At 72.2% G+C, this 57,671-nt stretch carries 45 protein-coding genes (2 of these 45 cut by a window edge); 22 read left to right on the top strand and 23 right to left on the bottom strand.

From position 1 onward, the window contains the following. Positions 1-386, top strand: partial view of a lytic polysaccharide monooxygenase auxiliary activity family 9 protein gene (locus ACFOSY_RS06075; RefSeq protein ID WP_394305793.1) — the 3' portion only. 220 nt of this gene lie to the left of the window's left edge; only the last 386 of its 606 coding nucleotides appear in the window; its start codon lies beyond the left edge, outside the window; its stop codon occupies positions 384-386. Positions 387-476: 90 nt separating this feature from the next. Here the strand turns inward: ACFOSY_RS06075 and ACFOSY_RS06070 are convergent, their stop codons facing one another. The 6 genes from ACFOSY_RS06070 to aceE form a co-directional block, all read right to left on the bottom strand. Then, entirely contained in the window at positions 477-1,214 is a 738-nt protein-coding gene (locus tag ACFOSY_RS06070) for a hypothetical protein (RefSeq protein WP_394305675.1), read from the bottom strand. A 73-nt stretch (positions 1,215-1,287) separates the two neighbouring features. After that, on the bottom strand, positions 1,288-2,037 hold the full coding sequence (locus tag ACFOSY_RS06065; protein WP_394305674.1) for an SDR family oxidoreductase: 750 nt from the start codon (positions 2,035-2,037) through the stop codon (positions 1,288-1,290). 68 nt (positions 2,038-2,105) lie between these two features. Beyond that, entirely contained in the window at positions 2,106-3,836 is a 1,731-nt protein-coding gene (locus ACFOSY_RS06060; RefSeq protein WP_394305673.1) for an L-aspartate oxidase, read from the bottom strand. 171 nt (positions 3,837-4,007) lie between these two features. Further along, positions 4,008-4,433: an OsmC family protein gene (locus ACFOSY_RS06055; RefSeq protein ID WP_394305672.1), complete on the bottom strand. Its 426-nt coding sequence runs from the start codon at positions 4,431-4,433 to the stop codon at positions 4,008-4,010. Positions 4,434-4,532: 99 nt separating this feature from the next. Continuing rightward, complete coding sequence (locus ACFOSY_RS06050; RefSeq protein ID WP_394305671.1) at positions 4,533-5,429, bottom strand: RNA polymerase sigma-70 factor; 897 nt, start codon at positions 5,427-5,429, stop codon at positions 4,533-4,535. A gap of 123 nt (positions 5,430-5,552) precedes the next feature. Beyond that, on the bottom strand, positions 5,553-8,240 hold the full coding sequence (aceE, locus tag ACFOSY_RS06045) for a pyruvate dehydrogenase (acetyl-transferring), homodimeric type (protein ID WP_394305670.1): 2,688 nt from the start codon (positions 8,238-8,240) through the stop codon (positions 5,553-5,555). 363 nt (positions 8,241-8,603) lie between these two features. Between aceE and ACFOSY_RS06040 the strand changes: the two genes are divergently transcribed. From ACFOSY_RS06040 to ACFOSY_RS06025, 4 genes are all read left to right on the top strand, one after another. Continuing rightward, the gene (locus ACFOSY_RS06040; RefSeq protein ID WP_394305669.1) at positions 8,604-9,806 is read left to right on the top strand and encodes a macrolide family glycosyltransferase; all 1,203 of its coding nucleotides are present in this window, start codon (positions 8,604-8,606) and stop codon (positions 9,804-9,806) included. A gap of 3 nt (positions 9,807-9,809) precedes the next feature. Then, positions 9,810-10,316 (top strand): hypothetical protein, encoded by a 507-nt coding sequence (locus ACFOSY_RS06035; RefSeq protein ID WP_394305668.1) that lies wholly within the window; start codon positions 9,810-9,812, stop codon positions 10,314-10,316. Continuing rightward, a complete protein-coding gene (locus ACFOSY_RS06030) occupies positions 10,313-11,236 on the top strand; it encodes a hypothetical protein (protein ID WP_394305667.1) in 924 nt (307 codons plus the stop codon). The genes ACFOSY_RS06035 and ACFOSY_RS06030 overlap by 4 nt, the downstream gene beginning before the upstream one ends. Positions 11,237-11,368: 132 nt before the next feature. After that, entirely contained in the window at positions 11,369-12,253 is an 885-nt protein-coding gene (locus tag ACFOSY_RS06025; protein ID WP_394305666.1) for an endonuclease/exonuclease/phosphatase family protein, read from the top strand. A 9-nt stretch (positions 12,254-12,262) separates the two neighbouring features. On the opposite strand, the gene ACFOSY_RS06020 is transcribed toward ACFOSY_RS06025, so the two are convergent. Continuing rightward, entirely contained in the window at positions 12,263-13,816 is a 1,554-nt protein-coding gene (locus ACFOSY_RS06020; RefSeq protein WP_394305665.1) for an MFS transporter, read from the bottom strand. Between the two features lie 125 nt (positions 13,817-13,941). Here ACFOSY_RS06020 and ACFOSY_RS06015 point away from each other — a divergent pair, with 125 nt between their 5' ends. Then, positions 13,942-15,213 (top strand): sensor histidine kinase, encoded by a 1,272-nt coding sequence (locus tag ACFOSY_RS06015; RefSeq protein WP_394305664.1) that lies wholly within the window; start codon positions 13,942-13,944, stop codon positions 15,211-15,213. Beyond that, positions 15,201-15,854: a response regulator gene (locus ACFOSY_RS06010; RefSeq protein ID WP_394305663.1), complete on the top strand. Its 654-nt coding sequence runs from the start codon at positions 15,201-15,203 to the stop codon at positions 15,852-15,854. The genes ACFOSY_RS06015 and ACFOSY_RS06010 overlap by 13 nt, the downstream gene beginning before the upstream one ends. 189 nt (positions 15,855-16,043) lie before the next feature. Here the strand turns inward: ACFOSY_RS06010 and ACFOSY_RS06005 are convergent, their stop codons facing one another. Further along, positions 16,044-16,586, bottom strand: coding sequence for a DoxX family protein (locus ACFOSY_RS06005; RefSeq protein WP_394305662.1), 543 nt, complete (start codon positions 16,584-16,586; stop codon positions 16,044-16,046). A 134-nt stretch (positions 16,587-16,720) separates the two neighbouring features. Between ACFOSY_RS06005 and ACFOSY_RS06000 the strand changes: the two genes are divergently transcribed. Further along, complete coding sequence (locus tag ACFOSY_RS06000; protein ID WP_006131068.1) at positions 16,721-17,047, top strand: nuclear transport factor 2 family protein; 327 nt, start codon at positions 16,721-16,723, stop codon at positions 17,045-17,047. Positions 17,048-17,093: 46 nt separating this feature from the next. On the opposite strand, the gene ACFOSY_RS05995 is transcribed toward ACFOSY_RS06000, so the two are convergent. Beyond that, positions 17,094-17,486 (bottom strand): winged helix-turn-helix transcriptional regulator, encoded by a 393-nt coding sequence (locus ACFOSY_RS05995; RefSeq protein ID WP_394305661.1) that lies wholly within the window; start codon positions 17,484-17,486, stop codon positions 17,094-17,096. Positions 17,487-17,579: 93 nt separating this feature from the next. Between ACFOSY_RS05995 and ACFOSY_RS05990 the strand changes: the two genes are divergently transcribed. From ACFOSY_RS05990 to ACFOSY_RS05965, 6 genes are all read left to right on the top strand, one after another. Beyond that, positions 17,580-18,443, top strand: a complete 864-nt coding sequence (locus ACFOSY_RS05990) for an SDR family oxidoreductase (RefSeq protein ID WP_394305660.1) — start codon at positions 17,580-17,582, stop codon at positions 18,441-18,443. A 338-nt stretch (positions 18,444-18,781) separates the two neighbouring features. Beyond that, entirely contained in the window at positions 18,782-19,987 is a 1,206-nt protein-coding gene (locus tag ACFOSY_RS05985) for a S8 family peptidase (protein WP_394305659.1), read from the top strand. Between the two features lie 193 nt (positions 19,988-20,180). Next, the gene (locus tag ACFOSY_RS05980; protein WP_394305792.1) at positions 20,181-23,555 is read left to right on the top strand and encodes a pyruvate carboxylase; all 3,375 of its coding nucleotides are present in this window, start codon (positions 20,181-20,183) and stop codon (positions 23,553-23,555) included. Between the two features lie 168 nt (positions 23,556-23,723). Beyond that, a complete protein-coding gene (locus ACFOSY_RS05975) occupies positions 23,724-24,536 on the top strand; it encodes an SAM-dependent methyltransferase (RefSeq protein ID WP_394305658.1) in 813 nt (270 codons plus the stop codon). A 220-nt stretch (positions 24,537-24,756) separates the two neighbouring features. Next, on the top strand, positions 24,757-27,768 hold the full coding sequence (locus ACFOSY_RS05970) for a family 16 glycoside hydrolase (protein WP_394305657.1): 3,012 nt from the start codon (positions 24,757-24,759) through the stop codon (positions 27,766-27,768). A 179-nt stretch (positions 27,769-27,947) separates the two neighbouring features. Then, on the top strand, positions 27,948-28,739 hold the full coding sequence (locus ACFOSY_RS05965) for a VOC family protein (protein WP_394305656.1): 792 nt from the start codon (positions 27,948-27,950) through the stop codon (positions 28,737-28,739). Here ACFOSY_RS05965 and ACFOSY_RS05960 read toward each other — a convergent pair. The 4 genes from ACFOSY_RS05960 to ACFOSY_RS05945 form a co-directional block, all read right to left on the bottom strand. Next, positions 28,720-29,166, bottom strand: coding sequence for a RidA family protein (locus ACFOSY_RS05960; protein WP_394305655.1), 447 nt, complete (start codon positions 29,164-29,166; stop codon positions 28,720-28,722). The genes ACFOSY_RS05965 and ACFOSY_RS05960 overlap by 20 nt on opposite strands. A 72-nt stretch (positions 29,167-29,238) precedes the next feature. Further along, on the bottom strand, positions 29,239-29,970 hold the full coding sequence (locus ACFOSY_RS05955; protein WP_394305654.1) for a hypothetical protein: 732 nt from the start codon (positions 29,968-29,970) through the stop codon (positions 29,239-29,241). Further along, positions 29,967-32,111: a caspase family protein gene (locus tag ACFOSY_RS05950; protein ID WP_394305653.1), complete on the bottom strand. Its 2,145-nt coding sequence runs from the start codon at positions 32,109-32,111 to the stop codon at positions 29,967-29,969. Before ACFOSY_RS05950 ends, ACFOSY_RS05955 begins: the two co-directional genes overlap by 4 nt. 58 nt (positions 32,112-32,169) lie before the next feature. Then, complete coding sequence (locus ACFOSY_RS05945; RefSeq protein ID WP_394305652.1) at positions 32,170-32,592, bottom strand: effector-associated constant component EACC1; 423 nt, start codon at positions 32,590-32,592, stop codon at positions 32,170-32,172. 263 nt (positions 32,593-32,855) lie between these two features. Between ACFOSY_RS05945 and ACFOSY_RS05940 the strand changes: the two genes are divergently transcribed. From ACFOSY_RS05940 to ACFOSY_RS05930, 3 genes are all read left to right on the top strand, one after another. Beyond that, complete coding sequence (locus ACFOSY_RS05940; RefSeq protein WP_394305651.1) at positions 32,856-33,431, top strand: TetR/AcrR family transcriptional regulator; 576 nt, start codon at positions 32,856-32,858, stop codon at positions 33,429-33,431. 57 nt (positions 33,432-33,488) lie between these two features. After that, positions 33,489-34,673 carry a GDSL-type esterase/lipase family protein gene (locus ACFOSY_RS05935; protein ID WP_394305650.1) on the top strand — a complete coding sequence of 395 codons (1,185 nt, stop codon included), beginning with the start codon at positions 33,489-33,491 and terminating at the stop codon, positions 34,671-34,673. A gap of 220 nt (positions 34,674-34,893) precedes the next feature. After that, positions 34,894-38,172 carry a LamG-like jellyroll fold domain-containing protein gene (locus ACFOSY_RS05930; protein WP_394305649.1) on the top strand — a complete coding sequence of 1,093 codons (3,279 nt, stop codon included), beginning with the start codon at positions 34,894-34,896 and terminating at the stop codon, positions 38,170-38,172. Positions 38,173-38,242: 70 nt separating this feature from the next. Here the strand turns inward: ACFOSY_RS05930 and ACFOSY_RS05925 are convergent, their stop codons facing one another. From ACFOSY_RS05925 to ACFOSY_RS05900, 6 genes are all read right to left on the bottom strand, one after another. After that, positions 38,243-39,745, bottom strand: a complete 1,503-nt coding sequence (locus ACFOSY_RS05925) for a glycoside hydrolase family 43 protein (RefSeq protein WP_394305648.1) — start codon at positions 39,743-39,745, stop codon at positions 38,243-38,245. 100 nt (positions 39,746-39,845) lie between these two features. Next, entirely contained in the window at positions 39,846-42,203 is a 2,358-nt protein-coding gene (locus ACFOSY_RS05920; RefSeq protein WP_394305647.1) for an AbfB domain-containing protein, read from the bottom strand. A gap of 130 nt (positions 42,204-42,333) precedes the next feature. Further along, complete coding sequence (locus ACFOSY_RS05915; RefSeq protein ID WP_394305646.1) at positions 42,334-43,368, bottom strand: ABC transporter permease; 1,035 nt, start codon at positions 43,366-43,368, stop codon at positions 42,334-42,336. Then, on the bottom strand, positions 43,365-44,327 hold the full coding sequence (locus ACFOSY_RS05910; protein ID WP_394305645.1) for an ABC transporter permease: 963 nt from the start codon (positions 44,325-44,327) through the stop codon (positions 43,365-43,367). Before ACFOSY_RS05910 ends, ACFOSY_RS05915 begins: the two co-directional genes overlap by 4 nt. Then, positions 44,320-45,879: a sugar ABC transporter ATP-binding protein gene (locus ACFOSY_RS05905; RefSeq protein ID WP_394305644.1), complete on the bottom strand. Its 1,560-nt coding sequence runs from the start codon at positions 45,877-45,879 to the stop codon at positions 44,320-44,322. Before ACFOSY_RS05905 ends, ACFOSY_RS05910 begins: the two co-directional genes overlap by 8 nt. A gap of 75 nt (positions 45,880-45,954) precedes the next feature. Further along, positions 45,955-47,049, bottom strand: a complete 1,095-nt coding sequence (locus ACFOSY_RS05900; RefSeq protein WP_394305643.1) for an ABC transporter substrate-binding protein — start codon at positions 47,047-47,049, stop codon at positions 45,955-45,957. Between the two features lie 441 nt (positions 47,050-47,490). Between ACFOSY_RS05900 and ACFOSY_RS05895 the strand changes: the two genes are divergently transcribed. After that, positions 47,491-47,931 (top strand): hypothetical protein, encoded by a 441-nt coding sequence (locus tag ACFOSY_RS05895; protein WP_394305642.1) that lies wholly within the window; start codon positions 47,491-47,493, stop codon positions 47,929-47,931. 76 nt (positions 47,932-48,007) lie between these two features. Here the strand turns inward: ACFOSY_RS05895 and ACFOSY_RS05890 are convergent, their stop codons facing one another. After that, complete coding sequence (locus ACFOSY_RS05890) at positions 48,008-49,036, bottom strand: LacI family DNA-binding transcriptional regulator (protein ID WP_394305641.1); 1,029 nt, start codon at positions 49,034-49,036, stop codon at positions 48,008-48,010. Between the two features lie 194 nt (positions 49,037-49,230). Next, positions 49,231-50,265 (bottom strand): LacI family DNA-binding transcriptional regulator, encoded by a 1,035-nt coding sequence (locus ACFOSY_RS05885; protein ID WP_394305640.1) that lies wholly within the window; start codon positions 50,263-50,265, stop codon positions 49,231-49,233. A gap of 193 nt (positions 50,266-50,458) precedes the next feature. Here ACFOSY_RS05885 and ACFOSY_RS05880 point away from each other — a divergent pair, with 193 nt between their 5' ends. The 4 genes from ACFOSY_RS05880 to ACFOSY_RS05865 all read left to right on the top strand — a co-directional run bounded on the left by ACFOSY_RS05880 (position 50,459) and on the right by ACFOSY_RS05865 (position 55,685). Beyond that, entirely contained in the window at positions 50,459-52,285 is a 1,827-nt protein-coding gene (locus tag ACFOSY_RS05880; protein ID WP_394305639.1) for a glycoside hydrolase family 2 protein, read from the top strand. A 141-nt stretch (positions 52,286-52,426) separates the two neighbouring features. Further along, on the top strand, positions 52,427-53,794 hold the full coding sequence (locus ACFOSY_RS05875; protein ID WP_394305638.1) for an extracellular solute-binding protein: 1,368 nt from the start codon (positions 52,427-52,429) through the stop codon (positions 53,792-53,794). A 21-nt stretch (positions 53,795-53,815) separates the two neighbouring features. Continuing rightward, positions 53,816-54,748 carry a carbohydrate ABC transporter permease gene (locus tag ACFOSY_RS05870; protein ID WP_394305637.1) on the top strand — a complete coding sequence of 311 codons (933 nt, stop codon included), beginning with the start codon at positions 53,816-53,818 and terminating at the stop codon, positions 54,746-54,748. 1 nt (position 54,749) lies between these two features. Beyond that, positions 54,750-55,685, top strand: a complete 936-nt coding sequence (locus ACFOSY_RS05865) for a carbohydrate ABC transporter permease (RefSeq protein WP_394305636.1) — start codon at positions 54,750-54,752, stop codon at positions 55,683-55,685. Positions 55,686-55,762: 77 nt separating this feature from the next. On the opposite strand, the gene ACFOSY_RS05860 is transcribed toward ACFOSY_RS05865, so the two are convergent. Beyond that, a complete protein-coding gene (locus tag ACFOSY_RS05860) occupies positions 55,763-57,337 on the bottom strand; it encodes an MDR family MFS transporter (protein ID WP_394305791.1) in 1,575 nt (524 codons plus the stop codon). A gap of 159 nt (positions 57,338-57,496) precedes the next feature. Further along, positions 57,497-57,671: the end of a TetR/AcrR family transcriptional regulator gene (locus ACFOSY_RS05855; RefSeq protein WP_394305635.1), read on the bottom strand. 500 nt of this gene lie beyond the right edge of the window; only the last 175 of its 675 coding nucleotides appear in the window; its start codon lies beyond the right edge, outside the window — the gene reads right to left on this strand; the stop codon is at positions 57,497-57,499.

Here is a 57,671-nt window from a genome sequence, read left to right as displayed (position 1 = left end):
TCGGCGGCCAGTTCGAGGCGCGCATCCCGAACGGCAAGCTCTGCAGCAACAACCACCCGAACTTCGAGAGCCTCAACAACCCGGGTCCGTGGACGACGACGCCCGTCGGTGACAACTTCACCGTCCACCTGTACGACCAGGCGTCGCACGGTGCGGACTACTTCAAGGTGTACGTGAGCAAGCAGGGCTTCGACCCGAAGACCGAGGCCCTCGGCTGGGACGACCTGGACTTCATCACCCAGACCGGCCGCTTCGCCCCGGCGAACGACATCACCTTCCCGGTGCAGACCTCCGGCTACTCCGGACACCATGTCGTCTTCACCATCTGGCAGGCGTCGCACCTCGACCAGGCCTACCTGATGTGCAGCGACGTGGACTTCGGCTGACCGAGGCCGTACGGCGCGGCCCGGCCCGGTGCCCCCTCACCGGCCCGGGCCGCTGCCCCGCGCGGCCGCACGCACCGGCCGTGACCGCCCTCAGCGGTGCCGCATCCAGACGTTGGGCTCCCGGTACACGCCCTCGTCCGCCTCCCGGTCGACGTGCAGGAGGGCGAGGCCCTCGGGGATCACGTAGCCGCCCGTCTCCGGGAAGGCCAGGCCCGTCCAGCGCTCCCACTCCGCGACCGTGCCGGTCATGACCTGGGACGCCGGCGCCGCCGACACCAGCCTGGCGCCCAGGCGTTGATGCGTACGGATCCACGGGTCGAGAGCCGAGCCGTCCTCACGGGTCCAGCGCATGTAGGTCTCGATCGGGGTCAGCGGGTACCGGGCCTTCACCGTCGGCCGGACCGGGGCGACCACCCGCTCCCGGCCCGCCTCCTCCGCCACCGTACGCAGCGCCTTGAGCGTTTCCCCGGCAAGCCCCCGCCCCTTCAGCGACGGAGTGACGATCGCCCCGCAGATCACCAGGGTGTCCGGGGCGACGCCCCGCTCATGGCCCTCCACGGCGCGGACGAGCGCCTCGGTGTAGCCCGAGGGCAGGGACTCGGGGCGGCCGTCCCAGCGGATCGGCACACCCCACCCCGACGCCACCGGCACGCCGGCCTCGTCCACCAGCATGAGGTCCAGGTCCGCGAAGAACTCGCGGACCCTGCCGATGTACTGCTTCACCAGCCGGTCGGCGGTGATGAACTCCGGGAACCCCTCGCTGAAGAGTTCCTTGAGGTGCGCCTCGTCCCACTCGCGCGCACCGGTCTTCTCGGTCTGCAGATGCATCGCCCGTTCATAACACGGCGCACGCCTGTGGCCCCCGCCCGCAGGCAGGGGCCACCGGCACGGCGCGGGCGGGTCACTGCTGCTGGGCGGCCAGCCAGTCCGTGTAGCGCGTCGTCGCGAGCTGGGCGTCCGGGCCCGGGAGGAGGGTGGACTCCTCCACCGGGGCGCCCGAGTAGCTCGCCTCGGGGTCCGTCACGACCTCACGCGGGTCGCCCGCGGCGGACAGCGCCGTACGGATGGGCTCCTCCAGGGGCAGCGCCTCGGGGCCGCCGATCTCGACGATGCCGCCGAGCGGGGAGGCCACCGCCGCGCGGCTCACCGCCGCGGCCACGTCGTCCGAGGCCATCGGCTGGAACTTCGCCGGAGGCACCCGCACCGTGCCGTCGACCGTCGACAGGTCCGCGAGTCCCTTCATGAACTCGAAGAACTGCGTGGCGTGCACGATGGTGTACGGCATGCCGGAGTCCCTGATCAGGTCCTCCTGCACCTGCTTGGCGCGGAAGTATCCGCTCTCCTGGAGCCGGTCCGTCCCGACCACGGACAGGGCGACGTGATGGGCCACCCCGGCGTCCGCCTCCGCCTTGAGGAGGTTGGTGGTCGACGTGCGGAAGAACTCCATGACGGCGTCGTCCGCGAACGAGGGCGAGTTCGACACGTCGACGACGACCGACGCGCCGTCCAGGACCTCGGCCAGGCCCTCACCGGTCAGGGTGTTGACCCCGGTGTTGGGCGCGGCCGGCACCGCCTCGTGGCCCTCGGCCCGGAGCTGGGTGACGACCTTCGAGCCGATGAGCCCGGTGCCGCCGATCACTACGACCTTCATGACTGGGTTTCCCTTCACACGGTGGATGGATGAAGTGGGTGTGCGTGCGTCTGTGCCCGCGTCTGCGCTCACTCCTGCAACTTGCCGTCCGTCGGCACCTCCTCCATCAGGGAGGCGATCTCCTCGGGGACCGGCGGGATGCTCTCCCGGGTGACGCCGGTCGCCGGCGACCACACGAGGTTGACGCGCAGTTCCTCATCCATGTCCGGGTAGTCGCTGCGGTTGTGACAGCCGCGGGTCTCCCGCCGCTCCAGCGCCGCCTCGAGCGTGGCCCGCGCGGACAGCACCGCCGCCTTCAGGTCGAAGGCGTGGGCGAGATCCTGGAAGCCGGCGATGTCCGGGTGGACCCCGACGTCGTCCATCCGCTTCTCGATCGCGGTGAGTTCGGCCAGCCCGGTGCGCAGCCCCTCCTCGTCGCGTACCACGCCCGCGTGTTCCGTCATCGTGTTGCGGACGGCGCGCTGGAGGGCGCGGACGTTCTCCGGGCCGTCCGCCGCGAGGAGTTCGTCCACCTCCGCCCGCGCCTCGGCGACCGCGGCGGCCGAACGCGGCTGCGCGGTCAGCGACTCGGAGTACGCGGCGGCCGCCCGGCCGGTGATCCGGCCGTACACCAGCAGTTCGATGAGGCTGTTGCCGCCGAGCCGGTTGGCGCCGTGCAGGCCGCTGGACGCCTCGCCGATCGCGTACAGGCCCCGCACGTCGGTGCTGTGGTCCTCGGGACGCACCCACACACCGCCCATCGAGTAGTGCGCCGTGGGCGCGACCTCGATCGGGTCGCGGGTGATGTCCAGCATCTGGAGGTCCAGCAGGGTCTGGTAGACCCGGGGGAGCCGGTTCATGATCGTCTGCCGGGGCAGGTGGGAGACGTCCAGCCACACCCCGCCCTTCTCGGTGCCGCGGCCCTCCTTGATCTCCGTGTAGGAGGCCAGGGCGACCCGGTCGCGGGTGGACAGCTCCATGCGCTCGGGGTCGTAGCGGCTCATGTACCGCTCGCCGAGCGCGTTGCGCAGGATGCCGCCCTCGCCGCGCGCGGCCTCGCTGACCAGGGTGCCGGCCGCGTTCTCCGGCTCGATGATCCCGGACGGATGGAACTGCACCAGCTCCGGGTCGCGCAGCCGCGCCCCGGCCTCCACGGCGAGCCGGAAGGAGTCCCCCGTGTTCTCGTCCCGCCGCGACGACGTGCGCCGCCAGATCCGGGTGTGCCCGCCGGCCGCCAGGATCACCGCGTCCGCGTGCACCAGGTAGCGCGTGCCGTCCTTCAGATCGAAGCCGTACGCCCCGAACACCGCGCCCTCATGGGTGAGGATCCGCGTGATGTACACGCCCTCCAGCACCGGTATCCGCAGCTGCTCCGCGCGCCGGACGAGGGTGCGCTGGATCTCCAGGCCCGTGTAGTCGCCGGCGAAGGCGGTGCGGCGGAACTTGTGCGCCCCGAAGAACCGCTGCGAGATACGGCCGTCCTCCTCCCGCGCGAAGGCCATGCCGTAGCGCTCCAGGTCGTCGATGCCGCGGGCGGCGCCCCGGGTGACGATCTCCGTGGTGCGCGGGTCGCCCAGCAGGTAGCTCTCCTTGAGCGTGTCCGCCGCGTGCTGCTGCCAGCTGTCCTCGGGGTCCATCGTGGCCAGGGCCGCGTTGATGCCGCCGGCGGCGAGGGAGGTGTGCGCGTCGTCCTTGGGGCGCTTGCCCACGGCGAGGACGTCGACCCCGGCCTCGGCCAGTTCGACGGACGCCCTGAGGCCGGCCCCGCCGGTGCCGATGACCAGCACCGTGGTGGATAGACGTTGTTCGGTGGCAGCCACGATTGCTCCGATCGTCGAGATGTCTCACCGACTACGACCGGACGCCCGCCCGGCCTGTGACACCTCGACGCCACACAGGCATCTCCCAGCATGCGCCCCGTGCGCGGGGCGGGCGACCCGGCGGACCGGGGCCTGTCCGGCACGATCCGCCGGACAGGCCCCGAGGGCCGCTCACTCGGGCAGCGGACGGGGGGCCGCGATCCGCCGCACCGACGTCACCACCGTGGGCACGGTCGTCACCGTCACGTCCCCCGTGATCAGCCGCTGCACCGGGCAGCGCCCGGCGACCTTCAGCAGCCGCTCCACCTGGGACGGGTCGAGGTCGCCCGTCAGCCGGACCTGCTTGACGATCTGCCCGCGCGGTTCGAACCGCGCCTCCACCACGACCTCGTCGAGCCCCCAGCCCTGCCGTGCCGCGTACGCGCGGACCGCCATCGACGTGCACGACCCGAGCGCCGCCAGCAGCAGCTCCCCGGGGGTGGGTCCGGTGTCCGCGCCGAGCGGTTCGGGCTCGTCAGCGGTCAGCAGATGCGGTCCGACCGCGACGGTACGGGCCAGCCGCCCGCCCTCGCGGACGGACACGGTGCGTCCGGTCATGATGCTGCCTCTCGGTGGGTCCTGCGGGTCACCCACCAGACCGCGACGATCACGCGCATGTGACATGCCCGCGCGTGGCCGGGCGCGGACTCCCGGCCGTCAGGCGGTCAGAGACGTCACGTACGGCGACAGCTTCTCCGGGTTCATCACCCACATGAGCCGCTCGATGCCGTCCGCGGACGCGTCGACCGACAGCAGCGCCACCGGGTTCCCGCCGGCCGTGACGAGGACGGCCGGGTTGCCGTTCGCCTCCACCCAGCGGGTCTCGGCCGGCGGCCAGAAGCGCGGCGCGAAGGCGGCCAGGTACTTGGAGACGCGCAGGCGTCCGACCACCGGGATGCGCGAGGCGCCGCGGATGCCGCCGCCGTCGGCGTAACTGACCACGTCGGCGGCCAGCACGTTCTCGAGCACCCGCATGTCACCGGTCTGCGCCGCCGCCAGGAACACCTCGAGGAGCCGCCGGTGGTCCGCCGGGCTCACCGGCTCCTTGCGCTCGGCCGCCAGATGCTTGCGGGCCCGGCTCACCAGCTGCCGGGTGTTCGCCTCGCTCGTCTCGAGGATCTCCGCGACCTGCTTGTACGGGTAGTCGAACGCCTCCCGCAGCACGTACGCGGCCCGCTCCACCGGATTCAGCTTCTCCAGCAGGAGCAGCACCGCCATCTCCAGCGCCTCGGCGCGCTCCGCGCCCAGCTGGGGGTCGTGCCGGGTGTCGACCGGCTCGGGCAGCCACGGCCCGACGTACGACTCGCGCCGGACGCGCGCGGACTGCGCGACGTTGATGGCGAGGCGCGCGGTGATCGTGGTGAGGAAGGCGGCCGGCTCCTTCACGCCGGAGCGGTCGGCGTTCTGCCACCGCACCCACGTCTCCTGGAGGACGTCCTCCGCCTCCGCGGCGCTGCCGAGCACCCGGTAGGCGATCCCGAACAGCTGGGGACGGGCCGCGAGGAAATCGTCCGTCGCCCGGTCCAGGGAATCGGATGCGTCCCGAGCGTCCATGGTCGCCCCTTCCGGCTCCGCGCTCACCATGCTACAAGCCGCCTTCACCACGCGCGTCCGGGAGCAGGGCGGGCCCGCCACCCCCGTACGTGTACGGTACAGCGGGCCGCCCGGCCCTCCGGATCAGGCCTCCCGTCCGTACCGGGCACGGGCCCGTGCCACCGTCTCCGGGGGCACCGCACCCGTGCGGGCCAGCTGGTCCAGGGCCGCCACGGCGATCGACCCGGGGTCGACGCCGAAGTGACGCCGGACCGCCTCCCGGGTGTCGCTCAGCCCGAAACCGTCCGTGCCGAGGGACGCCCAGTCCTGCTCGACCCACTGGCTGATCTGGTCCGGGACCTGCCGCATCCAGTCGCTGACGGCCAGCACCGGCCCCGGCGCCCCGGCGAGCGCCCGGGTCACGTACGGGACGCGCTCCTCGCCGCGCAGCCGTGCCGCGTCGGCCCGCAGCGCGTCACGCCGCAGCTCCGTCCAGGAGGTCACCGACCACACGTCGGCACGCACGCCCCACTCCTCCGCCAGCAACTCCTGCGCCTCGAGCGCCCAGTGGACCGCCGTCCCGGAGGACAGCAGCTGGATCCGGGGACCGGCCTCGGGCGACGGCGCCGGCCGGAACCGGTAGACGCCCCGCAGGATGCCCTCCTCCACCGAAGGGCCGGGCGGCACGGGAGGCTGCCACTTGGGCTCGTTGTAGACGGTCAGGTAGTAGAAGACGTCCTCGGGCCGCTCCCCGTACATCCGCCGCATCCCCTCCCGGACGATCACCGCGATCTCGTGGGCGAACGCCGGGTCGTAGCTGACGACGGCGGGATTGGTGGACGCCAGCAGATGCGAGTGCCCGTCGGCGTGCTGGAGGCCCTCGCCCGTCATCGTGGTCCGCCCGGCCGTCGCCCCGACGACGAACCCGCGGCCCAACTGGTCGGCCAGCGCCCAGAACTGGTCGCCGGTGCGCTGGAAGCCGAACATCGCGTAGAAGATGTACAGCGGGATCATCGGCTCGCCGTGCGTGGCGTACGAGGTGGCGGCGGCCGTGAACTCGGCCACCGAGCCCGCCTCGGTGATGCCCTCGTCGATGAGCTGCCCGTCCGCCGCCTCCCGGTAGCGCAGCAACTGGTCCGCGTCCACCGGCTCGTAGGTCTGCCCCTCCGGCGCGTAGATGCCCGCCGTCGGGAACAGGGACTCCATGCCGAAGGTGCGGGCCTCGTCCGGAACGATCGGCACCCAGCGGCGGCCCGTCGCCTTGTCGCGCATCAGGTCCTTCACCAGCCGGACCAGCGCCGTGGTGGTCGCCACCTCCTGCGTGCCGGACCCCTGGTGCAGCGCCTCGAAGGCGGCGGGCGGCGGCTGCGGCAGCGGGCCCGCCACGACCCGCCGCTCCGGCACCGGACCGCCCAGCGCGGCACGCCGCTCCCGCAGATACCGCACCTCCGGCGCGTCGTCGCCCGGGTGCCGGAACGGCACCTCGTCCCCGTCCAGCGCGCGGTCGGGGATCGGCAGCTCGAGCCGGTCGCGCAGCTCACGGAACTGCCGCGGACTGAGCTTCTTCATCTGGTGGTTGGCGTTGCGCGAGGCGAACTCCGGGCCGAGCGTGTGGCCCTTCACCGTCTGGACCAGAACGATCGTGGGCGCGCCCCGGTGCTCGACCGCCCTGCGGTACGCCGCGTACACCTTGAGCGGCTCGTGCCCGCCGCGCGAGTCGCCGAACAGCCCGGTCAGCGCCGCGTCGTCGAGGCCGGCCGCGACCCGGGACAGGGCGTCGCCGGTGAAGAAGTGCCGGCGGACGTAGGCCGCGTCCCGTGCCGCGTACGTCTGGAGCTGCGCGTCCGGCACCTCGCCGAGCCGGTGCACCAGCAGGCCGTCGGTGTCTCGCTGGAACAGGGCGTCCCACGCCTCGCCCCACAGCGACTTGACCACGTTCCAGCCCGCCCCGCGGAACCGGGCCTCCAGCTCCCGCACGATCTGCGCGTTGGGCCGCACCGGACCGTCCAGCTTCTGGAGATTGCAGTTGACGACGAAGGTCAGGTTGTCCAGACCCTCACGGGCCGCGAGCGCCAGCGCCGCCGTCGACTCGGGCTCGTCCGTCTCGCCGTCGCCGAGGAACGCCCACACCCGGGAGCCGGACGTGTCCTTGATGCCCCGCGCGTGCAGATAGCGGTTGAACCGGGCCTGGTGGATCGCGGCGAGCGGCCCCAGGCCCATGGACACGGTGGGGAACTCCCACAGCCACGGAAGCCGCCTGGGATGCGGGTACGAGGGCAGCCCGTGACCGCCCGCCTCGCGCCGGAAGTTCGCCAAGTGCCCTTCGTCCAGGCGCCCTTCGAGGAAGGCGCGCGCGTAGACGCCGGGCGTCGCGTGTCCCTGCACGAACAGCTGGTCGCCGGAGCCGCCGCCGTCCTTGCCGCGGAAGAAGTGGTTGAACCCGATCTCGTACAGCCAGGCGGCCGAGGCGTACGTGGAGAGATGGCCGCCCAGTCCGTCACGGGCGCCGCGGCTCACCATCACCGCCGCGTTCCACCGGTTCCACGCGGTGATCCGGGACTCCAGGGCGAGGTCGCCGGGGAAGTCCGGCTGCGCCCACGCCGGGACGGTGTTGACGGGGTCGGTGGTGAGCAGCCCGGGCACGGTGAGCCCGGACCGGGCGGCGTGCTCGTGCACCCGGCGCAGCAGGTACACGGCCCGGTCCGGGCCGGCGTTCCGCACGACGGCGTCGAGCGACGCCCGCCATTCGGCGGTCTCCTCGGCGTCACGGTCGGGCAGCTGGTCGAGCTCGCTCACCGCGGCGGGCTCCGGGGGCCGGAACGGGTCACTCATGGTGCTCTTCCTTCGGATCACGCAAGGGGGGAGGGCGCGGGGGGACGCGCCCGGACGGCCGGACGCCCCGTCCGGGGCATCCGGTCGCTCACCTGGTACGACCGGGCCGGACGGGGCCCTGTGACAGGGCGTGGAGTGACGCGCGTTACATCCGCGGCCGTCGAGGGCCGGCGCTGTCACAGATCGCGGGGCTGCCCTGTCGGTGAGGGGAACGCGAACGCGTCGACCGAGAGACGGGAGAGGACGAACGATGAGTGGCTCGGGTCCGCACGACCTTCCCCGGCCCGTGACAGCACCGCCGGGGGCCGTGACCGGGAGCGCCCCGCGGTGGTGTCGCCCCGCCCGTCCCACGGGGGCCGTACGGTGAGCACCGTCGCGTTCGTCAACGTCGCCCTGCGCGGCCACATCAACCCGACCCTGCCCGTCGTGGCCGAGCTGGTGCGCCGCGGTCACACCGTCACGTACCACACGACCGCCGCGTTCGAGCCGGACGTGGCCGCCGCCGGCGCCACCGTCTTCCGGTACCCCGGGGACGGCCCGCCGCTCGCCGGCCCTCCGACGCCCGTCACCCTGCTGGAACAGCTCGCCCGCACCGCCCTGGAGACGCTGCCGTCCGTGCTGGCCGACCTGCGGAGCACACGGCCCGACGTGGTCGTGCACGGCGCCGCGTGCCCCTGGGGGCCGGTCACCGCGGCCGAACTCGGCGTGCCGGGCGTGTCGCTGTTCACCACCATGGCGTTCGGCCGCCGCGTGCCCAGCCCCGCCCGCGCCTCCTGGACACTGCTGGCCGAGGCGGTCACCCGGCCCAGCAGCCTCCTCGGGTACGCCCGCGCGCGTCTGCTGCTCGCCCGCCGCCACCGCACCCGAGGGCTGCCCCTGGTCGACCTGGTGAACGCGCGTCAGCCGCTCAACCTGGTCTTCACCTCCCGCGAATTCCAGCCCGAGGCCGCCTCCTTCGACCGCACGTACCGGTTCGTCGGCCCCAGCGTCGGCGCCCGGCCGCACGATGCGTCGTTCCCGTTCGACACCCTGCGGCCGCCGGTGCTGTACGTCTCCCTGGGCACGGTGTTCGACGCCGGGCCGTCGGTGCTGCGGGGTTTCGCCGCCGCCCTGGCGCCGCTCGGCGGCACCGTCGTCGTCGCCACCGGACGCACCGACCCCGCCGCGCTCGGCGCGCTGCCGGACAACGTGCTCGCCCGCCGGTTCGTCCCGCAGCTCGAACTGCTCGAGCGCGCCGACCTGTTCGTGACGCACGGAGGCATGAACAGCGTCAACGAGGCGCTGTACGCGGGCGTGCCCGTGCTGGTCGTCCCACAGGGGGCCGACCAGCCCCAGGTGGCGAGCAGGGTCACGGAACTCGGCGCCGGGCTGACCGTCCGCCCCGAGGCCGCCACCGAGGCCGCCGTGCACGCCCTGGCCCGCCGCCTGCTCACCGAGCCCCGCTTCCGCGACGCGGCCGCCAACCTGCGGGCCGCCCAGCGGCAGGCGGGCGGACACCTTCGCGCGGCCGACGAGATCGAGGCGCTCCTGCGCCGCGCCGGCGCCCACGAGAAGCGGGGGCACTGAGCCATGCCGCCCCTCGTCCTCGCCCTTGTGCTGCTCGCCGGGCTGTCCGAAGCGGCCGGGCGGATCCTGCCGCTGGTCGCCCGCCGCCCCGAGGTGTCGCCTCCCGTCGTGGCCGGGCTGCTGCTCACCGGCACCGCCGTCGAGAGCGCCGTCGTCGCCCTCTGGCCGCTGACCGCGTACACCCTCGCCGAGCTGCTGCCGGGCGCCACCGCGTCCGGGACGGCGCCCGGCTGGACCGCCGGACAGGTCGCCCCGATGCTGCTCGGCGCCGTCATCGCCTTCCCGCTGCTCGGCCCCGCCCTGCATCTGATGCTGCTGACCGGGGTGGGCGCCGGACTGGTCGGGCCGGTCGCCGACGCGACCGGCGTGGGCGGCTGGGCCGCCGCGGCCTGCGTGGCCGCCGCCGGCATCGGACTCGCCGCGGCCGTCGAGGCCGTACGACGCCTCGTCGGCCGGATCGGCGCCCCACGGACACGGACACGCGCACGCACACGGAGGCGGACGGCATGACCTGGTTCCCGCTCGTCGCCCTGGTGCTCGGCCCGGTCCTCCTCGTCGAGGCCTTGCTCGCCCGCTACGAGGTGATGCTCTTCACCGCCGGCTGGCGCAGCCCCGCCACCGACCTCCCGCCCGGCATGCCCTACGCCCGGGGCGCCGACCCCGACCGCCCGCCGGCCGCCTATCTGGTCTACCTGGACGGCATCGGCAAGCGGCGCTTCACCGACACCCGCGACGGCGGACAGCTCGTCAAGGCGCTGATCGCCGCCGCGCCCGACATGCGGGTGCTGGGACAGGTCCAGCCCTACTCGCCGCTGGCCGCCCCGCTCGCCGACCGGCCGGTGTGGGTGCGGATCCGCCGGCACGCCGGACTGCTGCTGTTCCTGCACAACGTCATGCAGATCTTCGTCGCCGCCGACCGCCGCTACCGCCCCCTGTACAACCGTGCCGTCGGCGCCCAGATCGCCGGCCAGCTGCGGCGCGCCGGCTACCGGCCGGACAGCGGCGTCCCCGTCGTGCTGCTCAGCTACAGCGGCGGCGCGCAGGTCGCCACCGGCGCGGTCGCGGAACTCCACGCCCAGCTGGGCGCCCCGCTGCTGCTGATCACGCTCGGCGGCTTCCACAACGGCGCCAACGACCTCACCCACGCCCTGCACCTGCACCAGCTCACCAGCGCCCACGACCGGATCGAACGGGTCGGCACCTGGCTCTTCCCGCAGCGCTGGCGACTGCTGCGCGGCAGCGGCTGGAACCGGGCCCGCCGCGCCGGGAAGGTCACCGTGCACCGCATGGACCCGGCCACCCACCTCGGCCGCCGCAGCTACATCAGCCCCCACTCCCGCCGTCCCGACGGCCGCACGCACCTGGAGCACACCACCGGCACCGTGCTCGCGCTCATCCGCTCGGTCACCAGGACCGACGCGCTGCCGTGACCGAGACGGCCGGGAAGGGTCCGGCCGGAAAAGGAACGGCCAAGGCACTCGGCCGCCGGGCCCGCCTGTGCTTCCATGCGGTGACGACGCACCGACCCTTCGTCAACACCGCACCCGTACACAGGAGAAGGCATGCCGCCAGGACCGAGACGTCCCGCCCGCACCGCCCGTGTCGCCGCCGTGCTCCTCGCCGCCGTCCTGTCGCTCACCGCGGCCCCGGCCACGGCGGCGGAGGACACCTCCCCGTCCGGCTCCCGCGCCCCCGCCGTACCGCTCCGCGTGGCGACGTACAACATCCACGCGGGAGCGGGGGAGGACCAGGTCTTCGACCTCGACCGCACCGCCGACGCCCTGCGCGGCCTGCACGCCGACGTCATCGGGCTCCAGGAGGTCGACGTCCACTGGGGCGAGCGCAGCGCCTTCGTGGACGAGGCCCGCGCGCTCGCCGGGAAGCTCCGCATGCGGGTGTTCTTCGCACCGATCTACGACCTGGACCCGGCCGCCGAGGGCGGGGAGCGCCGGCGGTACGGCGTGGCCGTGCTCAGCCGCCACCCCGTGCTGCACGCCGAGAACCACGAGATCACCCGGCTGTCCACGCAGACCCCCGACCCGGTGCCCGCCCCGGCGCCCGGCTTCGCCGAGATCGTGATCCGGGTGAAGGGCGTGCGGACGCACGTGTACTCCACGCACCTGGACTACCGCGCCGACCCGTCGATCCGCGCCGCCCAGGTCGCCGACATGCTGGACGTCCTCGCCGACGACCGGGGGCCGAGGATCCTGCTCGGCGACTTCAACGCCGAGCCGTCCGCGCCCGAGCTGGCGCCCCTGTGGCACACCCTGCGCGACGCCGCACCCGACGCCGGACTCACCTACCCGGCGGTCGCCCCGCAGAAGCGCATCGACCTGATCACCGTCTCGCACGGGATCACCGTGACCGGGGCCCGTACGCACGCCACCGCCGCGTCGGACCACCGGCCGGTCGTCGCCGACCTGCGCCTGCCCCGCGCGCGCGGCTGACCGGCGCCCTCACCCCGGCGGCACACCCGGCCCGCCGCCCTGGAGACGTTCCAGGTCCGACGGACGGACCTGGATCGCCACCACCGCGACCAGGGCGGCGAGCCCGGCGAACACGGCCGCCGTGATGAACGCGGCGGTCACCCCGGAGGTGAGGACCTCGGCGCCCCACCGACCGGGCAGTTCCCCCGTGCGCCGGAACTCCATCTGCTGGGCCGGCGTCGCCTGTTGCAGGAAGAGCGGGACCTGTTTCTCCGCCTCGTTCCGGCTGGCCGTGCCGTACACGGTCACCAGGATCGACAGGCCCAGCGAACCGCCGACCTGCTGTGTGGCGTTGAGCAGACCCGAGGCGGCGCCGGTCTCCCGCACGGGCACGTTGGACAGCGCCATGAGGGTCAGTGACACGAACTGCATGCCCATGCCGAAGCTGAACACCAGCATCGGACCGAGCACGCTGCCCGCATAGGTCGAGTGCACGTCGGTCAGCGTCAGCCACGCCAGACCCGCGGCCGCGAAGAGAGCGCCCGCCACCATGAACGGTTTCGGCCCGTACACCGGCAGGAACCGTGAGGCCAGCCCGGCGCCGACCGCGATGACCGCGCTCACCGGCAGGAAGGCGAGACCCGCCCTGAGGGGGCCGAAGCCCAGCACGTTCTGCACGAACAGGGTCAGGAAGAAGAACATGCCGAACAGCGCCGCGGCCAGGAACAGCATGATCCCGTACGTGCCCGCTCTGTTGCGGTCCGCGAACATGTGCAGCGGTGTGATCGGCTGCGGCGACCGCCGTTCGAGCAGCACGAACGCCACCAGTACCACCACCGCCGCCGCGAACGACACCAGCGTGAGCGTGTCCCGCCAGCCGTCCTGCGCGGCCCGGATGAAGCCGTAGACGAGGAGCACCATGCCGGCCGTGGAGGTCAGCGCGCCGGTGACGTCGAAACGGCCCGGATGACGCTCGGACTCCTTGATGTACCGCGGGGTCGCCAGGGCGATGAGCAGGCCGATGGGGACGTTGACGAACAGCACCCACCGCCAGTTCAGCCACTCCACGAGGATGCCGCCCGCCAGCAGCCCGATCGCGCCGCCGCCCGCCGACACCGCCGCGAACACCCCGAACGCGCGGTTGCGCTCAGGCCCCTCGCGGAAGGTCGTGCTGATCAGCGCCAGGGACGTCGGAGAGGCGATCGCACCGCCCACGCCTTGCAGCGCGCGCGCCGCGAGCAGTTGCCCGGCGTTCTGCGCGAGCCCGCCCAGCAGGGACGCCAGAACGAACAGCAGCACACCGAAGATGAACACCCGCCGTCTGCCGAGGATGTCACCGGCCCGGCCGCCCAGCAGGAGCAGACCGCCGAACGTGAGGGTGTAGGCGTTGACCACCCACGACAGACTGGCGGTCGAGAAGTCGAGGGAGCGCTGGATGTGCGGCAGCGCGATGTTCACGATGGTGATGTCCAGCACCACCATCAGCTGACACGAGGCGATGACGAACAGGGCCATCGCGTTGCCGCCGCCGCGGCCGTCCCGTGTGGCCTCCTTCGTGGAGGCCGGTCGCGGACTGCTGGTCATATCGGGTCGCCCTTCCGGGAGTCCACCGTTCGACCGTACGCGCGCCCCCCACCGGGCACCACTCGATCACCGGGCGGGCGGGCCGGGCGGTCCGGCGTACCATCCTCCCTGGCGGGGAGGTGCGGATGGTGGTGACCCAGGACCGCCCGGCGGACGCACGGCCGGGGCGGCGCCGGACGGTGGCCGTACGCGCGCGGACCGCGCTGGACGGGCTGGAACATCTGGTCGGGGGACTGGGCACCGCCCTGCTGGCCCTGCTCGCCGCGCTGTGGCTGGCCCTGACCGCGGCGGCCTGCCTTGCCGGAGTCGGCCTGTGGCTGCTGCCGTCCGCCCTGCGCGCGGTGCGCGCGGTCGCCGACCGGGAACGCGGCAGGCTCTCCCGCTGGGGCCCCGAGATCGTCGGCCCCGCGCCGCTCCCGGACGGGCCGCGGGCGATGCTCGCCGACCGCGCCGTCCGCCGCGAGGCCCGCTGGGTGGTCACGCACGCGCTCCTCGGCCTGTTCCTCGGACTGGTCGGGGCGACGCTGCCGCTGAGCGCGGCCCACGACCTCACCTTCCCGCTGTACTGGACCGCGCTGCCGGAGAGCGAGGCCGCCTCCGCCGTGGGCTGGTGGACCGTCCGGGACTGGCCCGGCGCCCTGGCCGTCGCCGCGACCGGCGTGGCCCTGGCCGGCGTCGTCCTGGTGGGCGCGCCCGCCCTCGCCCGGCTCCAGGCCTGGCCCGGACGCCGCCTGCTCGGCCCCGACCCGGGCACCGACCTGGCCCTGCGGGTGGCCGAGCTGACCGCCACCCGCGCCGCCGCCCTGGACGCCCACGTCGCCGAACTGCGGCGCGTGGAGCGGGCGTTGCACGACGGGACGCAGAACCGCATCGTCGCCGTCACGGTGCTGCTCGGAGCCGCCCGGCGGGCCCTCGCCCGCGACCCGGAGGAGGCCGCGGCCGTCCTGGACCGCGCGCAGGACGCCGCCGAACAGGCGCTCGCCGAACTGCGGGCGGTGGTGCGCGGCATCCTCCCGCCGGTCCTCGCCGACCGCAGCCTGCCCGACGCCCTCACGGCGCTCGCGGCCGGCTGCCCGGTGCCGTGCCGCGTCGACGCCGACGTGCCCGCCCGGTGCCCGGCGTCGGTCGAGGCGACGGCGTACTTCGCGGTCGCCGAGGCCCTCACCAACATCGCCCGGCACAGCGGCGCCGGCGAGGCGCGGGTCACCGTCCGCACGGACGGCGGGCGACTGCACGTGGAGGTCCGCGACGACGGCCACGGCGGCGCCGGCGAGCACGGCGGGACCGGGCTCACCGGCATCCGCCGCCGCGTCGAGGCCCACGACGGAACCCTGGAGCTGGCCAGCCCTCCCGGCGGCCCCACCACCCTGAAGGTGACCCTGCCATGCGGATCGTGATCGCCGAGGACGACGCCCTGCTGCGGGAGGGTCTCGCGCTGCTGCTGCGCGCCGAGTCCCTGGACGTGGTGGCGACGGCCGAGGACCCCGGCGCGTTCCTCGACGCCGTCGACGCGGAACGGCCGGACGTCGCCATCGTCGACGTACGGATGCCGCCCACCCACACCGACGAGGGGATCACCGCCGCCGTGGAGGCACGGCGGCGGCTGCCCGGCCTCGCGGTGCTCGTGCTGTCCGCGTACGTCGAGCAGGCCTTCGCCACCGACCTGCTCGCACAGGGCAGCGCCCGGCTCGGCTATCTGCTGAAGGAGCGGGTGGGGCGCGTCGAGCAGTTCCTGGAGGCGCTGCACCGGGTGGCGGACGGCGGCACCGCCATCGACCCGGAGGTCGTCGCCCAGCTGCTCGCCCGCAGCCGGCCCGACACCCGCCTGGAGCGGCTGAGCCCCCGCGAGCGGGACGTGCTCGCGCTGATGGCGGAGGGCCTGGGCAACGCGGCCATCGCGGAACGTCTCGTCGTCAGCGACGGGGCTGTGCACAAGCACATCCGCAACATCTTCGCCAAGCTGGACCTACCCCCCACGAACCGCACGGACCGCCGAGTGGCAGCGGTCCTCCACTTCCTGGAAAACACCCGCCTTTAGGGGCGCGGGGAACTGCGCGCCCAGCCCCCCACGACCCGCACGCGCGAACACAGGCGGAGTGGCACCCCCCTCCAGGGGCGCGGGGAACTGCGCGCTCAACCCCCACCACCCGCACCCGCGAACTCGGGCGGAGTGGCACCCCCCTCCAGGGGCGCGGGGAACTGCGCGACGCCCCCCCCACACCCCCCGCTACTCGAACAGCACCCCCTGCTGCCCCTCCCGAGCCTTCCGCAGCCGCCGCCCCCTCGCCCCCACCGCGACCGCGGCAACCGCCGCCGTCACCCCCAGCGCCACCGGCACCATCCACCCCCGGTCGGCCGCATGCCCGAGCACATGGTCGAGCGACAACCGCCCCGGCCCCGCGACAGCGAGCCCCGCCGCCGTCAGGCCCAAGGACGCCGCGTACTCGAAACCCCCCTCCTGGTTGAAGAAGCCGTTCGGCGCGTGCACCGCCGACGCCCCCGCCATCGCCCCGGCGGCAGCCGCCCCCGCCGCCGGTGTGGCGAGCCCGAGCGCCAGCAGCAGCCCGCCGCCCGTCTCCGCGACACCGGCCGCCGTGGCGCTGACCTTGCCGGGCGCGTACCCGATGGAGTCCATGAACTGGCCGGTGCCCTCGATGCCGCCACCGCCGAACCAGCCGAACAGCTTCTGCGAACCGTGCGCCGCGAGCACTCCGCCGGTTCCCAGCCGGAGCAGCAGCAGTCCCAGGTCGCGTCGGTCGATACAGGTCACGTCGTCTCCCCGTGAAGGGTGGGGGTGGTCTGGCCCGACCACCGTCGCACCGCCGCCCTGGCCCCGGCCCTTCACCCGCGCCGAACGGGTGACGCGGGTGGCGGGGTCCCGGCACCGGTACGAACCTGGCAGGCATGACCATTCAGATCACCCGCCTCAGCGACCCCGCCGTACGCGCCTTCGTCACGGCCGTGAACAACCACGACCGGGAGGGCTTCATGGCCCTGCTGGCGCCGGGCGCCACCATGGCGGACGACGGCAGCGAACGCGACCTCGCCGACTGGACCGACCGGGAGATCTTCTCCTCGCACGGCCACATGGAGGTCGAGAACGAGTCCGACGGCGGTCGCCGTCTCGTCGCCCGCTACAGCAACGACACCTACGGCGAGATGCGCACCACCTGGTCGTTCACCGTCGACGACGACGGCCGCATCTCCCGCTTCGAGACCGGTCAGGCCTGACGGCCCGCCGGAATCCGCCGCACGCGCGGGCCGGATCCGGCGCGCCTCACGCGCGGGCCGGATCCGCGTCGTACGCCCGTCGTGCCTCCTCGACCCGGCCCAGGTTGGCCGTGCCCCACTCGGTGAGGTGCGCGAAGAGCGGCGCGAGGCTGAGGCCCAGTTCGCTGATCTCGTACTCCACCCGGGGCGGCACCTCGGGGTAGTAGGTGCGCACCACCAGCCCGTCCCGCTCCAGCTGCCGCAGCCGCTGGGTCAGCACCTTCGGGGTGATGGCGCCGACGCGCCGCTGCAGCTCCACGAACCGCTGCCGCCCGTACGTGTGCAGCGCCCACAGCACGGGGGTGGTCCAGCGGCTGAACACGATGTCGACGACCGGGCTGACGGGACAGGCGAGTTGGGGCTCGCTCCCGGTGGACACCGCCTGCTTCGTTCCGGCCATGCACACCCTCCGGGATAGTCACTATCTTCTAGGTACCTACTATACGCAGGCTGTTAGCGTCCTCACCACACCGAGACAACAGGGGAGTTGTTCATGTTTGTGGTGACCGGGGCAACGGGGAACGTCGGCCGGGAACTGGTCCGTTCCCTCGCGGCGGACGGCGCGCGGGTGACGGCGACGTCGAGGGGGATCACGGCGGACCAGGTGCCGGACGGCGTACGGCCGGTGCGCGCCGACCTGACCGACGCCGGCAGTCTGCGCGAGGCGTTCGACGGTGCCGACGCGCTGTTCCTCCAGAGCGGGGGCCCCTCCGCGCATCTGATCGACCCGCAGGAGATCGTGGCCACGGCGAAGGCCGCCGGCGTCACACGCATCGTGCTGCTGTCCTCGCAGGGCGTCGCCACCCGGCCGGATTCGGCGTCGCACGGCGTGGTGGCGCGCGCCGTCGAGGACGCGGTACGGGAGTCGGACGCGCACTGGACGATCCTGCGGCCGGGCGGCTTCCACTCCAACTCACTCGCGTGGGCGGGCGCGGTGCGCTCCGCGCGGACGGTCGCCGCGCCGTTCGGCGGCGTGGGGCTGCCGCTGATCGACCCGGCGGACATCGCCGAGGTCGCCGCCGCCGTCCTGCGCGACGGCGGACCGGGCGGCCGGGTGATCGAGCTGACCGGCCCGGCCCTCGTCACCCCGCGCGAGCAGGCCGAGGCGATCGGGGCGGCGCTCGGCGAGCCGGTGCGGTACGTGGACCTGCCCCGCGCCGAGGCCCGGGAACAGATGCTGCGGTTCATGCCCGAGGAGGTCGTCGAGACCACGCTCGCCATCCTGGGTGAGCCCGTCGAGGCCGAACTGCGCGCCGGCCTCGGCGTGCAGGACGTCCTCGGCCGGCCGCCGCGTACCTTCGCCGGCTGGGCCCGGCGCCACGCGGACCTCTTCCGCCGGACCGGGGCCGGGGCCTGAGGCGTCCGGGGCTCGAGGCGTGCGGGGCCCTCGGGCGCCGAGAGCCCCGGTCAACAGCCGCGAAACGCCCGTTCGGTGAGGATCGGGTGACGGGATGGTCACGAATCTCGCCCACGCGCTGGTTGGCGCGTTCAAGCACCCCGCTCAGCTCGGGTTTTGCGGATCGGTTGGCTCGGACTTGGGCGGACGTTGTGGAGATCGGCCGTACCACGGCGTCCGCCGCCTCCGGGCCACCATTGATCTGACCGCGACAAGTAGTCAGTCTTCTCGTCAGCCTCCGCGTCTCGTCACGCCGGAGGTCAACCCCCCACACCACCCTGACGAGGAGACCCCTCTTCATGACGCACAGGATGCGCACCGTCGCACTGAAGGTCACCGCAGCCGCCTGCGCGGTGACCGCCGCGAGCACGGCAGCACTGCTCGGGGCTTCGTCCGCCCAGGCCCAGCCCGCCGAGGGCACCGTCTACGGCCTCGGCGCCGCGGGAGCCGTCAAGGGCAGCTACATCGTCCTCCTCGACGAGAAGACGACGTCCGCCGACAAGAAGGAACTGGCCCAGGAGTACGGCGGCGAGCTCAGCCGCTCCTACGGCGCGGCCCTGGAGGGCTTCTCCGCCGACGGACTCAGCGCGACCGAGGCGAAGCGCCTCGCGGCCGACCCGGCCGTCGGCGCCGTCGTCGCCAACCGCACCTACCGCACCACCGCGACCCAGGACAACCCGCCCTCCTGGGGCCTGGACCGCATCGACCAGCAGGACACCGCGGGCGACAGCAAGTACACCTACCCCGACCAGGCGGGCGAGGGCGTCACCGCGTACGTCATCGACACCGGCGTGCGGATCACCCACGAGGACTTCGAGGGCCGCGCCAGCCACGGCTTCGACGCCGTCGACAACGACGACAGCGCCGACGACGGCAACGGCCACGGCACGCACGTCGCCGCCACCATCGCGGGCGCCGACCACGGCGTCGCCAAGAAGGCCAAGGTGGTCGCCGTGAGAGTCCTCGACGACAACGGCTCGGGCACCACCGAGCAGGTCGTCGCCGGCATCGACTGGGTCACCGAGAACCACCAGGGCCCGTCCGTCGCCAACATGAGCCTGGGCGGCGCCGCCGACCCGGCCCTCGACGCGGCCGTGCAGAAGGCCATAGCCTCCGGCGTCACCTTCGCGGTCGCCGCCGGCAACGAGTCCGCCGACGCCGGCCAGGGCTCGCCCGCGCGCGTGCCCGAGGCGCTCACCGTCGCCTCCAGCACGAAGGACGACGCCCAGTCGGACTTCTCCAACTTCGGCGAGTCCGTCGACCTGTACGCGCCCGGCTCCGACATCACCTCGGCCTGGAACGACAGCGACACCGGGACCAAGACCATCTCCGGCACCTCGATGGCCTCCCCGCACGTCGCCGGCGCGGCCGCCGTCTACCTGGCCGGCCACCCCGACGCCGACCCGGCCGCCGTCGCCAAGGCGCTGACCGACGGCGCCACCGCCGACGCGATCAGCAACCCCAGCACGGGCACGCCCAACAAGCTGCTGAAGGTCACCGAGTAGCACGCGGCACGGACGCTCGCGCCCACCGGGCGCCGGGGGCCACAGGGGAAACGTTCCCCTGTGGCCCCCGTACGTCCCGGTATGACGGCGCGTGTCCCCGGCGCGCCCGGGGCGAGTGGCCCGGCTCACATGGCGTACCGCCCCCGCCGCGGACACGATGGTGATCGTCACCGGCAGGCTGAAGGGATCGACCATGTTCCGCAAGGTGCTCGTCGCCAACCGCGGCGAGATCGCGATCCGGGCGTTCCGCGCGGGCTACGAACTCGGTGCGCGCACCGTCGCAGTCTTCCCGTACGAGGACCGCAACTCGCTGCACCGTCTGAAGGCCGACGAGGCCTACGAGATCGGCGAACCGGGACACCCGGTCCGGGCCTATCTGTCCGTCGAGGAGATCGTCCGCGCGGCGCGCCGGGCGGGCGCCGACGCCGTCTACCCGGGCTACGGATTCCTGTCGGAGAACCCCGAGCTGGCCAAGGCCTGCGCGGACGCGGGCATCACCTTCGTCGGCCCCGACGCCCGCATCCTGGAGCTGACCGGCAACAAGGCCCGCGCGGTGGCCGCCGCCCGCGAGGCGGGCGTCCCCGTCCTCGGCTCCTCCGCGCCCTCCACCGACGTCGGTGAACTGGTGCGCGCCGCCGACGAGATCGGCTTCCCCGTGTTCGTGAAGGCGGTCGCGGGCGGCGGCGGCCGGGGCATGCGCCGCGTGGAGGACCCCGCCCAGCTGCGGGAGGCGATCGAGGCCGCGTCCCGGGAGGCCGCCTCCGCGTTCGGCGACCCCACGGTGTTCCTGGAGAAGGCCGTCGTCGAACCCCGCCACATCGAGGTGCAGATCCTCGCCGACGGGCAGGGCGAGGTCATCCACCTCTTCGAACGGGACTGCTCGGTGCAGCGCCGCCACCAGAAGGTGATCGAGCTCGCCCCCGCGCCGAACCTCGACCCGGAGCTCCGCGACCGGATCTGCGCCGACGCCGTACGGTTCGCCCGGCACATCGGCTACCGCAACGCCGGCACCGTGGAGTTCCTCCTCGACCGCGACGGCCACCACGTGTTCATCGAGATGAACCCGCGCATCCAGGTCGAGCACACGGTCACCGAGGAGGTCACCGACGTCGACCTGGTGCAGGCCCAGCTGCGCATCGCCGCCGGCGAGTCGCTCGCCGGCCTCGGACTGTCGCAGGAGTCGATCACCCTGCGCGGCGCGGCCCTCCAGTGCCGCATCACCACCGAGGACCCGGCCAACGGTTTCCGCCCGGACACCGGCCGGATCAGCGCCTACCGCTCGCCCGGCGGTTCCGGCATCCGCCTCGACGGCGGAACCACCCACGCCGGCACGGAGATCAGCGCCCACTTCGACTCCATGCTGGTCAAACTCACCTGCCGGGGGCGTGACTTCGCCGCCGCGGTGAGCCGCGCCCGGCGCGCGGTGGCCGAGTTCCGCATCCGCGGCGTCGCCACCAACATCCCCTTCCTGCAAGCCGTGCTGGACGACCCCGACTTCCAGGCCGGACGGGTCACCACCTCCTTCATCGAGCAGCGCCCGCAGCTGCTCACCGCCCACCACTCCGCCGACCGCGGCACCAAGCTGCTCACCTATCTCGCCGACGTCACCGTGAACAAGCCGCACGGCGAGCGGCCGGAGCTGATCGACCCGCTGACCAAGCTGCCCGAGACCCCCGCGGGGGAGCCGCCCGCCGGCTCCCGGCAGCGCCTCGCCGAGCTGGGCCCCGAGGGCTTCGCACGCTGGCTGCGCGAGTCGCCGACCATCGGCGTCACCGACACCACCTTCCGCGACGCCCACCAGTCGCTGCTCGCCACCCGGGTCCGCACCAAGGACCTGCTCGCCGTCGCCCCGGTGGTCGCGCGCACCCTGCCCGGGCTGCTCTCCCTGGAGTGCTGGGGCGGCGCCACCTACGACGTCGCCCTGCGCTTCCTCGCCGAGGACCCGTGGGAGCGGCTCGCCGCCCTGCGCGAGGCCGTGCCCAACATCTGCCTCCAGATGCTGCTGCGCGGCCGCAACACCGTCGGCTACACGCCGTATCCGACGGAGGTGACCGACGCCTTCGTGCAGGAGGCCGCGGCCACCGGCGTCGACGTCTTCCGCGTCTTCGACGCGCTCAACGACGTCTCCCAGATGCGGCCCGCCATCGACGCCGTCCGCGCGACCGGCACGTCCGTGGCGGAGGTGGCCCTGTGCTACACCGCCGACCTGTCCGACCCCTCGGAGCGGCTCTACACGCTGGACTACTACCTGCGCCTCGCCGAGCAGATCGTCGAGGCCGGCGCCCATGTCCTCGCCGTGAAGGACATGGCGGGCCTGCTGCGGGCGCCCGCCGCGGCCACGCTGGTGTCGGCGCTGCGCCGCGAGTTCGGCCTGCCCGTCCACCTGCACACCCACGACACCGCGGGCGGTCAGCTCGCCACCTACCTCGCCGCGATCCAGGCGGGCGCGGACGCGGTGGACGGAGCGGTGGCCTCCATGGCCGGCACCACCTCGCAGCCCTCGCTGTCCGCGCTGGTCGCCGCCACCGACCACTCCGAGCGGCCCACCGGCCTGGACCTCCAGGCGGTCGGCGACCTGGAGCCGTACTGGGAGAGCGTCCGCAAGGTCTACGCGCCGTTCGAGGCGGGCCTGGCCTCCCCGACGGGGCGGGTCTACCACCACGAGATCCCCGGCGGCCAGCTCTCCAACCTGCGCACCCAGGCGATCGCGCTGGGCCTCGGCGACCGCTTCGAGGACATCGAGGCGATGTACGCGGCCGCCGACCGGATGCTGGGCCGGCTGGTGAAGGTCACCCCGTCGTCCAAGGTGGTCGGCGACCTCGCCCTGCACCTGGTCGGCGCGGGCGTGGACCCGCGCGCGTTCGAGGAGGACCCGGACCGCTTCGACATCCCCGACTCGGTCGTCGGCTTCCTGCGCGGCGAGCTGGGCACCCCGCCCGGCGGCTGGCCGGAGCCGTTCCGCAGCAAGGCGCTGCGCGGGCGCGCGGAGCCCAAGCCGGCGCCGGAGCTGTCCGCCGAGGACCGCGAGGGCCTGGCCAAGGACCGGCGCCCGACGCTCAACCGGCTGCTGTTCCCCGGCCCGACCCGCGAGTTCGAGACGCACCGCCAGTCGTTCGGCGACACCGGCGTCCTGGACAGCAAGGACTTCTTCTACGGGCTGCGCCCCGGCAAGGAGTACGGCGTCGACCTCGACCCGGGCGTCCGGCTGCTGATCGAACTCCAGGCCATCGGTGAGGCGGACGAGCGCGGCATGCGCACGGTGATGGCCACACTGAACGGCCAGCTGCGGCCGATCCAGGTCCGCGACCGCGCCGCGGCCTCCGACGTGCCGGTCACCGAGAAGGCGGACCGCGCGAACCCGGGCCATGTGGCGGCGCCCTTCGCCGGTGTGGTGACCCTCGCGGTCGCCGAGGGGGACCAGGTGGAGGCGGGCGCCACGGTGGCCACCATCGAGGCGATGAAGATGGAGGCGGCCATCACGGCCCCGGCGTCCGGCACGGTGTCCCGGCTGGCGATCAACCGCATCCAGCAGGTGGAGGGCGGCGACCTCCTGGTCGAACTCGCCTGACCGCCAGGCAGTATGCCGAAGGCATATGCCCGACACGGGGTCGCCGCCGCACCGGACGGCGGCCCCGTACGAACGTCCGGCGGGCCTTCGAACAAGCCTGCGCGGGTGAGCTGTGGGACCGTAGATTGAGCGGCGACAACAGCTCCCGGAACACCACGGACGGCACTCATGACCGACCCTGCGACGGCCCCCGGATCCGCGCGGCAGAAGATCGACACCTCGGTGCCGCACTCGGCGCGCATCTGGAACTACTGGCTGGGCGGGAAGGACAACTACCCCGTCGACGAGGAGGCCGGCGACGCCTACACCGCCGTCTTCCCCGGCATCGTCACCATCGCCCGCAGCAGCCGCGCCTTCCTGCGCCGCAACATCACGTACCTGGCCGGTGAGCAGGGCATACGCCAGTTCTTGGACGTCGGGACCGGCCTCCCGACGGCCGACAACACCCACCAGGTCGCCCAGCGGATCGCCCCGGAGTCCCGGATCGTCTACGTCGACAACGACCCGATGGTCCTGGCGCACGCCCGCGCGCTGCTCTACTCCACGCCCGAGGGCGCGACGGCGTACGTCGACGCGAACGTGCTGGATCCCGAGCGCATTCTGGAGGCCGCGAGCGGCACGCTGGATCTCTCGCGTCCCACCGCGCTGATCCTCAGCAACATCCTCGGCCACATCGCCGACCTCGACGAGGCGCGCTCGGTCGTGGACCGACTGATGGCCGCCCTGCCGTCCGGCAGCTTCCTGTCGGTCAACGACGGCTCGCGCGGCGTCGACCCGGTCTTCGAACAGGCGCAGGAGGCCTACAACTCCAGCGGCGCCGTGCCGTACAACCTGCGGACGGTGGAGGAGATCACCTCCTTCTTCGACGGGCTGGAACTGGTCGAGCCGGGCGTGGTGTCCGTGCAGCAGTGGCGTCCGGAGGCGGACGCGCCGGAGCCGGAGATCATCGCCGAGCACGGCGGGCTGGCCCGCAAGCCTTAGCGTCCGTTCGGCGTCGTCGGAAGAGGCGGGTCCCGGTAACTCCCGGGGCCCGCCTCTTCGTTGTTCACACGACAAACTTTGAACTCGTCGATGACAAAGTATGGACGAGTTGAGCAGAAGTCTCCTAGCGTATCGGCGCAACCGTTGGCGTACTCGGGAAAACGCGTACGCAGCACCGGAGTTGTCCGGCCCTCCGGTCGACCCAGCAGGAGGCAGCAGCATGGACGCACGGCTGTACCGGCATGTCCGAAGATCACTCACCGGCCTGCTCGTCGGCGCCTTCCTGGCCGGCGGCGTATGGGGGTCGCCCCTGGCCTCGGCCCGTCCGGGCGCCGCCGCACAGGCCGACGTGCCGCCCCAGGAACCGGGCGTCACGCTCCGCGTGTTCGACGTACAGGTCCCGCTCGAGAAGATCTGCACCCTCAAACCCGGCCAGACCCCCAACGTCGACCGGCTGGCCCCGGTCGTCGGCTTCACCTCGACCGCCGACTTCGGCGGGATCGCCGACAACTTCGTCAGCCAGGTCACCGGCAACGTCCACGTCCCGGCCGCCGGTTCGTACACCTTCCGGCTGACCAGCGACGACGGTTCACGGCTGCTGATCGACGACCAGGTGGTGATCGACCACGACGGGCTGCACGGCGCCGAACCCAAGGACGGCACCGTCGAGCTCACCGAGGGCATGCACGCCCTGCGCATCGACCACTTCGAGCGCGGCGGCGGCGAGCAGCTCACCCTGGCCTGGCAGCCGCCCGGCGCCGACGGTTTCACGACCGTGCCGAACGAGGCGCTGAGCACCGACGCCGGCGTGGTGCGGGTGACCGCGCCTGGCCGCAAGGAGTGCGAGGGCATCACCGACTCGCCCGGCGACGGCCTGCCGCTGAACGCCGTACGCCCCGACCACACCCTCACCGACCTGCGCCCCGAGGGCTTCGAACCGCAGGTCACCGGCATGGACTGGCTCCCCGACGGCCGGCTCCTCGTGAGCACCTGGGGCGGCACCGACAACACCACCGGTGAGATCTACGCCATCGACCACGCCACCGGGAACACCGGCCCGGACAAGGTCACGGCCACGAAGATCGCGGGCGGGCTGAAGGAGCCCATGGGACTGAAGGTCGTTGACAACGCTGTCTACGTCTCGCAGAAGCACGAGCTGACCGAGCTGCGCGACAGCGACGGCGACGGCTTCCTCGACCGCTCCCGCACCGTCGCCACCTGGCCGTACGGCGGCAACTTCCACGAGTTCGCCTTCGGACTCCTCTACGACAAGGGCTACTTCTACCTGAACCTGTCCGTCGCCATCGACTACGGCGGCGCCACCACCGACCCGCAGCCCGCACCCGGCCGTGGCGTCACCATCAAGGTCAACAAGAAGACGGGCAAGGTCAGTTACCTGGCCGGCGGGCTGCGCACGCCCAACGGCATCGGCTTCGGGCCCGGCGGCGGCATGTTCGTCACCGACAACCAGGGCGGCTGGCTGCCCGCGTCCAAGCTGGTCCACATCAAGCAGGACCGCTTCTTCAACCACTACACCAACCCCGCCGGCCCCTTCGACAAGGAGCCGGTGACCCAGCCGGTGCTGTGGCTGCCGCAGAACGAGATCGCCAACTCGCCCAGCACGCCCCTGTATCTGACCAAGGGACGCTTCAAGGGGCAGATGCTGTTCGGCGACGTCACCTACGGCGGGCTCCAGCGCGCCTACCTGGAGAAGGTCAAGGGCGAGTACCAGGGCGCCGTCTTCCGCTTCACCCAGGGTCTCGAAGCGGGCGTGAACCGCATCAGCATGGGCCCCGACGGCGCGATCTACGCCGGCGGCCTGGGCGCCGACGGCAACTGGGGCCAGGAGGGCAAGCTCAAGTTCGGCCTGCAGAAGCTGACGCCGAACGGCGGCAACACCTTCGACATCCAGGCCATGCGCGTACGCAAGGGCGGCTTCGAGCTGGAGTACACCCAGCCCCTGTCGGAGGAGACCGCCGAGGACCTGGTGAGCCACTACGAGGCCCAGCAGTGGCGCTACACCCCGACCCGTGACTACGGCGGCCCCAAGATCGCCGAGGAGACCCTCCAGGTGACCTCCGCGAAGCTGTCCGCCGACCGCAAGAAGGTCACGCTGGCCATCGACGGCCTCAAGCCCGGCCGCGTGGTGCACGTCCGCTCCCCGCGCCCGTTCAGCTCCGCGTCCGGCGAGACCCTGTGGAGCACCGAGGCCTGGTACACCCTCAACGCGCTCCCGGGCGCCCAGCCCGCACCCGGCCCGGTGTACGAGGCGGAGGAGGCCGCACTCACCGGGGCCGCCGGCATCAACACCGACCACCGCGGCTACTCCGGCAGCGGCTTCGTCGACCGGTACGCCACCCCGGGCGCCACCACCACCTTCGACGTCTCGGTCGGCCGGACCGGCTCCTACGACGTGGGCCTGCGCTACTCCAACGGCCCCAACCCCTTCCAGGGCACCAAGTCCGTCTCCCTGTACGTCAACGGACACAAGATCAAGCAGACTCAGCTGCGCAGCACCGGCGACTGGGACACCTGGTCCACCCAGCGGGAGACGGTACGGCTGCGCGCCGGGCACAACACCGTCGCCTACCGGGTCGACGAGGGCGACACCGGGCACGTCAACCTGGACCTCGTCACCGTCGACCGGCACGGCGCCCCGGTCACCCTGTTCGACGGCCGGAACCTCGACCGCTGGCAGCACACCGACGGACGCCCGGTGGAGTGGTCGGTCGACGGCGGGGCGGCCGAGGTCTGCTGCGGTGACATCCGCACCAAGGACAGCTACGACGACTTCCGGCTGCACGTCGAGTACCGGCTGCCGAAGCTGCCCCCGGACGTCACCGGCCAGAACCGCGCCAACAGCGGCGTCTACCTCCAGGACCGCTACGAGGTGCAGATCCTGGACTCCTACGGCGACACCACCCTCGCCACCGACGAGGCGGGCGCCATCTACCAGAAGAAGGCGCCCGACGTGAACGCCGCCAGGCCGCCGGAGACCTGGCAGACGTACGACATCGTCTTCCGCGCCGCACGCTACGACGCCGAGGGCAACAAGACGTCCGACGCGCGGATCACGGTGGTGTGGAACGGCAAGAAGGTCCACGACGACGTGGCCGTCGACAGCCCCACGGGCGGCGGCGCCCCCGAGGGCCCGGCAGCCGCGGCGATCCGTCTCCAGGACCACGGCAACGCGGTGCGGTACCGGAACATCCGGATCGAGCCGCTGAGCTGAGGGGACAGGGCGTACGTACACAGGTGTGGCCGGGACCCCGTGGGGTTCCGGCCACACCCTTGCCGGGGGCAGCGGCACGGCCGCACGGGGAAGGGACGCCCGGACGGCCAAGCCGGAGGGCGCGACGGGCAACCCGGTGGCACGCTGAGACCGAACGGAGCCTGTCGAAAGGACCTACGGTGATCACCACTGACTTCGCCCCCGGCTCGCCCTGCATGCTCGACCTCGGCGTCCCCGACGTCCCGGCCGCCGCGTCCTTCTACCGCGCGGTCCTCGGCTGGGACCTCGAGCCGATGGGTGAGGAGGTCGAGGGCGGCATGTTCCGCATGGACGGCAAGATGGTCGCGGGCCTCGGCAAGCTCACCGAGGAGGGCGCCCGGCCGGCGTGGATGATCTACTACACGGTCACCGACGCGGACGCCACCACCCGGGCCGTCGAGGCGGGCGGCGGCATGGTGCGGGTCGCGCCGATGGACATCGAGCAGTGGGGGAGGATGGCCCAGTACAGCGACCCGCTGGGCGGCCAGTTCGCCGTGTGGCAGCCCGGCGAGAGCACGGGCGTCGACCTGGTGGACGCGCCCGGCTCCCTGTGCTGGACCGAGCTGTACACCAGTGACGCGGCCGCGGCGCGGCGGTTCTACGGCGACGTCTTCGGCTGGCAGTTCAGCGACATGCCGATGCCGGGCGGCGAGGGCACGTACACGATGATCACCCCGGCGGGCCTGCCCGAGGAGCGGATGCACGGCGGCCTGCTGGAGGTCGGCGAGGACGCCCTGTCGCTGGCCGGCGGGCGGCCCTACTGGCACCCGGTGTTCGCGGTCGCCGACTGCGACGCGGCCGTCGCCCAGGTCCGCGGGAACGGCGGCACCGTGCAGATGGGCCCGGTGGACGCGGAGGGCGTCGGCCGGATGGCCCTGTGCCTCGACCCGTTCAAGGCGGACTTCGTGCTGCTCACCCCGACGCAGGGCTGACGGGCCGGGGCGGCCGGTCGGAGGCGGCCGGCCGCCGGGCGTCCACCTCGATCTCGATCCTCATCCGGGGATCGGCGAGTCCGCAGACCATCATCGTCGCGGCCGGCCGCACCTCCCCGAAACACCGGCGCAGTACGGGCCAGCACGGCTCGAAGTCCGCCCGGTCCGGCAGCAGATAGCGCACCCGCACCACGTCGGCGAACGTGCACCCGGCCTCCGCCAGCGCGGCTTCGATGGTGCGCAGGCACTGCTCGGCCTGCTCCACGACGTCGTCGGAGATCGTCATGGTGGCGTAGTCGAAGCCCGTGGTGCCGGACACGTGCACCCGGTCGCCGTCGACCACGGCACGGGCGTAGCCGATCCGCTCCTCGAACTCCGAACCGCTGAGAATCGCCCGTCTCCGAGGCTCACCCGACCGGTGGATCATGGCGGCATCGTACGTCCTCTCGTCGGCGTCCCGTGCCATGACCGGGACTCACGCCCGTCGCGCTCCGGACATCTAGACGCGCAGGCGCTTGGCGAGCTGGCGGGCCCGTTCCTTGCCGCGCGCGACGGCGGCGGCCGCGTACACCACCACGACCCACGGGCGGGCGTCGAGGTACTGCCCGTGGGTGAGGGCGGTCAGCGTCACGACGCAGGGCAGGGCGAGGACGGCCAGGGGCAGGTTGAGGGCGGTCCAGAACCGCAGCTCCTTGCGGTCGTCGGTGAGGTAGAAGAACAGGAACCCCACGAACGAACCGATGAAGATCACCCCGGTGGCGAGGTCGACGTACGCCGAGAGGAGATCGGCGGTGGACCGTTCAGGCGGCGCACTGTCCCGGAAGGGGTTGAGATCCAGCAGAACGGCGCTGTTGGCGAGCAGGGCGAAGCCGATGGCGGGAGCGGACACCAGGGTCAGCCACCCCCCGAGGGGATGCTCCGGCCCGGTGACGAGGATCAGCCCGACGCTGAAGACCGCCAGGGCCCAGGCCAGGTACGTGTAGTAGGTGAACGTGACCGAGTAGGCCCACGTGCCCCACACCGCGAGGTAGAGCAGCATGCCCCCCGCCCACAGCCATGTCTTCCGCGCGTGTTCGGTGCCGCCGAGCATGCCCATCAGGTGCTCGCCCGCCCAGTGCCCCATGCACTTCGGTGCGCCCTTGGCCCTGCGCGTGGCGGGACGCCCGCACGGCGACTCGTCCTCCACGTCCCTCAGCTTGGTGTACGAGCACGAGAAGCCGAGGCTGCTCACCCGCGGACCTCATAGGTGGTGCCGGACGGCATCTGCGACTCCCGGGCGGCCACCACGCGCTCGTGCAGCCACTCGATGGCCGCGCGACGGCTGGACTGCCAGATCTTCCACCAGGGGCCTTCGGTGAGCGGGACCGCGAACCACTTCTTGAGCTCGGCGGCGGAGACGCTGTGCTTCATCACCTCACCGAGCACTCTGCGCCGCCGCCGCAGCATCAGCAGGCCGAGGCAGTTGCCGAGCAGGAACAACGCGGCGACGGAGAGCAGCGACACGGCGAGCCACTGGGGCAGGAATCCCGCGTCGTCCTTGTCGCCCGACGGGGCGGTCACGTGCATCAGGACGCTGGTGAGGGCGGTCCCCAGCAGGGCGAGCCACACGGTCAGGGCGATGACGGCCCGGCGCCCCAGCCGGCGCAGGCGGCCCATCTCCAGCTCCGCCCAGCCCGGGTTGGTGGTCAGCCACAGCGCCCACTTGCTGAACCGGTCCCACTCGCTCGGCAGCAGGTCGCGGTGGAGGCCGTCGCAGCTGTTCCGGTCGGAGGTCACGAGAATGCTGTGCCAGGTCTGGCTCAGCTCGTCGTAGCCGAGTTCGAAGTTGGGACGGCCCTCCTCCCAGTCCTGGAAGAGCTTCCGGTCGAAGGGCACCCAGTGGAAGCTCATGCCGGGCGCGCCGAAGCCGGGCTGCCCCCAGTGCTTGGTCAGGGCCTCCAGGCTCGGGACCCGGTTGACGACGGTCTCGACGCGAAGCCGGTTGAAGTCCTCGACGGTCTCCGTGCAGTTGCTGAGGATCGTCTCCCGCTGGTCCTTGGCCCCGGCCCGGGCGGCGGCGACGATGAACGGGTGGTGGGCGGCGGTGAGCGAGTTGATCGCGAGCGGGTCGAACTGCGCGCCGCAGTCGATGACCACGCAGGTGGCGCCCTGCCGGATGCCGCGGTCGAACGCCGAGTCGAGGATCTGCCGGCAGGCGACGTTGGAGCGGCGGTCCTTGATCTCGGCCACGAGGTCGAAGACGAAGAGCTTGTCACTCACGCGGGCCGCGGGCAGCAGCATGATCTTCCCGCAGTCGAACCGCTTCAGATAGTCCGGGGTGACATCCAGCAGCCCGTCGTGCAGCTGCCGCGACGGGGTACGGGTCTTGGAGCGGGAGTGGGCCGCCACATGGTCCGCGAAGGTGCGGACCCGCCCGACGTCGCGGTGGGCGCGCTGACACCACTCGCTCGTGCCGCCGTGCTGGGCGATGTCGGCGTCGAGATAGAGCACGTTGTTGCCGGACTCGGCCAGCAGCTCCGCCGTCATCATCGCGAGAGTGGTCTTGCCCACGCCACCGGAGGTCCCCACGAACGCCCAGCTGGGCATGGGCGGCTGATAGGGGGCGGGCGGCGGCAGCGGGATGCTCCAGTCGGTGCCCTGGGCGGCATGGTGCAGGGACGGCGTCTGGCTTCCCCGGGTGTCCCGCCGCACCAAGTCCCGGACGTCGGAGATCAGAGAGCTGACCCGGGCGTCGCCGGCTCCGCTGTCGACACCGCGGTCCAGTACGGAGAGCAGCGCGTGGGTGAAATTGCCGTGCCCGTGCCGGGAGTTCTCGCGGGCCACCTCGTCCGGGCCGCAGGCGGACACCACGATCCTGCCGTGCCCCTCCATCTGGAGGAAGTCGTCCGTGGCGGCCGCCGCCGCGCCCTTGGCGCCGATGGCGAAGCCGCGCCCGTCGCCCGCGAACGCGCCGCTGAAGCAGGTGTCGAGCATGACGAGCAGCCGGCGGGTCCGCAGCCGGTTCAGCAGCGCCCACACCTGCTGCACCGGCAGGGCCGAGGCCAGCGGCTGGTCGATGTCGGTGTCGAAGGGCAGCAGGAAGGTGGACCAGCCCTTGTCGGCGTCGGCGCTCGCCCGCAGGTCGGACATGCCGTGCCCGGACCAGTAGATGAGCACCGGGTCGTCCTCGTCGGTGGCCCGCTGGTTCAGGCCGACCTCGAGCTCCCGGTAGATCTCCCGGCGGGTCGCGCCGTCGTTGGTCAGGGTGACGACCTCGAATCCGGCGGACTCGAGCCGCTGCGAGACCACTTCGGCGTCGTTGACCGCGCATGTCAGCGCGGGTATCTGCTTGGCTGCGTAGCGGTCGATGCCGATGACGAGTGCCTGGGGCACGGTCCCTCCGATCGGGCCGGCGCGGTGATGCTCCTTGAGGTGGCCTGCTGTCCGGGCGCTATCGCGGTGTGCCGTCGCCGGGCTCGGTGCGGTCCGGGGTGCGGTCACCGGTGCGCGCCCGTTCGACGAGATCCGCCGCCAGCCGCTCCGCGTCCGCGGCCGAATAGCCCTCGATGGACACCGATCTGCCGTCGACCTTGAACCGGTGCACCTTCCCGCGGTGCCGGCGCAGGAAGGCGACGACCGTCCCGCCCACCGCGGTCCAGGCCGCGGGATTGCCCGCGGTGGCGACGACCACCTCGGACAGGACGCCACGGGCGTTGCCTTCGGGGATGTGGAAGCCCCGCTCCCGCAGGTACTCCCGGAAGCCGTCGGCCAGTTCGGCCGGAAGGTCGAGCGAGAAGCTCAGTCTCCGGTCCGGGGAGCGCAGGACGAATGCGCCGCCGTCCCCGGCGCCCGTGCCGCCGTCACGGATGATCACTGGTTCCCCTTCAGGTCTCAACTGTACGTGCAGGCGCGCCAATTGATCGAAGACGTTAGCAGTGACACGGCGGTTACGTCGCGTGTTTGTGTGGAGGGGATTTCGTGGACCGGCCTTCACTTTTCCGGCTCCCGTGCGGCATGCGGAGGCCGGGGTACGCGTCCTTGGACGCCGGGCCCTGTGTGAGCGGCTTCATGCTTTTGTTGTTTGCCTAAACCTTTTAGGCGGAGGCATGCTTGGTGTAGCTGAAGGAAAGGAACCTCATGGCTCCGCGCGTAGGACTCACCACCGAACGCCTGACCACCGCGGGCGCGGAACTCGCCGACGAGGTGGGCTTCGACCAGGTGACCGTCTCCGAGCTCGCCCGGCGCTTCGACGTCAAGGTGGCGAGCCTCTACTCCCATGTGAAGAACTCGCACGACCTCAAGACCCGCATCGCCCTCCTCGCCCTGGAGGAGCTCGCCGACCGCGCCGCCGACGCGCTGGCCGGACGGGCCGGCAAGGACGCCCTGGTCGCCCTGGCCAACGTCTACCGCGACTACGCGCGGGAGCACCCCGGCCGGTACGCGGCGGCGCAGTACCGGCTCGACCCGGAGACCGCCATGGCCGGCGCGGGCGTGCGGCACTCCCGGATGACCCGGGCCCTGCTGCGCGGCTACGACCTGGACGAACCGGACCAGACCCACGCCGTTCGCCTGCTCGGCAGCGTCTTCCACGGCTACGTCAGCATCGAGATGGGCGGCGGCTTCGACCACAGCGCCCCCGACACGGAGGAGACCTGGTCCCGCGTCCTCGACGCGCTGGACGTCCTCCTGCGCACCTGGCCGCCCGCGCCCTGAGCCCCCGACGCCGCCCCCCTCGCGTCCACCCGTAACTCCAGAAGGACGGACCCAGACATGCCCCCCGCGCCCCTGGCCCACACCACCCCGATCACCCCCGACCTCGTACGCGGCGCCCTCGACCTGGAACAGACCCCCGACGGCCTGCTGCCGCACCGCCTGCCCGCCTGGGCGCGCGCGCAGAACACCGACGGGCAGCTCGCCATGGCCGAGTCCCAGCCCTCCGGCGTCCGCCTGGTCCTCCGTACCCGCGCCACCGTCGTCGAGCTGGCGACCGTCCCCACCAAGCGCGTCTACGTGGGCGCGCCGCCCCGCCCGGAGGGCCTGTACGACCTGCTCGTCGACGGGCGGCCGGCCGGGCAGGCGTCCGCGACCGGCGGCAACACCGTCACCGTCGACATGTCCACCGGCGACGCCGAGATGAAACCCGGACCGGCGGGCGCCGTCCGCTTCGACGGGCTGCCCGGCACCGACAAGACCGTGGAGATCTGGCTTCCGTACAACGAGATCACCGCGCTGGTCGCGCTGCGCACCGACGCCCCGGTGGAGCCCGCGCCCCCCTCCGGGCGCCGCACCTGGCTCCATCACGGCAGCTCCATCAGCCACGGCTCCGACGCCGCGAGCCCGACGGCCGTCTGGCCGGCGCTCGCGGCAGCGGCGGGCGAGGTGGACCTGGTGAACCTCGGCTTCGGCGGCAGCGCCCTGCTCGACCCGTTCGTCGCCCGCACCATCCGCGACACGCCGGCCGACCTGATCAGCCTCAAGATCGGCATCAACCTCGTCAACACCGACCTGATGCGGCTGCGCGCCTTCGGCCCCGCCGTGCACGGCTTCCTCGACACCGTCCGCGACGGCCACCCCGACACCCCGCTGCTGGTCGTCTCGCCGATCCTGTGCCCCATGCACGAGGACACCCCCGGCCCCACGGCCTTCGACTTCAGCCGGCTCGCCGAGGGGAAGCTGTCGTTCACCGCCTCGGGCGACCCGGCGGAGCGGGCCGAGGGCAAGCTGACCCTGAACGCCGTACGCGACGAACTGGAGCGGATCGTGTCGGCGCGCGCGAAGGACGACCCGAACCTCCACCATCTCGACGGGCGCGCCCTCTACGGCGAGGCGGACCACGCCGAACTCCCGCTGCCCGACCGGCTCCACCCGGACCCGGCCGCCCACCGGCTGATCGGGAAGCGGTTCGCCGCCCACGCCTTCGCGGCCGGCGGCCCGTTCGCCGGCGCCGGGAGCTGACCGGGACGGTGGCCGCCCCCTCCCCGGGGCGGCCACCAGCCGTGACGTGAGCCTCCGCTGACGCACAGTCACCTCTGCGCAAAGCCTGGACAGCCGTCCCACCGCGTGTTGTCATTCCGCTGCACAACAAATTTCCAACGTTGGAAGAACTGCCGGCGGAACTGACGGCCGCGCCCTCGTCCCGCCGTGACCCCATGCACCCAGCGCGAGGAAAGGTTCGATGACCAGACAACCCACCCGCCCCAGATCCAGATGGTGGGCCGTGCTGACCGTGACGGCGCTGGCCCTCTCCACGGGCGCCCTGGCGCCCGCCGCGACGGCCGCCGCACCGGCCACCGCCGACGGCGCCCCGGCCGCCCGCGCCGCGGACGCCGACGTCACGGTGCACGGGCTGAAGGGCGAGTACTTCCGGATGTCCGCGCCGGGCGCCCGGGACTTCGCCGAACTCGGCGGCACCCAGCTCGAGCCGCAGATCAACTTCGCCGGTCTCACCAACACGTTCCAGGAGCTGACCGGGCGGACGGAGCACACCACCGCCCGCTGGACCGGCCAGATCGAGGTCCCGAAGACCGACGACTACACCTTCTACGCCATCGGCGACAACGGCTTCCGCCTCCTCATCGACGGCGAACCGGTCATCGACCACTGGGAGCCCGACTGGGACCGGGAGCAGACCAGCACCCCCGTCCGGCTGACCGCGGGCAAGACGTACGACTTCCGCATGGAGATGTTCCAGGACGTCGGCGGAGCCAACATGTACCTGCGCTGGTCGACGCCGACGCTCGCCAAGCAGCTCGTGCCGATGACGGCGTTCACCCCGCCGGCCGACTTCGAGGTGTACCCGGTCGAGCTGACCGTGGGCCGCGACGGCCGCACCCTGCGCGCCCGCTTCGACGGCGAGGTGAGCGACCTCGCGCAGGTGGCCGAGCACCTCAAGGTCGAGGCCGACACCACCGCCCTGCCGATCAAGTCCGTCGGGGCCGTCCCCGGCGACCGGAACTCCGTCCAGGTCACCCTCTCCGAAGCGGTCCAGAAGGCCCAGACGGTCCGCGTCGTCTACGACGGCGAGGGCGGCCTGACGGCCGGCGGCGAGACCGTGCCCCGCATCGCCCGGTACGCCGAGAACGCCTCCACCCACCGCCTCACCACCCCGTGGGGCGACAGGGTGAACAAGAACCACCCGCTGCCCGAGTATCCGCGCCCCCAGCAGGTCCGCTCGCAGTGGAAGAACCTCAACGGGCCCTGGCAGTTCAGCGGCGCGAAAGCCGGTGAGCAGCCGGTCTTCGGCAAGGACCTGAACGAGAAGATCATCGTGCCGTTCCCGGTCGAGTCGCAGCTCTCCGGGCTCGAACGGCACGAGGACCACATGTTCTACCGCAAGCTCGTGGACGTGCCGAAGAGCTGGAAGGTCGGCAAGAGCGGCAAGGGCAACCGGCTCAAGCTCAACTTCGGTGCCGTCGACTACCAGGCCACCGTCTACGTCAACGGCACGAAGGTCGCCGAACACACCGGCGGCTACAACGCCTTCACCGCCGACATCACCGACGCCCTGAGGAGCCGGGGCAAGCAGGAGATCGTCGTCGCCGTCACCGACACCGGCGGCCCCGACCAGCCGATGGGCAAGCAGTCCACCAACCCTGGCGGCATCTTCTACACCCAGTCCTCCGGCATCTGGCAGACCGTGTGGATGGAGCCCGTCGCCGAGACGTCCGTCGACAACGTCGTCATGACGCCCGACATCGACACCAGGACCCTCGCGGTGACCGTCGAGTCGGCCGGCGCGTCCGCCACGGCGCGCGTCGAGGCGGTGGCCCGCGACCACCGCGGCAAGGTCGTCGGCAAGGTCACCGGCCCCGCCAACAAGCAGCTGAAGCTGCCGGTCGCCCGCCAGCACCTGTGGAGCCCGGACGACCCGTACCTGTACGACCTCGACGTCACGCTGAAGGACGGCCGGTCCACCGACACGGTCGACAGCTACTTCGGCATGCGGAAGATCGGCATCGAGGACGTGGGCGGCTACAAGAAGCTCGTCCTCAACGGCAAGCCCGTGTTCTCCCTCGCCACCCTGGACCAGGGCTTCTGGCCCGACGGGCTCTACACCGCGCCCAGCGACGACGCCCTGGCGTTCGACCTGAAGGCGCACAAGCAGCTCGGCTTCAACGCGGTCCGCAAGCACATCAAGGTGGAGTCGCCGCGCTGGTTCTACCACGCGGACCGGCTCGGCCTGCTGGTCTGGCAGGACTTCGTCTCCGGCAACCTGACCAACTCGGTCGGCCGGAAGGCGTTCGTCGACCAGGGCCGGGAGATGATGCGCCAGCACCACAACGCGCCCTCCGTGATCGGCTGGATCGTCTTCAACGAGGGCTGGGGCGAGTGGGACCGGGAGGAGACCGGCAGGATCACCGACGCCGTCAAGGCGGCCGACCCGTCCCGTGTCGTGAACGCCCACAGCGGGGTCAACTGCTGCAACAGCAAGGGTGACTCCGGCAGGGGCGACATCATCGACCACCACGACTACAACAACGAGGACCCGCCCTTCCCGGACCACCGCGCGGCCATGGACGGCGAGCACGGCGGCTTCACCCTCCGCAGCCCGGGGCACATGTGGCCCGGCCCGCCCACCGTCATCTACAGCGGCGTGGACAGCAAGGAGGCGCTGACCCGCAAGTACGTGGAGAACACCGAGAAGTTCTACCTCGACCAGGCCGCGGCGGAGCTGTCCGGCTCCGTCTACACCCAGATCACGGACCTGGAGAACGAGCTCAACGGCCTCTACACGTACGACCGCCGGGAGATCAAGGTCGACCCGAAGCAGGTGCGGGAGATCAACCTCAAGGTGATCGCCGCCGGCGCTTCGGCGGGCCAGCGTGAGCAGCTCAAGGGCGGCGGTCACTGGTCCCTCGACGAGGGCGCCGGCACCACCGCCGAGGACGACGGCCCGAACAACAAGGCGCTGACGCTCAGCGAGGGCGCCACCTGGACCGCCGGAGTCAGCGGCAGCGCGCTGAAGTTCGACGGGCAGGGCCAGTTCGCCCAGACCGACGGCCCGGTCCTCGACACCACCGGCAGCTACAGCGTCTCCGCCTGGGTCACCCTGGACGCGCTGCCCGGCAACTACGCCACCGCGGTCAGCCAGGACGGACTGCGCCAGACCAGCCCCTTCTACCTCCAGTACGGCCAGGGCGCCTTCGCCTTCAGCACGCCCGACGGACAGCGGGCGCGCCTGGAGACCCGGCCCGAACTCGGCCGCTGGTACCACCTGGTCGGCGTGCGGGACGGCGCCACCGGCGAGATCACGCTGTACGTCGACGGCACGAAGGCGGCGACCGTCAAGAGCGGTCCCAACTACGTCGGCTCCGGGTCCCTCGCGGTCGGCCGCGCCAAGTGGAACGGCGACGACACCGACTTCTGGAACGGCTCCGTCGACGAGGTGCACGCCTACGACAAGGTGCTCACCGACGCGGAGGTGAGCGCCCTGTACCAGGCGGAGAAGCCGTAGCCGCCGGGTGACACCACGCACGAGGGGGCGGGCGCCCGAGGCGCCCGCCCCCTTGGTGCGTCCCCCGCGGTCAGGTCGCGGGACCCACCGCCACGTTGTCGAACGTGGCCGGCGTGTTGAACACCCGCACCCCGTTGGCGCCGCTCGTGAACGTGGCGTCCGTGACGGAGATCTTCGGCGTGAGCATGTCGTCGACGTACACCTCGATCGCGGAGCCGACGGCCGTGACCCGCAGCTTGTGGGTCGAGCCGGGGGCGATCGGCAGGCGCACGGTCCGCAGCGGCGTCCAGGAGTTGTCGACCCTGCCGAGCACCACCTTGCCGTCCGCGCCGATGCCCGCGTAGTAGCCACGGTAGCTGTCGGTGCCGACCGCGGGCGCGGTCACCCGGAAGGTGAGGCCGGCGTCACCGCCGCGCGCGGACACGGTGACGTCCGCCTCCTGCGTCACGTCCGCGAAGTTCGTGTCCAGCAGCGCCTTGCCGCCGGCCGAGCTGCCCGCCCGGTAGGCGCCCCCGGACGCGGTCCAGGCGCCGCCGTAGGTCTTCCAGCCCAGCGCGTTGCCGTCGGCGAAGTCGTCCCGCACCTTCATCTGGATCCGCCGGATCGTGCCGTCGGGGTTGAAGTACATGCGGTCGTAGGCGAGCTGCCGGTGGTTGCCGTCGGTCTCGCTCAGCGGGCGCCGGTGGTAGACGATGTACCAGACGTCCGTGCCGGGCACGTTGATCACCGAGTTGTGGCCGGAGCCCTTGGCGACCGCAGGGTCCTGGGCGAGCACCTTGTCGAGCTTGGTGAACGGGCCCGTGGGGGAGTCGGCGATCGCGTACGACACGGAGTAGTCCGGGCCGGTCCAGCCGCCCTCGGACCACATCAGGTAGTACTTCCCGCCGCGCTTGAACATCTGCGGGCCCTCGACGTAGTCGGCGGGCGTGATCTCCTTGTAGGTGCTCCCGTCGGGGAAGGTGCCGAGGCTCGTCATGTCGGGGTTGAGCTTGACGACGTTGGCGTGCCCCCAGCCGCCGTAGTACATGTACGCCTGGCCGTCGTCGTCGATGAACACGTCCTGGTCGATGGGCTGGGCGCCGTTGTGGAACTGCGCGATCAGCGGCCGTCCGATCGCGTCCTTGTAGGGGCCCTCCGGCCGGTCGGACACCGCCACGCCGATGCCGCCGAGCGCGGCGTCGCTCTGGATGTCGTTGGCCGCGAAGTACAGGTAGTACTTGCCGTTGCGCTCGACGGGCGCGGGCGCCCACACCGCGTACTCGGCCCAGCTGACGTCCTCGGTGGTCAGGACGTCGCTGTGCTTGGTCCAGTGGACGAGGTCGCGGGAGGAGAACGCGTCGAGCTCGGTCTGCTCCCGGTAGGCCCTCGAGGTGGTGGGGAACACCCAGTAGGTGTCGTCGTAGACCGCCACGTCGGGGTCGGCGTACCAGCCGTCGACGAACGGGTTGCCGGACTCGGCGGTGGTGTACTCGGGCACCGCCGCGGCGGGGGGCGCGGTGACGGCCGCGATCAGGCCGGCGGCGAGCAGGGCGGTGCAGGACCGGGCGACGAGCCCGGTGGTTCGGGCACTCATGCTTGGCTCCCTCGGGTGTGGGGGACACGGGCGCGGTGACGGCCACGGGGCCGCCACCGCGCGTACGGGGTGTGGGTGACGGAACCTCAGGTGACGGACGTCAGGGCGTCCAGGGCGCCTCCACCGCCCAGGTGGTGTCCTCGGTGAACAGGGCGGGGGAGTCGTAGGCGCGCGTGCCGCCGGGGACCGCCAGCCACAATTCGGCGTCGTAGTGGCGCAGATACTGTCCGGGGAAGTTGTACGCGGACAGCCTGACCCCGCCGTTCGCGCCCCGCACCGGGCAGAAGGTGGCGTCCGCGCGGAACAGGTCGCCGCTGCCGCCCTCCTTGTACACCCGGGAGTTGCGGTGCCGCAGATACTCGCCCGGGTAGTTGCGCGACTCGAAGGAGTAGCAGGAGCCGTCGGCCAGGCCGGGGACGATCCGCCAGGTGGCGTCGGCCTTCAGCAGCGCGTCGCTGCCGCCGTTCACCACCTCGGTGAACACGGCGCCGTCCTGGTGCCGCATGTACCGGTCCGTGTAGCCGGGCGTGGTGACGCGCAAGGAGCGGTACTGGGCGGTGGGCAGCGTCACCGGCGCGGCCGGCGAGCGGGAGGCGTCGATCAGCGCCCGGTTGGCCGCCCGGACCCGTGCCTCGTCCACCTTGACCACCTGACGGTCGTAGGTGAGCAGCCCGTTGGCCTCGTTCTCCACGTCGGTGATCTCCGTGTAGACGGCGGCGGACAGGCCGCGCGGGAGGCGCACCTCGCGGATGCCGTCGAGCAGCCCGACGAACCGGTCGTTGAGATGGGCGAGGGACGGCTGGTCCTCGTAGCTGAAGCCGCCGCCCGGGTACCACTCGTGGCCGGCCACCTTGAAGCCGAGACCGCCGTACTCGCCGAGCACGGCGGCGCGGTTGGCGTCGGGCACCGTGGTGCCGGGGCCCACGTAGACGTGGTGGTCGACGACGTCGCCGTTGCCGCCGTCGACGGCGCCGCAGCAGTTCACCCCGCTCATGTTGTCCACCAGACGGGACGGGTCGTAGGCCTTCACGTCGTTCGCGATCCGCGCCTGGTCGTACTGGCCCCAGCCCTCGTTCTGGTCGACCCACATCACCAGCGACGGTGAGCTGCGGTGCTGGTCGATGACGCGCCGGTACTCGCTCTCCCACTGGGTGCGTCCCGCCGCGTCGGGGGTGCGTTCCATGGAGGGCATGTCCTGCCAGACCAGCAGACCCAGCCGGTCGGCCCAGTAGAACCAGCGCTGCGGCTCCACCTTGATGTGCTTGCGCACCATGTTGAAGCCGAGGTCCTTGTGCTTCTGGAGGTCGAACCGCAGGGCCGCGTCGGTCGGCGCGGTGTAGATGCCGTCCGGCCAGTAGCCCTGGTCCAGGGTGCCCGTCTGGAACACGAACTGCCCGTTCAGCACGGGCCGCAGCACGCCGTCCACCCGGGCGAGACCGACCGTGCGCATGCCGGTGTAGCTGCCCACGGAGTCGACCGTGGTGGCGCCGGAGAGCAGGTCGGCGCGCACGTCGTAGAGGAACGGGTCGTCGGGCGTCCAGCGGTGGGCGTTCGGTACGGGCACGGTGAACTCCGTGCCGACCGGGCCGGTGGCGGTGCCGACCGTGGCGCCGCCGGCGGAGACGGTCACGCGGGCCTGGTGCCCGCTCGTCCCGGCGCCGCGCACGGTGACCTTGAGCCGGTTGTTCGTCAGGTCGGGCACCATGTCGAGGCGGGTGATGTGGGCCGCCGACGTGGGCTCCAGCCACACCGTCTGCCAGATGCCGGAGGCGGCGGTGTAGAAGATGCCCCCGCCAGGGTGGGGCTGGACGTCGTTCAGCCGCTGCTTGCCGACCGCCTGGCTGCCCGTCTGGGTGGGGTCCCACACGGAGACGACGATCGTGTTGACGCCGCCCCGGTTCAGCAGGTCGGTGATGTCGTAGGAGAAGGAGTCGTACCCGCCGTCGTGGACGGCGCCCGCCTGGCGGTCGTTGACCCAGACGGTGGTGCGCCAGTCGACGGCGCCGAAGTGCAGCTGGACGCGCCGGCCGTCCCAGCCCGCGGGAACGGTGAAGGTGCGCCGGTACCACAGCCTGTCGTCCTGGGTGATGCGGCGCTGGATGCCGGAGAGCGCCGACTCGGCGACGAACGGCACCCGGATCTGCTCCGGAAACGTGGCGGGCCGGCCGGCGTTCGCCGAGGTCACGGCGAAGTCCCAGATGCCGTTGAGGTTCGCCCAGTCGGGGCGGGTGAGCTGCGGGCGGGGATACTCCGGCAGCGGGTTGTCGACGGGGACCTGGTTCGTCCACGGGGTGGTCATCGGCGCGGGCTTGGGCGTCCACGCCGCCGGCGCCGCGGTGGCGGCGCCGGGAACGGTGAGGGCGGTGCCGGCCAGCAGGGCCAGCACCGCCAGGACGGTCGCCGTCCACCGCCGTCTGGGGCGGGCGGCGGGTGGGACGGGTGCGGGTGTTCTACGCATCGTCACTCCTCGGGAAGTGGGGGTGGGAGACGTGCGCGTGCGAGAAGCGGCCGGCTGCGCGCGAGCGTGACCGGCCGCCGTACCGGACACGGCGGCGGGAGCCAGGGCGTCCCGCCGCCGTGTCCGGGGTCTACATCAGTTGCCGTCGGCGGCCCAGCCACGTCTGGGCGACGACCACCACGGCCAGGAAGGCGCCGCTGACGACCTGCTGGTAGGAGGAGTCAAGGGAGCCGATCTGGTTGATCACGTTCTGGATCACCTTCAGCAGCAGCACCCCGACCAGCGACCCGCTGACGTAGCCGAGTCCGCCGGTGAGCAGCGTGCCGCCGATGACCACGGCGGAGATGGCCTCCAGCTCCATGCCGTTGCCGAGAATCGTCACCCCGGAGGCGAGCCACGCGGCGTTCAGCGCACCGGCGAGGCCGGCCAGCACCCCGGACAGCGTGTAGACGAGGATCTTGGTGCGGGCCACCGGCGCGCCCATCAGCGCCGCCGCGTCCTCGTTGCCGCCGACCGCGTAGACGTGCTGCCCGAACCGGGTGCGGCGCAGCACGACCGCCCCGGCGACGAACAGCGCCAGCATGATCCACACGGGGTTGCCCAGACCGAGCGTGCTGCCCTGCCCCAGCTCGGCCAGGAACGAGCCCTTGCCGATGAGGTAGGTCTCGGCGCCCTCGTCGGTGATCGCCAGCATCAGACCCCTGGCGCCCAGCATGGCCGCCAGGGTGACGATGAACGGCGCGAGCCGCGACCGGGCCACCAGCAGCCCGTTGACCACGCCGACCGCCCCGCACACCACCAGCGGCAGCAGCAGCGCCACCAGCGTCCCGTGCCGGGAACCCCACGCGGCCAGCACCCCGCCGAGCGCGAACAGCGAGCCCACCGACAGGTCGATGCCGCCGGTGATGATCACGAACGTCATGCCGAGCGCGACGATCGCCAGGAACGCCGAACTCGTCGCCATGTTGCTGACGTTGTCGCCGGTGGCGAACGAGTCGAAGCTGAACGTCGCCACCAGGGAGACGATCACCAGCACCGCCAGCGCGCCGTGCTGCTGCACCAGGGCGCTCAGCCGCTCCGACCGCGCCGACCCCACGGGCCCGTCGGGGGCCGCCCGCGTGCCGTCGTCCACGGCCACCGGCGCCTGCGTCTTCGTGACGGTCATCGCTTCCCCCGTCCCCGCGCCGCGTAGACAGCGGCCACGATCACTACGGCCTGCGCGATCTGCGTCCACGACGGCGGCAGATCGTGCTTGATCAGGGTGGCGGTGAGCAGCTGGATGAGGACCGCGCCCGCCACCGTCCCCGCGATGTTGACCCGGCCGCCGGTCAGCGGCGTGCCGCCGACCACGACGGCGGTGATGGCGGACAGCTCCATCAGGTTGCCCAGCGACGTCGGGTCGCTGGCCTGGAGCCGGGCCGTGGCGAGCACGCCCGCCACGGCGGCGAGCAGCGCGGACACCACGTACACCAGGATCAGCACGCGGCGCACCGGGAGGCCGGCGAGCTGCGCGGCGGGACGGCTGTCGCCGATGGCGAGGAGCTGCCGTCCGAAGGTGGTGCGGCGCACGACGAACGCGACCAGCAGCGCCAGCACGGCGGCGATCAGGATCAGGTACGGGATGCCCAGCACGTCGCCCGAGCCGAGCGACGCGAGCTGCGGGTTGCGCAGGTCCTTCAGCTGCGGCAGCAGCACCAGGGCCACACCTCGCCCGCCCACCATGAGGGCGAGCGTCGCCACGATCGGCTGCACCCCGACCAGCGCCACCAGCGCCCCGTTCGCGAGCCCCACCACGGCGGCGAACACCGCCACCACGAGCAGCGCCGGCACCAGTCCGTAGCCCAGGTACAGGGCGGTCACCGAGGCCGCCAGCGCCATCACGGCGCCCACCGACAGGTCGACGCCCTCGGTGCCGATGACCAGGGCCATGCCCAGCGCGACGATGATGACGGGCGCCACCTGCACGGCCTGGGTGCGGAAGTTCTCCGCGGACAGGAAGTGCGGCGTGATGGCGATGTTGACGACCAGCAGCAGCGCCACACCCGCGTACACGCCGTAGGTCTGGAGCCACTGCAGGGCGCGTGTCCTGTCCAGCGGGACGGTCTTCACAGCGGCTTCAGCCATCGGTGGCCGCCTCCTCCACCGCGTCCCGCTCCGGGGCGTCCCCGGCGATGGTCCGCATCAGCTTGTCCTCGGTGACCTCGTCGCCGGTCAGTTCGCCGACGACGGCACCGTCCTTCAGTACGACCACGCGGTCGGACCCTTCGATCAGTTCCTCCAGGTCGGAGGAGATGAGCAGGACGCCCAGGCCGTCCGCGGCCAGTTCGTCCACGAGCTTCTGCACCTCGGCCTTGGCGCCGACGTCGATGCCCCGGGTGGGCTCGTCGAGCAGCAGCACCTTCGGGTTCATCGCCAGCCAGCGGGCGAGCAGCACCTTCTGCTGGTTGCCGCCGGACAGTTCGCCGACCTTCTGCTGGGGCGAGGACGCCTTGATACGCAGCCGCTCGATGAACGTGTTCACGATGCTGTCGACGCGCGCCTCGGACACCAGCCCGAAGCGGGAGAGCCGGGGGAGGACGGCCAGCGAGATGTTCTCCCGCACCGACAGGCCGGGCACGATGCCCTCGCTCTTGCGGTCCTCCGGCAGCAGACTCACACCGGCCCGGATGGCGGCCGGCGTGGAACCCCCGCGCAGGGGAACCCCGGCCACCGTCACCCGGCCGGAACTCGTCGGCAGCGCACCGGAGATGGCCTTCGCCGTCTCGGTGCGCCCGGACCCGAGCAGCCCGCCGAGCCCGACGACCTCGCCGGGCCGGATGCTGACCGACACCCCGTGCAGCTGGTGGGGGACCGTCAGGTCCGTGGCCTCCAGCACGGGCCGGCTGTCGGTGGCGTGGTGGTCGCCGGTGAACTTCGTCAGCCCCTCCGACCGCACCTCGCCCAGCTCCCGGCCCAGCATCGTGGACACCAGGGACAGCCGGTCCAGGTCGGCGAGCCTGCCGTGGTGGACGCGGCGGCCGTCGCGCAGCACGGTCACCGTGTCGCACACGGCGTACAGCTCGTCGAGGCGGTGGCTGACGTAGACGACGGCGATGCCCTCGTCGCGCAGCCGGCGGATGACCGAGAACAGCGTCTCGACCTCCCGCGGTTCGAGCGACGAGGTGGGCTCGTCCATGATGACGATCCGCGCCTCGCTCGCCACGGCCCGGGCCAGCGCGACCATCTGCTGCGCGCCCACACCGAGGCTGCGCAGCGGCCGCCGCACGTCGACCCGGACGCCGTAGCCGCGCAGCGTCTCCTCCGCCTCGCGGTTCATGCGGGCGAAGTCCAGCAGACCGAAGCGGTTGCGCGGCTCGCGGCCCAGGAACAGGTTGCGGGCGACGCTCAGCAGCGGGATGAGGTTGACCTCTTGGTAGATCGTCGAGATGCCGGCCTTCTGCGCCTCCAGAGGGGTGGCGAAGGAGACCGGACGGCCCTGGAAAACGATGTCACCGGCGTCGGGCCGGTACACACCGGTGAGGAGCTTGATGAGCGTCGACTTGCCGGCGCCGTTCTCGCCGATCAGGGCGTGGACCTCACCGGCGTGCAGGGTCAGGTCCACGTCGTCCAGGGCCCGGACGCCGGGGAACGTCTTGCTCAGTCCGCGGACGGCGAGCACTTCGGCGGGGGGAGCCACCTGTGCCTCCAGGATGGGAAAGGGTGGTGAGGGACGGACCGGGGGCCCGGCGCGTTGCGGGCCCCCGCGACGGGATCAGTAGGCCTTGCCGAGGTCCTGCTCGGCGTTGCCGTCGTCGTAGGCGCCGTCCTGGATGATGATGTCCTGGGGGACTTCCTTGCCCTGGGTGAAGTCGTCGAGCGTCTGGAACGCCAGGGGACCGAATCGCGGGTTGGACTCGATGACGCCACTGATCCAGCCGTCCACGACGCCCTGGACGGCGTTGCGGGTGCCGTCCACCGTGACGATCTTGACGTCGCCGGCCTTCTTGCCGGCGCCCTTCAGCGCGGCCACCGCGCCCAGGCCCATCTCGTCGTTCTCCGCGTAGATGCCCTTGATGCCGGGCTTGGACTGGATGAGCTGCTCGGTGACCTGCTGGCCCTTCTCGCGGGTGAAGTCACCGGTCTGCTCGAAGACCACCTTCAGCTCCGGGGCCTTCTCGGCGAGGCGCTCCTTGAAGCCCTTGGTGCGCTCGGTGGTGACGTTGTTGCCCGCCGAGCCCAGCAGGATGGCGACCTCGCCCTTGCCACCGGTGGCCTCGATCATCTGGTCGGCGGCGCGGCGGCCCTGCTCGACGAAGTCGGAGGCGATGAAGGACACGTAGTCCTTGCAGGCGGTGGCGTTGATCTTCCGGTCGATGGTGACGATCGGGACCTGCTTGGCCGCGGCGGCCTGGAGGACCGGGTCCCAGCCGTCGGAGTTCAGCGGAGCGATCACGAGCAGGTCGGCGCCCTTGGCGAGCAGGTCCTGCACGTCGCTGATCTGCTTGGAGAACTGCGACTGGGCGTTGGCGGTGAGCAGCTTGACGCCTCTCTTGGCCGCCTCGTCCTTGATGGACTGCGTCTCGGCGATCCGGAAGGGGTTGGCCTCCTTCTCCGACTGGGAGAAGCCGACCGTGGCGGACTTCAGATCGATCTTCTTGCCGCCGTAGGCGTCGACGGTGCAGGTCTTGCTGCCCGGCTTCGGCTCGGCCACCTTCTGGCCGGCGTCGGCGGCGGCCGTGGACTTCGTGCCGTCCGACGCGTCGTCCTCCGACTTCGCGCAGGACGTCGCGGTCAGGGCCACGGCGGCGGCCAAGGCCACGAGCACGGGACGGGCGAGGAGAAGGGAACGGTGAGTGGTGCGCTGCATGGTGACCCCGATCCGGGTGACGCTGAAAGGGAACTGGAGAGCCGAAGGACTTCGCGTGACGGAACTGCTCCCCCTGTGCACAACGGCGTCCGGTGCGCCGCCACAGAGGTTTTACATCGTTGGAAGGAGGCTGTAAACCCCTCGCGCACAAGGTGGGAAGGGGAGGTGCGCGCGGGCGCGACCGCGGGAGTTGAGGGGCGCGCGGGGGCGTGCATGTCGGTAAGCGCGTGCCATGGCGTGGTGCGAAGACCCCCGGCCCATGGTCGGACAGCTGTCCGGGACACCGTTGTGACCGGCCCGGACAGCCTCGCGCCGTCCGGGACACCGCGATGTCCTTGTTCCCCGGTCGCCCCCGCCCGCAGCATCGGCACTGCCGGCGCCGGACGGTGGACCGCTCAGGCGCCGCGCAGAGGTCATCCATGAGACGAAGGGACAAGACGTATGCGGGCAAGTCGAGTTGTCGCGAGTGCGCTGACCGGTGCGGCCCTGGTGCTGGGTGTGGCGGCGTCGCCCGCCTCCGCCGCGGACGGCTGGCAGGCCACGGCCGACGCCGACGACAGCACGTTCGGACAGCACCCCTACGAGTGTGACGACTTCGCCGGCGGCGAGGCCTGCTTCCAGCCCTATGGCGAGTGGTTCTGGGTCCGTGACCTGAGCGCCGACAACCTGCCGGTGGCCATGGTGTGGTCGTACAGCGACGACTTCGGCTCGCGTCAGGGCGTCGCGTACGACACGCTCGGCAAGGCCAGGGGGTGGACCAACCTCAACAAGAGCTTCGAGGAGTACGGCTCCCTCTTCTGGCAGGTCTGCTCGGTGACGAGCGTGGCCAAGAAGCAGATCAACTGGAACTCGTGCAGCGACGGTCAGAGCTCGTTCACGTGAGCCGACCGGTTCCGTGACCGGCGCGGGGGCCGAGCGACGTACGGCCCCGCGCCGGGTCGGGCGCACGACGGCCGTGTCAGGAGGCCGCCGGGGGAGAAGCCGGACGCCCCAACGTGCTCTCCCGCTCGACCAGTTGGTAGTCCGCCCAGATACGGCGGGGCTCCGGGGCGCTGTCGCCCAGCCGGGCCAGCACCGACTCCACCGCCAGACGGCCGATCGCGGCCTTGTCCGGCGACACCGACGTGAGCGTCACCGCGCCGAAGCGGCCCTCGATCACGTCGTCGAAGCCGACCACGGCGATGTCGTCGGGGACCTTCAGCCCCCGCTCGTGCAGCACCCGCATCGCGCCGATCGCCATCGGGTCGTTGTAGGCGAACACCGCGTCGGGCCGCCGGCCGCTGTCGAGGATGTGGGTCATGGCCCGCGCCCCGTCGGCGTGCCCCCAGCCGTCGGTGGCCGCGACCAGCCCCTCGTCGGCCGGCAGCCCCGCCGCCGTCAGCTCCTCGCGCCAGCCGCGTACGCGCAGCTGGGCCGGTTCGCTGCGGTCCCGGCGCGCCCCGATGAACGCCACCTCCCGGCGCCCCAGCTCGATCAGGTGCCGCACGGCGTCACGGGCCGCGGCGACGTTGTCGATCGCGATGTGGTCGTACGGCAGGTCGAAGTCCCGCTCGCCGAGCAGCACCAGCGGCACGTCCTGGTCGCGGTCGCGCAGGTCCCCGGCCTCCAGCTCGATGGGGCTGAGGATCAGCCCGTCGATGACCCGGGCCCGGAAGCCCTGGCTCACCAGCAGCTCCTGGTCGCGCGAGCCGCCGGTGTGGTCGAGCAGCACGATGTAGTCGTGCTGGGAGGCCGCGTCGATGACGGAGGCGGTCAGCTCGGCGAAGTACGGGTTGCCGAGCTCGGGCAGCGCGAGCGCGATGATGCCCGTACGGCCCTTGCGCAGATGCCGCGCGGCGAGGTTGGGCTGGTAGCCCAGCGCGTCGATGGACCGTTGGACCCGCTCGCGCATGGCCGGTGTGACGTGCTGGTAGTTGTTCACCACGTTCGAGACGGTCTTGATGGAGACCCCCGCGTGCGCGGCGACGTCCTTGAGGCTGACCCGCACGGCAATCCCTTCGTGAGCGGCCCGGCCCGGTAGCCGGTGCGGATGCGGAGCCGTCACCTCGAGCCGTGTGCCGAGCCGCTGGGCTCAAGTTTTACAACGTTATACATGCCGTGGCCGGACGCTGACAAGGCTCCGTACGGGTGTCCGGCGGCCGCCTCCGGGGCTTCCGGTCCTGCGTCCTTCGCGCCCTCGGTTCACGCGACGGGCGGGCGCACCCGCCCGCCCGAACTCTCCCGCACGATCAGCCGGTGCCCCGCCGTCTCGTCCGCCGCCGGGCCCCCGTCGCCGCCTGCCTCTATCCGGTCCAGCAGCAGTTCCACGGCCCGCCGCGCGATGCCCGGCTTGTCGGGGGCGACCGTGGTGATCGTCGGGATGCTGTAGCGCGTGGCCTCGATGTCGTCGAACCCGACCACGTCCATGTCCCTGGGCACCGACCAGCCGTCCTCGTGCAGCGCGCGCACCGCGCCGAGCGCCAGGTGGTCGTTGAGGCAGAGCAGCGCGTCCGGCCGCTGCGGCAGCCGCATCAGGACTCGCGCGGCGGCGGCGCCGTCGGCCCAGCGGAACGCCGGCACCGGCAGGACCAGCTCCTCGGACACCGCGAGCCCCGCCTCGGCCAGCGCCTGTTCGTAGCCGACGGTGCGCAGCCGGCCGGTGTTGAGGCCGCCGTGCAGATCGCCGCCGACCACCGCGACGCGCCGCCGCCCCCGCGCGAGCAGGTGCGCCGTCGCCTCGCGGGCCGCCGCCACGTTGTCGATGGCGACGTGGTCCGCGCTGCCGGGCAGGTTGCACTCGCCGAGCAGCACCAGCGGCAGCCGGGTGTCCCGGTCCTGGAGGTCGCGCGGCCGCAGGGCCAGCGGCGAGAGGATGACCCCGTCGGTGAACTGCGCGTCGAAGCCCTGCACGGCGGCGAGTTCCTGCTCGCGCCGCCCGCCGGTCTCCAGCAGCAGCGTGGTGCGACCCCGGCGCTCGGCCTCGGCCATGACGTGCTTGGCCAGCTCCGCGAAGTAGGCGATGTCCAGCTCCGGCACGGCCAGGGCGATCACCCCGGTACGGCCCCGGCGCAGCTGGCGTCCGGCGATGTTGACCCGGTAGCCGAGGGCGTCGATGGCCTCCCGCACCGCCGTGCGGGTCCGTTCGGAGACGTGTTCGTAGTCGTTGAGGACGTTGGACACCGTCTTCGCCGAGACGCCCGCGTACTCCGCGACGTCCTTGATCCTGGGCCTGCCCATGCTTCCCTTCTCGCCCTCCTGCCGCCTCCGGGATCGTAACGGCCGCCCTTGCGGGCGGAACCGCCGACGGCGGGGAGAGCTCGGAGAGCCGCGCCGTAAACTTTCCGCCACTCCCATTTACATCGATGTAATCGTATGGTCGCATGGCCCCAGTCCGCAGCGCACCTGCGCACCCGCAGTGATGAGGAGCAGCATGAGCACGCCCCTGCCCCCGGACGTCCCGCGTCCCGAGTACCCCCGGCCCCAGTTCGTCCGCGAGGCGTGGCTGAACCTGAACGGCCGCTGGCAGTTCGAGACCGACCGGGGCGACAGCGGACTGGAGCGGGGCCTGCGCGACCGCGACCTCGCAGGCGAGATCGTCGTGCCGTTCTGCCCGGAGTCCGAGCTGTCCGGCATCGGCGACACCGACTTCATGGAGGCCGTCTGGTACCGCCGCACGGTCACCGTCCCGGCCGAGTGGGCCGGCCACGACGTGCTGCTGCACTTCGGCGCGGTCGACCACGACGCCACCGTGTGGGTCAACGGCACCGAAGTCGCCCGCCACCGCGGCGGGTTCACCCCGTTCACCGCCGACCTGCGGGGCGTCGCCGGACCCGGCGACGAGGCCGTGATCGTGGTCCGCGCCCGCGACTCCCGGCATGGCCCGCAGGCCCGCGGCAAGCAGGCCACCTGGTACGCCAACACGCACTGCCACTACACCCGCACCACCGGCATCTGGCAGACCGTGTGGCTGGAGCCCGTCCCGGCCGCCGCCCGCCTCAAGCGCCCCCGCATCACCCCCGACCTGGGCTCGGGCTCCTTCCACCTGGACCTCCCGGTCACCGGCAACCTGCCCGGTCACCGGGTGCGCGCCGTGCTCAGCGACGCCGGCGGCGAGGTGGTGACCGCCTCCGCCCGCGCCGACCTCGACCTGTGCCCGCGTCTGGTGCTGACCGTCCCCGAGGACCGGCTGCGCACCTGGTCGCCGGCCGACCCGCACCTGTACGACCTGCGCCTGCAACTCCTCGACGCCGACGGCGGCGTGGTCGACGAGGCCGCCTCCTACGCGGGCATGCGCTCGGTCGCCCTGCGCGGCAAGCGGGTGCTCCTCAACGGCGAACCGGTGTTCCAGCGCCTCGTCCTGGACCAGGGCTACTACCCGGACGGCCTGATGACCGCGCCCACCGACGCCGACCTGGTCCGTGACATCGAACTCGGGCTGCGGGCCGGCTTCAACGGCGCCCGGCTCCACCAGAAGGTCTTCGAGGAGCGCTACCTCTACCACGCCGACCGGCTCGGCTACCTGGTGTGGGGCGAGTTCGGCGACTGGGGCTGCGAGACCGGCGTACGCGACGACAACCAGCGCCCCGACGCCAGTTACGTCGCCCAGTGGCTCGAGGCACTGGAACGCGACCACTCCCACCCGTCGATCGTCGGCTGGTGCCCGCTCAACGAGACGTACCAGCACCTGCACGACCGCATCACCCAGCTCGACGACGTCACCCGCGCGATGTTCCTGGCCACCAAGCAGGCCGACCCCAGCCGCCCCGTCGTCGACGCCTCCGGCTACGCCCACCGCGTGGCGGAGACCGACGTCTACGACTCCCACTGCTACGAGCAGGACCCGGAGGCCTTCGCCCGGACGATGGCGGGTCTCGCCGAGGACCGCCCGTACGTCAACACCGGCCCCGACGGCCGCCCCTGGTCGCTGCCGTACCGCGGACAGCCGTACTTCTGCAGCGAGTTCGGCGGCATCTGGTGGGACGCGGAAGCCGCCGCCACGGCCGCCGGAGACGAGACCGGGTCGTCCTGGGGGTACGGCGAACGCCCGCGCAGCGTCGAGGAGTTCCTCGACCGCTTCACCGGCCTGGTGGACGTCCTGCTCGACGACCCGGACATGTTCGGCTACTGCTACACCCAGCTCACCGACGTCTTCCAGGAACGCAACGGCGTCTACGCCTTCGACCGCGCCGAGAAGTTCGACACCGCCGTGCTGCGCCGCGTCCAGCAGCGCCCGGCGGCCTCCGAGACCGAGGGCTGACCACCCACCCGGCCGGAGGGGCGACCTCGCCGGCCCGCACACAGCACCGCAACACCCCTACATGGGACCGCACCACCCCGCACCGCTCGCCGGCCGCGGTGACCGCCGGTGATGTACATCGATGGAAGGAAAGGGAGCGTCATGGCCGACCTGCCAGGCCCACGGGCCGCCTCCGCCCGGCCGGGGGACCACCGCGCCGCACCGTCCCGGCGCGGCGTGCTCCGCGCCTCCCTGGCCTCCGCCGCCGCCCTCCTGGGCGGCGGCGCCCTGGCCGGCTGCGGGGCCGCCGTGGCCGCCGACCCCGGCACCGTGCGCATGTGGGACCTGTTCAGCGGCGCCGACGGCGCCCTGCTCGACGAGCTGATCGACATCGCGGCCCGGGACATGCCCGGCACCGACGTCGACCGCACCGTCCTCGAATGGGGCACCCCGTACTACACCAAGCTCGCCATGGCCTCGGCCGGCGGACGCGGACCGGACGTCGCCGTCTGCCACATGTCACGCCTGGCCGGCTACGCCCCGCTGGGCCTGCTCGACCCGTGGGACACCGGCCTGCTCGCCGAATTCGGCGTGGCCGAGGACGACTTCGCCGACGCGGTGCGCCTGCGCACCCGCTACCGCGACCAGGCGTACGCCGTGCCCCTGGACACCCACCCCTTCATCGTCTTCTTCCACCCCGGACCCGTCCGGGAGGCCGGGCTGCTGACCGCCGACGGCGACCTCGACCTCGACGCCTTCTCGAGCCCCGCCCGCTTCCTCGAAGCGAGCCGCGAACTCGCCCGCGCCAGTGGGAAGCAGGGCATCGCCTTCGGCTACGTCAACGACACCGCCCAGTGCTGGCGGCTGTTCTACGGCCTGTACCGGCAGACCGGCAACGACTTCGACCTGCCCGTCGGCGGTACCGTCACCGCCGACACCGACGCCATGGCCGAGGTCATCGCCTTCATGCGGAAGCTCGTCGACGGCCGCGCCAACCCGCACCGCCTCGACTACCCGGCCGCCCTCGCCAACTTCACCAACGGGCAGACCGCCATGATCCTCTCCGGTGAATGGGAACTCGGCACCTTCCGCACCGCCGACCCCGACCTGGGCGCCGCCTCCTTCCCCACGGTGTTCGGCACCCCCGCGGTCTACGCCGACGCGCACTCCTTCGTGCTGCCCCGCCGCCCCGACCCCGACGAGGCGCACCGCAGGCGCACCCACCAGGCGGTCGCCGCCATTCTCAAGGCCGGCCAGACCTGGGCGAAGGCCGGCCACATCCCGGCGTACCAACCGGTGACCCGCACCCGCGCGTACGCCCGCCTGGAACCCCAGGCCCGGTACGTCACGGCCGCCGACCACGTCGTCCTCGACCCGCCCGTGTGGTTCGCCGGGGCCGGCTCCGACTTCCAGAACGCCATGTCCCAGGTGCTCCAGCAGGCGCTCCTGGACGGCCTGGCGCCCGACCGCGCGGCCCGCGCCATGGTCGAGCGCATGAACACCGCCCTGTCCCAGCCCAGTCCGGCCTGACCGCCGCGAAGGAGGCAGCAGATGTCCACCCCACTCGCAGCGCCGGACCGGGCGCCCGCCCGCGACAGGGCCACGGGGCCCGGCGCGACCGCGCGCCGGCTCGTCCCGCCCGGCCTGCTCTTCGCCCTGCCGTTCCTCGTCCTGTTCGCCCTGTTCATGGTCTGGCCGCTGGTCCACGGCGCGTGGATGAGCCTCACCGACACCTCGCTCTCCGCGCACGAGCCGTCCTTCGTCGGCCTCGACAACTACGCGGAGGCCCTCGGCGACGCCGACATGTGGCGGGCGGTCGGCAACACCGTGTGGTTCACCGCGGTGTCCACCGTGCCCCTCGTGGCCGTCGCCCTCGGCATGGCGCTGCTGGTGCACACCGGACTGCCCGGACAGTGGATGTGGCGGCTGGCGTTCTTCGCCCCGTACCTGCTGCCCGTCGGCGTCATCGGCCTGCTGTGGGGCTGGCTCTACCAGCCGGACCTCGGGCTCTACAACCACCTGCTCCAGGCGGCGGGACTCGACGGCTTCTCCTGGCTGAGCGACAAGGACGTCGCCCTCTACGCCGTCGTCATCGCCACCCTGTGGTGGACCGTCGGCTTCAACTTCCTGCTGTTCCTGGCCGCGCTCCAGGCCGTCCCCGACCACCTCTACGAGGCGGCGGCCCTGGACGGGGCGGGCGCCTGGCGGCGGCTCCGGCACGTCACCCTGCCCCAGCTGCGCCGGATCACCGGCGTGGTCACGGTGCTCCAGATCCTCGCCTCGCTGAAGGTGTTCGACCAGGTGTACCTGCTGACCAAGGGCGGCCCCGACGGCTCCACCCGCCCCGTCGTCGAGTACCTGTACGACGTGGGCTTCACCGGCTACCGGCTCGGCTACGCCTCCGCCATCAGCTACGTCTTCTTCGCCCTCGTCGTCCTCGTCTCCGCCGCGCAGTTCGCCGCCTTCCGCCGCAGGGAGAAGTGACATGACCTCCGCAGACCTCCGGACCCGGCCCGCGCGCCCCACGGTCTCCCCGCTCCCGGCCGTCCGCCGCGCCCGGAGGGGCGTCCAGCGGGGCCCGAACCTGACCCTCGGCGCGAGCCGCACGGCCCGCTCGCTGGCGCTGGCCGCTCTCGCGGTGCTCGCCGTCGTCTGGCTGCTGCCGATGGCGTGGGCGGTGTTCACGGCGTTCAAGTCCGAGCAGGACGCCAGCGACCCGGTGCACTGGATCTGGCCGCAGGCCGGCTTCACCCTCGACGGCTTCCGCACCGTGATCGACCGCGGCGACCTGCCGCTGTGGATGTGGAACAGCTTCTTCGTCTCGGCGGCCGTCACCGTCGTCACGGTCGCCGTGTCGGCCGCCGCCGGCTACGCCTTCTCCCGCACGGTGTTCCGCGGACGCCGCGTCCTGTTCGCGCTCACCGTCGCGTCGGTCCTGGTGCCGCCGCAGATGCTGATCGTGCCGTGGTTCCGGCAGATGCTGACCCTCGACCTGGTCGACACGTACGCGGCGGTGATCCTGCCGCAGACCGTCGCCCCGGTGATGGTGTTCATCCTGAAGAAGCACTTCGACACCATCCCGCGCGAGCTGGAGGAGGCCGCCCGGCTCGACGGCGCCGGCCACGCGCGGATCTTCTGGTCGGTGATGCTGCCGCTGTCGCGTCCCATGCTCGCCGCGGTGTCGATCTTCGTGTTCATCGGGGCGTGGAACAACTTCCTGTGGCCGTTCGTGTCCACCTCCGACCCGGCCCTGATGACCCTGCCGGTCGGCATCACCGCGGTGAAGGACGCCTACGGCGTCAACTACGCCCAGACGATGGCGTCCTCGGTGCTCGCCGCACTGCCCCTGGTATTGGTGTTCGTCTTCTTCCAGCGCCACATCGTGAAGTCGGTGGCGACGACCGGACTGGGCGGTCAGTAGGGCGCCTTGCAGGAAACGGGACGAGCGCCCCACGGCCGTACGGGCCGCGGGGCGCTCGTTCGCGCGGGAGAAACGGTTCAGCTGCCGACGACGGCCTTGTCCGTGTCGGTGTCCGTGTCCTTCGCGGTGCCGGACTCCTCGGCGAGGCGTTCCATGCCGCTGGTGGTCTTCAGCGGCTTCTCCTTGATGAACACCACGGTCAGCAGCGCCAGCAGCGCGCACGGCGTGGCCACGAGGAACAGGTCGGCGGTGGCGACGCCGTAGGCGTGCTCGACGACGTTCCGCACCGGCTCGGGCAGGGTGCTCATGTCGGGAACGCGGCTCTCACCGCCGCCGTCGCCGCCCGCGGGGATGCCCGCGGCGTCCAGGCCCTTGGTCATCTCGGCGGCGACCCGCCTCGCGAGGATGGCGCCCAGGACGCTGGTGCCGATGGTGCCGCCCATGCTGCGGAAGAACGACAGCACGGACGTCGCGGCGCCCAGCTCGCCGGCCGGCACGTCGTTCTGCGCGGCCAGCACCAGGTTCTGCATCAGCATGCCGACGCCGATGCCGAGCACTGCCATGTAGACGCTGAGCAGCGTGAAGGAGGTGTCCGCGTCGATGGTGGACAGCAGCCCGAGGCCGACGGTCATGACGACCGCGCCCGCCACCAGGTAGCGCTTCCACACACCGGTCCTGCTGATGACCTGGCCTGCGACGGTCGACGAGACCAGCAGGCCGAAGATCATCGGCAGGCTCATCAGACCGGCCACGGTGGGCGACTTGCCGAGCGACACCTGGAAGTACTGCGAGAGGAACACCGTGCCGCCGAACATGGCGACACCGACCAGCAGGCTGGCGACGGTGGTGAGGGCGACGGTGCGGTTGCGGAAGATGCCCAGCGGGATGACCGGCTCGGCCGTCCGCGACTCGACGAACACCGCGGCGACCAGCAGCAGCGCGCCGACGCCGGTGAGCGCGGCCGTCTGCCAGGAGGCCCAGTCGAACTCGTTGCCCGCCAGGGTCACCCAGATCAGCAGGGCGCAGACGCCGGCCACGATGAGGAAGGCGCCCAGGAAGTCGATCTTCACCTCGCGGCGGGCCACCGCCGGGAGGCGCAGGGTGCGCTGGAGCAGCGCGATGGCGAGCAGCGCGAACGGCACGCCGATGAAGAAACACCAGCGCCAGCCCAGCCAGGAGGTGTCCACCAGCAGACCGCCGACCAGCGGCCCGGCGACGGTGCCGATGGCGAACACGGCGCCGAAGATGCCCGCGTACTTGCCGAGCCGGCGGGGCGGGATGATCGCCGCCATGACGACCTGGGCGAGCGCGGTCAGACCGCCCGCGCCGATGCCCTGCACGACACGGCTGAAGATGAGCAGTCCGACCCCCTGGGACAGGCCCGCCAGGAGCGAGCCCACGACGAACATGCCCAGCGACAGCTGGAGCAGCAGCTTCTTGTCGAACAGGTCGGACAGCTTGCCCCACAGCGGCACGGTCGCCGTCATGGCCAGCAGTTCCGCGGTGACGACCCAGGTGTAGGAGGACTGGCTCGCACCCAGGTCGGCGATGATCGTCGGCAGCGCGTTGGCGACGACGGTGCCGGCCAGGATCGCCACGAACATGCCGGCCATCAGCCCGGACATGGCCTGGAGTATCTGCCGGTTGGTCATGGCGGTGGGCGGCGCCGCGTCGGGCGCCTGTGTTGCGGTCACGGTCGTCTCTCTCAGGGATCGGTGGAACAAGCTGCATCACGCCCCGGGAGGGACGGAAGGAATGGGGTGGGGGAGGGGCCGGCGCGCGGTGGGGCCCGCGCCGGAGCGGTCCGGCGCCTACCGGGCCGGGGCCGGCAGTCCGGCGGCGAGCAGGTCGAACACCTCGCGGAACACGTCGGCGAAGGTCAGCTCCTCGGGCCGTTCGCACCAGTGCTGCACGCTCACCCGCACCGCGGTGCCGGCGACCGCGGCGAGCAGCCGCGGGTACAGCTCGACGGCGGCACGGTCCGTG

The sequence above is a fragment of the Streptomyces lusitanus genome (assembly GCF_042647945.1).
Taxonomy (GTDB): Bacteria; Actinomycetota; Actinomycetes; order Streptomycetales; family Streptomycetaceae; genus Streptomyces; species Streptomyces pseudogriseolus.
Note: the sequence above shows the minus strand (reverse complement) of the source record. Positions and strands in the feature narration are given on the sequence as shown.

Bases quoted from the DNA above. Each gene is read 5' to 3' on its own strand.
- ACFOSY_RS06070 (WP_394305675.1), bottom strand. From the start codon at position 1,214: ATGCATCTGCAGACCGAGAAGACCGGTGCGCGCGAGTGGGACGAGGCG.
- ACFOSY_RS06065 (WP_394305674.1), bottom strand. From the start codon at position 2,037: ATGAAGGTCGTAGTGATCGGCGGCACCGGGCTCATCGGCTCGAAGGTC.
- ACFOSY_RS06055 (WP_394305672.1), bottom strand. From the start codon at position 4,433: ATGACCGGACGCACCGTGTCCGTCCGCGAGGGCGGGCGGCTGGCCCGT.
- ACFOSY_RS06050 (WP_394305671.1), bottom strand. From the start codon at position 5,429: ATGGACGCTCGGGACGCATCCGATTCCCTGGACCGGGCGACGGACGAT.
- aceE (WP_394305670.1), bottom strand. From the start codon at position 8,240: ATGAGTGACCCGTTCCGGCCCCCGGAGCCCGCCGCGGTGAGCGAGCTC.
- ACFOSY_RS06035 (WP_394305668.1), top strand. From the start codon at position 9,810: ATGCCGCCCCTCGTCCTCGCCCTTGTGCTGCTCGCCGGGCTGTCCGAA.
- ACFOSY_RS06030 (WP_394305667.1), top strand. From the start codon at position 10,313: ATGACCTGGTTCCCGCTCGTCGCCCTGGTGCTCGGCCCGGTCCTCCTC.
- ACFOSY_RS06025 (WP_394305666.1), top strand. From the start codon at position 11,369: ATGCCGCCAGGACCGAGACGTCCCGCCCGCACCGCCCGTGTCGCCGCC.
- ACFOSY_RS06020 (WP_394305665.1), bottom strand. From the start codon at position 13,816: ATGACCAGCAGTCCGCGACCGGCCTCCACGAAGGAGGCCACACGGGAC.
- ACFOSY_RS06015 (WP_394305664.1), top strand. From the start codon at position 13,942: ATGGTGGTGACCCAGGACCGCCCGGCGGACGCACGGCCGGGGCGGCGC.
- ACFOSY_RS06010 (WP_394305663.1), top strand. From the start codon at position 15,201: ATGCGGATCGTGATCGCCGAGGACGACGCCCTGCTGCGGGAGGGTCTC.
- ACFOSY_RS06000 (WP_006131068.1), top strand. From the start codon at position 16,721: ATGACCATTCAGATCACCCGCCTCAGCGACCCCGCCGTACGCGCCTTC.
- ACFOSY_RS05995 (WP_394305661.1), bottom strand. From the start codon at position 17,486: ATGGCCGGAACGAAGCAGGCGGTGTCCACCGGGAGCGAGCCCCAACTC.
- ACFOSY_RS05990 (WP_394305660.1), top strand. From the start codon at position 17,580: ATGTTTGTGGTGACCGGGGCAACGGGGAACGTCGGCCGGGAACTGGTC.
- ACFOSY_RS05985 (WP_394305659.1), top strand. From the start codon at position 18,782: ATGACGCACAGGATGCGCACCGTCGCACTGAAGGTCACCGCAGCCGCC.
- ACFOSY_RS05980 (WP_394305792.1), top strand. From the start codon at position 20,181: ATGTTCCGCAAGGTGCTCGTCGCCAACCGCGGCGAGATCGCGATCCGG.
- ACFOSY_RS05975 (WP_394305658.1), top strand. From the start codon at position 23,724: ATGACCGACCCTGCGACGGCCCCCGGATCCGCGCGGCAGAAGATCGAC.
- ACFOSY_RS05970 (WP_394305657.1), top strand. From the start codon at position 24,757: ATGGACGCACGGCTGTACCGGCATGTCCGAAGATCACTCACCGGCCTG.
- ACFOSY_RS05960 (WP_394305655.1), bottom strand. From the start codon at position 29,166: ATGATCCACCGGTCGGGTGAGCCTCGGAGACGGGCGATTCTCAGCGGT.
- ACFOSY_RS05940 (WP_394305651.1), top strand. From the start codon at position 32,856: ATGGCTCCGCGCGTAGGACTCACCACCGAACGCCTGACCACCGCGGGC.
- ACFOSY_RS05935 (WP_394305650.1), top strand. From the start codon at position 33,489: ATGCCCCCCGCGCCCCTGGCCCACACCACCCCGATCACCCCCGACCTC.
- ACFOSY_RS05930 (WP_394305649.1), top strand. From the start codon at position 34,894: ATGACCAGACAACCCACCCGCCCCAGATCCAGATGGTGGGCCGTGCTG.
- ACFOSY_RS05925 (WP_394305648.1), bottom strand. From the start codon at position 39,745: ATGAGTGCCCGAACCACCGGGCTCGTCGCCCGGTCCTGCACCGCCCTG.
- ACFOSY_RS05920 (WP_394305647.1), bottom strand. From the start codon at position 42,203: ATGCGTAGAACACCCGCACCCGTCCCACCCGCCGCCCGCCCCAGACGG.
- ACFOSY_RS05915 (WP_394305646.1), bottom strand. From the start codon at position 43,368: ATGACCGTCACGAAGACGCAGGCGCCGGTGGCCGTGGACGACGGCACG.
- ACFOSY_RS05910 (WP_394305645.1), bottom strand. From the start codon at position 44,327: ATGGCTGAAGCCGCTGTGAAGACCGTCCCGCTGGACAGGACACGCGCC.
- ACFOSY_RS05900 (WP_394305643.1), bottom strand. From the start codon at position 47,049: ATGCAGCGCACCACTCACCGTTCCCTTCTCCTCGCCCGTCCCGTGCTC.
- ACFOSY_RS05895 (WP_394305642.1), top strand. From the start codon at position 47,491: ATGCGGGCAAGTCGAGTTGTCGCGAGTGCGCTGACCGGTGCGGCCCTG.
- ACFOSY_RS05885 (WP_394305640.1), bottom strand. From the start codon at position 50,265: ATGGGCAGGCCCAGGATCAAGGACGTCGCGGAGTACGCGGGCGTCTCG.
- ACFOSY_RS05880 (WP_394305639.1), top strand. From the start codon at position 50,459: ATGAGCACGCCCCTGCCCCCGGACGTCCCGCGTCCCGAGTACCCCCGG.
- ACFOSY_RS05875 (WP_394305638.1), top strand. From the start codon at position 52,427: ATGGCCGACCTGCCAGGCCCACGGGCCGCCTCCGCCCGGCCGGGGGAC.
- ACFOSY_RS05870 (WP_394305637.1), top strand. From the start codon at position 53,816: ATGTCCACCCCACTCGCAGCGCCGGACCGGGCGCCCGCCCGCGACAGG.
- ACFOSY_RS05865 (WP_394305636.1), top strand. From the start codon at position 54,750: ATGACCTCCGCAGACCTCCGGACCCGGCCCGCGCGCCCCACGGTCTCC.
- ACFOSY_RS05860 (WP_394305791.1), bottom strand. From the start codon at position 57,337: ATGACCAACCGGCAGATACTCCAGGCCATGTCCGGGCTGATGGCCGGC.